Annotated in this window: 49 protein-coding genes and 2 tRNA genes; 19 read left to right on the top strand and 32 right to left on the bottom strand. The window is 68.6% G+C overall.

The genetic code is table 11. The features are described from left to right. Positions 1-144: 144 nt before the first annotated feature. Positions 145-1,383, bottom strand: a complete 1,239-nt coding sequence (locus G9U51_RS13230; RefSeq protein ID WP_166197404.1) for a peptidoglycan-binding protein — start codon at positions 1,381-1,383, stop codon at positions 145-147. Positions 1,384-1,593: 210 nt separating this feature from the next. Here G9U51_RS13230 and G9U51_RS13225 point away from each other — a divergent pair, with 210 nt between their 5' ends. Next, positions 1,594-2,913, top strand: a complete 1,320-nt coding sequence (locus tag G9U51_RS13225) for a mechanosensitive ion channel (RefSeq protein ID WP_166197403.1) — start codon at positions 1,594-1,596, stop codon at positions 2,911-2,913. Positions 2,914-3,768: 855 nt separating this feature from the next. Here the strand turns inward: G9U51_RS13225 and G9U51_RS13220 are convergent. Next, positions 3,769-3,858: transfer RNA gene (locus G9U51_RS13220), tRNA-Ser, on the bottom strand. 212 nt (positions 3,859-4,070) lie between these two features. Between G9U51_RS13220 and G9U51_RS17115 the strand changes: the two genes are divergently transcribed. Continuing rightward, the gene (locus tag G9U51_RS17115; protein ID WP_174878646.1) at positions 4,071-4,463 is read left to right on the top strand and encodes a protoporphyrinogen oxidase; all 393 of its coding nucleotides are present in this window, start codon (positions 4,071-4,073) and stop codon (positions 4,461-4,463) included. A 175-nt stretch (positions 4,464-4,638) separates the two neighbouring features. Further along, positions 4,639-4,914, top strand: a complete 276-nt coding sequence (locus G9U51_RS13210; protein ID WP_166197402.1) for an HU family DNA-binding protein — start codon at positions 4,639-4,641, stop codon at positions 4,912-4,914. 61 nt (positions 4,915-4,975) lie between these two features. Here G9U51_RS13210 and epsC read toward each other — a convergent pair whose 3' ends face one another. From epsC to G9U51_RS13195, 3 genes are all read right to left on the bottom strand, one after another. Then, a complete protein-coding gene (gene epsC, locus G9U51_RS13205; RefSeq protein WP_166197401.1) occupies positions 4,976-5,593 on the bottom strand; it encodes a serine O-acetyltransferase EpsC in 618 nt (205 codons plus the stop codon). A 14-nt stretch (positions 5,594-5,607) separates the two neighbouring features. Beyond that, positions 5,608-6,537 (bottom strand): cysteine synthase A, encoded by a 930-nt coding sequence (gene cysK / locus G9U51_RS13200; protein WP_166197400.1) that lies wholly within the window; start codon positions 6,535-6,537, stop codon positions 5,608-5,610. A gap of 86 nt (positions 6,538-6,623) precedes the next feature. Continuing rightward, positions 6,624-6,779 carry a hypothetical protein gene (locus tag G9U51_RS13195; RefSeq protein WP_166197399.1) on the bottom strand — a complete coding sequence of 52 codons (156 nt, stop codon included), beginning with the start codon at positions 6,777-6,779 and terminating at the stop codon, positions 6,624-6,626. A 26-nt stretch (positions 6,780-6,805) separates the two neighbouring features. On the opposite strand from G9U51_RS13195, the gene G9U51_RS13190 reads away from it, so the two are divergent. Next, on the top strand, positions 6,806-9,028 hold the full coding sequence (locus G9U51_RS13190; RefSeq protein ID WP_166197398.1) for a (Fe-S)-binding protein: 2,223 nt from the start codon (positions 6,806-6,808) through the stop codon (positions 9,026-9,028). Positions 9,029-9,117: 89 nt separating this feature from the next. Here G9U51_RS13190 and G9U51_RS13185 read toward each other — a convergent pair whose 3' ends face one another. After that, on the bottom strand, positions 9,118-9,648 hold the full coding sequence (locus G9U51_RS13185) for a DNA-binding protein (RefSeq protein WP_166197397.1): 531 nt from the start codon (positions 9,646-9,648) through the stop codon (positions 9,118-9,120). 336 nt (positions 9,649-9,984) lie between these two features. Between G9U51_RS13185 and G9U51_RS13180 the strand changes: the two genes are divergently transcribed. The 3 genes from G9U51_RS13180 to G9U51_RS13170 are packed head-to-tail and all read left to right on the top strand — an operon-like array spanning position 9,985 to position 12,309. Beyond that, the gene (locus tag G9U51_RS13180; RefSeq protein WP_166197396.1) at positions 9,985-10,293 is read left to right on the top strand and encodes a hypothetical protein; all 309 of its coding nucleotides are present in this window, start codon (positions 9,985-9,987) and stop codon (positions 10,291-10,293) included. After that, entirely contained in the window at positions 10,290-10,898 is a 609-nt protein-coding gene (locus G9U51_RS13175) for a hypothetical protein (RefSeq protein ID WP_166197395.1), read from the top strand. Before G9U51_RS13180 ends, G9U51_RS13175 begins: the two co-directional genes overlap by 4 nt. Continuing rightward, positions 10,882-12,309, top strand: coding sequence for an alpha/beta hydrolase (locus G9U51_RS13170; RefSeq protein ID WP_166197394.1), 1,428 nt, complete (start codon positions 10,882-10,884; stop codon positions 12,307-12,309). The genes G9U51_RS13175 and G9U51_RS13170 overlap by 17 nt, the downstream gene beginning before the upstream one ends. Before the next feature lie 3 nt (positions 12,310-12,312). On the opposite strand, the gene G9U51_RS13165 is transcribed toward G9U51_RS13170, so the two are convergent. The 11 genes from G9U51_RS13165 to G9U51_RS13115 all read right to left on the bottom strand — a co-directional run bounded on the left by G9U51_RS13165 (position 12,313) and on the right by G9U51_RS13115 (position 23,807). Beyond that, positions 12,313-14,151 carry an ABC transporter ATP-binding protein gene (locus G9U51_RS13165; protein WP_407941443.1) on the bottom strand — a complete coding sequence of 613 codons (1,839 nt, stop codon included), beginning with the start codon at positions 14,149-14,151 and terminating at the stop codon, positions 12,313-12,315. A 159-nt stretch (positions 14,152-14,310) separates the two neighbouring features. Beyond that, positions 14,311-16,038: an ABC transporter ATP-binding protein gene (locus tag G9U51_RS13160; RefSeq protein WP_174878647.1), complete on the bottom strand. Its 1,728-nt coding sequence runs from the start codon at positions 16,036-16,038 to the stop codon at positions 14,311-14,313. A gap of 84 nt (positions 16,039-16,122) precedes the next feature. Then, positions 16,123-17,040, bottom strand: a complete 918-nt coding sequence (locus tag G9U51_RS13155) for an ABC transporter substrate-binding protein (protein WP_166197392.1) — start codon at positions 17,038-17,040, stop codon at positions 16,123-16,125. A 32-nt stretch (positions 17,041-17,072) separates the two neighbouring features. Then, on the bottom strand, positions 17,073-17,810 hold the full coding sequence (locus tag G9U51_RS13150; RefSeq protein WP_166197391.1) for an ABC transporter permease: 738 nt from the start codon (positions 17,808-17,810) through the stop codon (positions 17,073-17,075). Continuing rightward, positions 17,807-18,448, bottom strand: a complete 642-nt coding sequence (locus tag G9U51_RS13145; RefSeq protein WP_166197390.1) for an ABC transporter permease — start codon at positions 18,446-18,448, stop codon at positions 17,807-17,809. The genes G9U51_RS13150 and G9U51_RS13145 overlap by 4 nt, the downstream gene beginning before the upstream one ends. Continuing rightward, positions 18,445-19,581: an ABC transporter ATP-binding protein gene (locus tag G9U51_RS13140; RefSeq protein ID WP_166197389.1), complete on the bottom strand. Its 1,137-nt coding sequence runs from the start codon at positions 19,579-19,581 to the stop codon at positions 18,445-18,447. Before G9U51_RS13140 ends, G9U51_RS13145 begins: the two co-directional genes overlap by 4 nt. 55 nt (positions 19,582-19,636) lie before the next feature. Further along, positions 19,637-20,284: an alpha/beta hydrolase gene (locus G9U51_RS13135; protein WP_166197388.1), complete on the bottom strand. Its 648-nt coding sequence runs from the start codon at positions 20,282-20,284 to the stop codon at positions 19,637-19,639. Continuing rightward, the gene (gene dcd / locus G9U51_RS13130) at positions 20,285-20,860 is read right to left on the bottom strand and encodes a dCTP deaminase (RefSeq protein WP_166197387.1); all 576 of its coding nucleotides are present in this window, start codon (positions 20,858-20,860) and stop codon (positions 20,285-20,287) included. A gap of 121 nt (positions 20,861-20,981) precedes the next feature. After that, the gene (locus G9U51_RS13125; protein ID WP_328823470.1) at positions 20,982-21,791 is read right to left on the bottom strand and encodes an ABC transporter ATP-binding protein; all 810 of its coding nucleotides are present in this window, start codon (positions 21,789-21,791) and stop codon (positions 20,982-20,984) included. Then, positions 21,788-22,867 (bottom strand): taurine ABC transporter substrate-binding protein, encoded by a 1,080-nt coding sequence (locus tag G9U51_RS13120; RefSeq protein WP_166197386.1) that lies wholly within the window; start codon positions 22,865-22,867, stop codon positions 21,788-21,790. The genes G9U51_RS13125 and G9U51_RS13120 overlap by 4 nt, the downstream gene beginning before the upstream one ends. Before the next feature lie 31 nt (positions 22,868-22,898). Further along, complete coding sequence (locus G9U51_RS13115) at positions 22,899-23,807, bottom strand: ABC transporter permease (protein WP_166197385.1); 909 nt, start codon at positions 23,805-23,807, stop codon at positions 22,899-22,901. A 170-nt stretch (positions 23,808-23,977) separates the two neighbouring features. Here G9U51_RS13115 and G9U51_RS13110 point away from each other — a divergent pair. Further along, positions 23,978-24,051: transfer RNA gene (locus G9U51_RS13110), tRNA-Gly, on the top strand. Between the two features lie 305 nt (positions 24,052-24,356). Here the strand turns inward: G9U51_RS13110 and aroQ are convergent. Continuing rightward, positions 24,357-24,812, bottom strand: a complete 456-nt coding sequence (gene aroQ, locus G9U51_RS13105) for a type II 3-dehydroquinate dehydratase (protein ID WP_166197521.1) — start codon at positions 24,810-24,812, stop codon at positions 24,357-24,359. Positions 24,813-24,944: 132 nt separating this feature from the next. Between aroQ and G9U51_RS13100 the strand changes: the two genes are divergently transcribed. Continuing rightward, positions 24,945-25,673: an aspartate/glutamate racemase family protein gene (locus tag G9U51_RS13100; RefSeq protein WP_235946103.1), complete on the top strand. Its 729-nt coding sequence runs from the start codon at positions 24,945-24,947 to the stop codon at positions 25,671-25,673. Here G9U51_RS13100 and G9U51_RS13095 read toward each other — a convergent pair. Both G9U51_RS13095 and G9U51_RS13090 read right to left on the bottom strand, forming a co-directional pair. Continuing rightward, the gene (locus tag G9U51_RS13095) at positions 25,661-26,194 is read right to left on the bottom strand and encodes a YbhB/YbcL family Raf kinase inhibitor-like protein (RefSeq protein ID WP_166197384.1); all 534 of its coding nucleotides are present in this window, start codon (positions 26,192-26,194) and stop codon (positions 25,661-25,663) included. The two genes, G9U51_RS13100 and G9U51_RS13095, sit on opposite strands and share 13 nt — an antisense overlap. Before the next feature lie 5 nt (positions 26,195-26,199). After that, positions 26,200-26,643: a Fur family transcriptional regulator gene (locus G9U51_RS13090; protein ID WP_166197383.1), complete on the bottom strand. Its 444-nt coding sequence runs from the start codon at positions 26,641-26,643 to the stop codon at positions 26,200-26,202. A gap of 120 nt (positions 26,644-26,763) precedes the next feature. Between G9U51_RS13090 and G9U51_RS13085 the strand changes: the two genes are divergently transcribed. Beyond that, a complete protein-coding gene (locus G9U51_RS13085) occupies positions 26,764-28,620 on the top strand; it encodes an acyl-CoA dehydrogenase (protein ID WP_166197382.1) in 1,857 nt (618 codons plus the stop codon). A 208-nt stretch (positions 28,621-28,828) separates the two neighbouring features. Here the strand turns inward: G9U51_RS13085 and G9U51_RS13080 are convergent, their stop codons facing one another. Further along, complete coding sequence (locus G9U51_RS13080) at positions 28,829-30,361, bottom strand: amino acid permease (protein ID WP_207948310.1); 1,533 nt, start codon at positions 30,359-30,361, stop codon at positions 28,829-28,831. A gap of 111 nt (positions 30,362-30,472) precedes the next feature. Continuing rightward, on the bottom strand, positions 30,473-32,314 hold the full coding sequence (gene xsc / locus G9U51_RS13075; RefSeq protein WP_166197381.1) for a sulfoacetaldehyde acetyltransferase: 1,842 nt from the start codon (positions 32,312-32,314) through the stop codon (positions 30,473-30,475). 171 nt (positions 32,315-32,485) lie between these two features. Between xsc and G9U51_RS13070 the strand changes: the two genes are divergently transcribed. The 3 genes from G9U51_RS13070 to G9U51_RS13060 are packed head-to-tail and all read left to right on the top strand — an operon-like array spanning position 32,486 to position 35,969. Continuing rightward, positions 32,486-33,283, top strand: coding sequence for an IclR family transcriptional regulator (locus tag G9U51_RS13070; RefSeq protein WP_166197380.1), 798 nt, complete (start codon positions 32,486-32,488; stop codon positions 33,281-33,283). Continuing rightward, positions 33,280-34,245: an AAA family ATPase gene (locus G9U51_RS13065; RefSeq protein WP_328823469.1), complete on the top strand. Its 966-nt coding sequence runs from the start codon at positions 33,280-33,282 to the stop codon at positions 34,243-34,245. Before G9U51_RS13070 ends, G9U51_RS13065 begins: the two co-directional genes overlap by 4 nt. A 5-nt stretch (positions 34,246-34,250) precedes the next feature. Beyond that, entirely contained in the window at positions 34,251-35,969 is a 1,719-nt protein-coding gene (locus tag G9U51_RS13060) for a cobaltochelatase CobT-related protein (protein ID WP_166197379.1), read from the top strand. On the opposite strand, the gene G9U51_RS13055 is transcribed toward G9U51_RS13060, so the two are convergent. From G9U51_RS13055 to G9U51_RS13045, 3 genes are read right to left on the bottom strand one after another with little or no spacing between them, the layout of a single operon-like run. Continuing rightward, complete coding sequence (locus G9U51_RS13055) at positions 35,908-36,882, bottom strand: phosphotransacetylase (protein ID WP_166197378.1); 975 nt, start codon at positions 36,880-36,882, stop codon at positions 35,908-35,910. The genes G9U51_RS13060 and G9U51_RS13055 overlap by 62 nt on opposite strands. Continuing rightward, positions 36,879-37,994, bottom strand: a complete 1,116-nt coding sequence (ald, locus tag G9U51_RS13050) for an alanine dehydrogenase (protein ID WP_166197377.1) — start codon at positions 37,992-37,994, stop codon at positions 36,879-36,881. Before ald ends, G9U51_RS13055 begins: the two co-directional genes overlap by 4 nt. Positions 37,995-38,036: 42 nt before the next feature. Next, positions 38,037-39,428, bottom strand: coding sequence for an aspartate aminotransferase family protein (locus tag G9U51_RS13045; protein WP_328823468.1), 1,392 nt, complete (start codon positions 39,426-39,428; stop codon positions 38,037-38,039). An 89-nt stretch (positions 39,429-39,517) separates the two neighbouring features. Between G9U51_RS13045 and pdxR the strand changes: the two genes are divergently transcribed. Beyond that, positions 39,518-40,981, top strand: coding sequence for a MocR-like pyridoxine biosynthesis transcription factor PdxR (gene pdxR / locus G9U51_RS13040; RefSeq protein WP_166197376.1), 1,464 nt, complete (start codon positions 39,518-39,520; stop codon positions 40,979-40,981). Positions 40,982-41,436: 455 nt separating this feature from the next. Here the strand turns inward: pdxR and G9U51_RS13035 are convergent, their stop codons facing one another. Continuing rightward, complete coding sequence (locus G9U51_RS13035) at positions 41,437-43,407, bottom strand: cytochrome c oxidase assembly protein (RefSeq protein WP_166197375.1); 1,971 nt, start codon at positions 43,405-43,407, stop codon at positions 41,437-41,439. Positions 43,408-43,466: 59 nt separating this feature from the next. On the opposite strand from G9U51_RS13035, the gene G9U51_RS13030 reads away from it, so the two are divergent. From G9U51_RS13030 to G9U51_RS13020, 3 genes are all read left to right on the top strand, one after another. Next, a complete protein-coding gene (locus tag G9U51_RS13030) occupies positions 43,467-44,324 on the top strand; it encodes a maleylpyruvate isomerase family mycothiol-dependent enzyme (RefSeq protein WP_166197374.1) in 858 nt (285 codons plus the stop codon). A gap of 148 nt (positions 44,325-44,472) precedes the next feature. Beyond that, positions 44,473-44,955 (top strand): MarR family winged helix-turn-helix transcriptional regulator, encoded by a 483-nt coding sequence (locus tag G9U51_RS13025; RefSeq protein WP_166197373.1) that lies wholly within the window; start codon positions 44,473-44,475, stop codon positions 44,953-44,955. Continuing rightward, positions 44,952-46,715, top strand: a complete 1,764-nt coding sequence (locus G9U51_RS13020) for an MDR family MFS transporter (RefSeq protein WP_328823467.1) — start codon at positions 44,952-44,954, stop codon at positions 46,713-46,715. Before G9U51_RS13025 ends, G9U51_RS13020 begins: the two co-directional genes overlap by 4 nt. A gap of 72 nt (positions 46,716-46,787) precedes the next feature. On the opposite strand, the gene G9U51_RS13015 is transcribed toward G9U51_RS13020, so the two are convergent. Both G9U51_RS13015 and G9U51_RS13010 read right to left on the bottom strand, forming a co-directional pair. Then, positions 46,788-48,155: an MFS transporter gene (locus G9U51_RS13015; protein WP_166197372.1), complete on the bottom strand. Its 1,368-nt coding sequence runs from the start codon at positions 48,153-48,155 to the stop codon at positions 46,788-46,790. Beyond that, positions 48,152-49,417, bottom strand: coding sequence for a hydroxyacid-oxoacid transhydrogenase (locus tag G9U51_RS13010; RefSeq protein ID WP_166197371.1), 1,266 nt, complete (start codon positions 49,415-49,417; stop codon positions 48,152-48,154). The genes G9U51_RS13015 and G9U51_RS13010 overlap by 4 nt, the downstream gene beginning before the upstream one ends. A 106-nt stretch (positions 49,418-49,523) precedes the next feature. Here G9U51_RS13010 and G9U51_RS13005 point away from each other — a divergent pair, with 106 nt between their 5' ends. After that, positions 49,524-50,318, top strand: a complete 795-nt coding sequence (locus tag G9U51_RS13005) for an IclR family transcriptional regulator (protein WP_207948308.1) — start codon at positions 49,524-49,526, stop codon at positions 50,316-50,318. A gap of 212 nt (positions 50,319-50,530) precedes the next feature. On the opposite strand, the gene G9U51_RS13000 is transcribed toward G9U51_RS13005, so the two are convergent. The 4 genes from G9U51_RS13000 to hisC all read right to left on the bottom strand — a co-directional run bounded on the left by G9U51_RS13000 (position 50,531) and on the right by hisC (position 55,964). Beyond that, positions 50,531-52,117, bottom strand: a complete 1,587-nt coding sequence (locus tag G9U51_RS13000) for a dihydrolipoamide acetyltransferase family protein (protein WP_166197370.1) — start codon at positions 52,115-52,117, stop codon at positions 50,531-50,533. A gap of 141 nt (positions 52,118-52,258) precedes the next feature. Beyond that, positions 52,259-53,260 carry an alpha-ketoacid dehydrogenase subunit beta gene (locus tag G9U51_RS12995; RefSeq protein WP_235946099.1) on the bottom strand — a complete coding sequence of 334 codons (1,002 nt, stop codon included), beginning with the start codon at positions 53,258-53,260 and terminating at the stop codon, positions 52,259-52,261. Beyond that, entirely contained in the window at positions 53,257-54,396 is a 1,140-nt protein-coding gene (pdhA, locus tag G9U51_RS12990; protein WP_166197514.1) for a pyruvate dehydrogenase (acetyl-transferring) E1 component subunit alpha, read from the bottom strand. Before pdhA ends, G9U51_RS12995 begins: the two co-directional genes overlap by 4 nt. A 476-nt stretch (positions 54,397-54,872) precedes the next feature. Further along, positions 54,873-55,964 carry a histidinol-phosphate transaminase gene (gene hisC / locus G9U51_RS12985; protein WP_166197369.1) on the bottom strand — a complete coding sequence of 364 codons (1,092 nt, stop codon included), beginning with the start codon at positions 55,962-55,964 and terminating at the stop codon, positions 54,873-54,875. Between the two features lie 84 nt (positions 55,965-56,048). Between hisC and G9U51_RS12980 the strand changes: the two genes are divergently transcribed. Further along, a complete protein-coding gene (locus G9U51_RS12980) occupies positions 56,049-56,444 on the top strand; it encodes a phage holin family protein (RefSeq protein ID WP_166197368.1) in 396 nt (131 codons plus the stop codon). Positions 56,445-56,849 lie beyond the last annotated feature (405 nt).

Below are 56,849 nucleotides of genomic sequence, written 5' to 3'. Positions count from 1 at the left end.
CCTGTGAACTGCCACTGCAACGGGTAGGACGGTAGCACGGTCAGCGGTTAACGCGCGGTGTCGCCCAGGTAGCAGTTGAGTCAGGATTTGGTCAAGAACTGGACCCGCTAAACCGTTGGGCCGCAACGGTTTAGCAAGCCAGGATCAATAAAGCGCCAGGCTGTTGTAGTTGGGCGGCGACATCCGCGGGTTGGTCTCCCAGCCCGGATTCGATCCGGCATACCACCGCAATTGCTGCTCGGTCATCCGGTGCACGATGCTCGCCGACGATTGCGCGATCGGGTCCATCACCAGGAAGTAGGTGCCGTCCCAGCCGACCACCGCGATCCAGTGCGAGGCCGGACCGGAGACGTAGGTCTTCCACGGCAGTCGGTAGGCGTCGCCGCCCGCGATCGACATCACGCCCTGCTTGGTGAGCATGACCGTGTCGGAGATCCCGTTGTGCACCCCGCGGATGCCGTACTTCGCGAATCCCGTTGTCAGCTCTGGGATTTCGCTGCCCATCGCGTTGCGCTCCGGAGTGTTGGGCAGGCCCATCGCCCAGTAGCGGAAGTCGGTGACCGAGTTGGTGCGCAGGCTGGTGTTCCAGTACCAGTTGCGCGGCCACAGCCCCTTCGCCAGCAGGATCATCACCGCCGACGTCGGACCGCAGTTGGTCCACTGCGCCGACCCGGTGCCATATTGCATCAGCGGGTAGAGCGGTCCGCGGGTGCGCGCGGCGAACAGCGTGCGCCAGGTGTAGTAGCCCACGTAATTCGCCGCGCCGATCGCGTGACCGGTCTGGAAGGCCTGCACGTAGCTGTCGGTCACGGCGCCGTAGTTGGTGCTGAGTTTGGGCGCGTAGTAGTAATCCTCGAAGTGATAACCGTGCTTGCGCAGCAGCGTCTGCACCGCGTAGGTGAGATACGAGTTCGCGCCATACCCGACATTCGGCGTGAGCTTGGCCAGCGTGGCCGGGTCACCGACACCGGTGCGCGGCAGCCCGTGAGACCCCTGGAAGACGCTGCAGGCGGCCGAGGTGGACGCGCCGAACGAGCCCTCCCAGTTCGTCGAGATGCCCTGGTTGTAGAGCAGGTACTGCAACGCCCGCACGTCCTGCCACGGCGACCCGCTCTGGACGGTCGGGAAACCGGTGGCGTAGTGGTTGGGAGCGGTCGCCATGGTGGTGGCGGCGAGGCTCTCGCGGGAGTTCACCCCGTAGGGCATCATCTGCCGCGGTGGAGGCGGCGTGGAGCCCGGAACGATCCGGTACTGCGGCGGCACCGCACCCGAACCCAGTGCGCCCGCGCCGTCCCCGGCAGCCCGGGCTGTCGGCGCTAACAGCGCCGTCGTCGTTGATGCGGCGCCGAGCGCGACGAAGCCTCGGCGTGAGAGTGCGGCCATGATGAATCCCCTTGGTGTTGTGACGAATTCCAGTCCCCCGACGGAATAGCTCGCCCGAGAACGGTACCAAGCGGGTCGGGGCGATGTCGCCGGCTGGAAAGCTGTGAGGCCGGAGAGACCCGTCATACAGCGTCGAGGTCTAGGTTGCGTTGAGGACGGGTCGCTGCCCGATCAGCAGCCTGTTGACCACTACCGGAGAACGGAGAAGTGATGAAGCTGAGTGATTTCCAGTGGTCCGACATGATCGTCAAGATCGTGGCGGCCGTGGTCATCCTCGTGGTGACCGCGTTCATCGCGAAGATCGTCAAGAAGGTATTGACCAAGCAGCTCGCGAAGATCAAGGTGCTCGACCGTCATTCCGGATCCGGCGACACTCTCGCCGAGTCCCTCGGAGCGATCGCATCCCTGATCATCTGGCTGCTCGGGTTGATGGCCATCCTCAACCTCTTCGCCTTGACCGACGTGCTGCAACCGCTGCAGAACCTGCTGAGCAGCCTCCTTGGTGCGCTGCCCAATGTGATCGGTGCCGGCCTGGTGCTGTTCATCGGGTTCGTGCTGGCCAAGATCGTGCGCGAGCTCACCGTGACCGCCCTCCAGGCGGCCAATGTCGACCGATTTGCCGACCGCCTCGGCCACTCGGCCGCGCGCGAGTTGGACGGGACGAACCAGCGCCGTGGCGCTGACGGACGCCCGCTGGCCAGCGGTCAGCCGGGTCAGCCCGGCCACGGTCAGCCTGTCCAGGGTCAGCCTGGCCAGGGTCAGCCCGGCCAGGGTTCGCACCCGGTGCAGGGCGGCCAGGGCGGCAAGGCGCCCCTGCAGATTTCCACCATGGTCGGCCAGATCGTCTACGCCGTCGTGCTGCTGGTCGTGGCGATCGCCGCGCTGCAGTTGCTCGGGATCAAGGCGATCTCCGAGCCGGCGACGAACATGCTGCAGCTGATCCTGGACGCCATCCCGCTGATCATCGGCGCCGGCATCCTGCTCGCGATCGGCGTGGTGATCGCCCGTTTCGTCGGCTCGATCCTGGAGAGCCTGCTGAACGGCCTCGACATCGACAACGCCTTCAGCAAGCTGGGCGTCGACAGCACGAAGACCGACGTGGCCTCGATCATCACCCGCGTGGTGCAGATCGCGATCATCCTGTTCTTCGCGGTCGCGGCGACCAACCTGCTGGGCTTCCCGCAGATCACCTCGATGCTCAACACGATCCTCGCCATCGGCGGCCGGGTCGTCTTCGGTGCGGTCGTGATCGTGGCGGGCGTCTTCATCGCCAACCTGGTGGCCAGCTTCGTGAGCGGCCGGACCGCCCAGGTGGTGCGGGTTGCCACGATCGTGCTGTTCGTCGCGATCGGCCTGAAGTACATGGGCCTGGCGGACTCGGTCGTCAACCTCGCCTTCGGCGCGGTCGTCGTCGGTGGCGCCGCCGCCGCGGCGCTCGCCTTCGGGCTCGGTGGTCGTGAGGCCGCCGCGCGTCAGCTCAACAAGATGCAGAACGAGTCGGCGAACACCGACACCAGCCCGCGGGTCTGACCCAGGGATCGTCTGCACCGACGGGTGCCGCATCAGCCTTCGGGCCGGTGCGGCACCCGCTTTTTGTGCCGTATGCCGGCCGCTCCCCCTGACACCGCTTCCCCTGACACCACGCCCACGAGCACCCCAACGTCAGCACCACCGGCCCATCACCGGCCGCTTCCCCTGACACGGCGCCCGCGACCACGACACCGTCAGCACCAGCAGCCCATCACCGGCCGCTCCCCCTGACACCACGCCCACGACCACGACACCGTCAGCACCAGCAGCCCATCACCGGCCGCTCCCCCTGACACCACGCCCACGACCACGACACCGTCAGCGCCACCGGCCCATCACCGGCCGCTTCCCCTGACACCACGCCCACGGCCATCCCGCCGTCCGTGCCACCGGCCCGTGCTGGCGGTGATTCGTGCGCTGGGCGACGGACGCCACCTGGGGCACCCCACAGCGTCCGCACCTGGGGTGCCATGACTGCGCTGGGCGACGGACCCCGGGCACGCTCGTCTCCAGCGTCCGCACGTGGGGTGCCATAACTGCGTCGAAGCACGGACGTCGGGCGCGCTCGGCTTCAGCGTCCGCACGTAGTGACGCGATTCCTGCGCTGGAGCACGGACCCCGGGCACGCTCGTCTTCTGCGTCCGCACGTGGGGTGCCATAACTGCGTTGAAGCACGGACGCCACCTGGGCCACGGACGCCACCTGGGCCACGGCGCAGCGTCCGCAGCGGAGGGTGGTCTCGATGCGGCGGCTCCTTCGTCGCCGCCTTACTCGACCAACGAAAGGGTGGTGCGGCGGTGCGGGCCTAGAGTGCGAGCGCCGGGACGAGCGATCCCCCGCGGCCGCGTGAAAGAGCGGAGGGCGTGGGATTCGAACCCACGAAGCCGGGGTAACCGACTTAGCGGTTTTCAAGACCGCCGCACTAGGCCACTATGCGAGCCCTCCTGGTGGAGCGGTCAACGGTAGCGCGCCGCTCAGCCCGAAGATTGCCACGGTCGGCCCGCCGTGTCTGCTCTCGCTCCGACCCGACTGGGCCCGTCGCCGCGATCAGCCCATCAGCCCAGACACCGGGCCCGTCGCGGCGATCAGCGATGGCGCGCCGCCCGGACGACGCGCGACGGCGGGTAATGTCGGTGGCCGAACGAGAGGAGGGCCCGATGGGCAAATTGTCCTTCCTGGCTGGATTCGCTGCGGGCTATGTGGTCGGCGCGCGTGCCGGCGAGGAGCGGTACGAGCAGATCAAGCTGCAGGCCGGCAAGGCGTGGCAGCACCCGGCCGTGCAGTCGAAGGTGAATGACGCGACCGCGCAGATCAAGCAGCGCGGCCCCGAGGTCGCCGCCGCCGCAGGTCAGGCCGCGATCAAGGGCGCGGGCACTGCTGCCAAGAGCGCCGTCAGCGCCGGCTACCAAGCCGCGACGACGAAGAACAAGGGGCCGGTCGTCAAGGGGTCGCTGGCCGACCCGGTGACCTCGGCCGATGTCGAGGGCACCCACCCCGACGCAGACACCGACAGCGGCGACACCAAGCTGACCGACGGCCCGTCGGTTTGACCAGCGAGCCATTCGGCATACGGTGGCGATATGGTCCGACACCGCCGAGAGTTCCCGCAATTCCGCGGGAATCTGTGGTGGACTGACCAGCGGATCGGGTCTTCCCGGACCACGAGATAAGTGAGAGCACGGGCGCGCAAGCGTCCGACCGACGAACCACAGATGAGGACTTTTCATGAACCGCACTGACCTGGCCAGCACGATTGCCCAGCGCACGGGCGTGAGCGTCAAGGACGCGAACGCGGTGCTCGGTGGCCTCAACGACGTCATCCTCGAGGCGGTCGGCCGCGGCGAGAAGATCCAGCTCCCCGGCCTGCTCACCATTGAGCGGGTCAAGCGCGCCGCGCGCACCGGTCGCAACCCGCAGACCGGCGAGGAGATCCAGATCGCCGCGTCGAACGCCGCCAAGGTGACCGCGGGCTCCAAGCTCAAGGCTGCCGCCAAGGGCTGAGCACCCACCCACGCACGAGGGCCCGCGACCGAATTCGGTCGCGGGCCCTCGTGCGTGGCGCTCAGATGTATAGCGCTGGATCGCTCCACGGGTCGTAACTCACCGGCATCCGCACCGTCGCCGGCACCCCAACGGCCACAGCCTGGGCGGGCACGTCCTTGACCACGACGGCATTGGCGCCCACCTGCGCGCCTGCGCCGATCTCGACCGGGCCGAGGATGCGAGCGCCGGCGCCAACGGTCACACCGTCGCGCAATGTCGGGTGGCGCTTGACCTTCTGCAAGGTGCGGCCACCGAGGTTGACCCCGTTGTAGAGCATGACGTCGTCGCCGATCTCGGCGGTCTCACCGATCACGACACCCATGCCGTGGTCGATGAAGAACCGCTTGCCGATCTGCGCGCCAGGGTGGATCTCCACGCCCGTCGCCGCGCGAGAGGCCTGCGACACCAGCCGCGCCGGCAACCGCCAGCGGCCGCCGCGCTGCCACATGCGGTGCGACACGCGGTGCATCCACAGCGCGTGCAGCCCCGGTGACGCGAGCGCCATCTCCAGCCGGGAGTCGACCGCGGGATCGCGGGCGATCGCGGCGTCGATGTCCTCCCGCACGTCGGCGACGGCCCGCCGCACCCGCGCACGCACAGTGCGACGGGACGCGGTCCCAGAGTCCAGCAACGCCATACCTGCTCCCATGATCAGTCGAGAATGCCCTCGAACAGGATCGTCGACAGATAGCGCTCACCAAAACTGGGGAGCACCACCACGATGGTCTTGCCCTTGTTCTCGGGGCGGCGGGCGACCTGGTCGGTGGCCGCGAGCGCAGCGCCGGAGGAGATGCCGACGAGCAGGCCCTCCTGGGTGGCGGCCTTGCGCGCCCACTCCACCGCGGTCTGCGCGTTGATGTCGATGACCTCGTCGTAGATGTTGCGGTCCAGGATGTCCGGCACGAAGTTGGCGCCGATGCCCTGGATCTTGTGCGGGCCGGGCTGGCCGCCGTTGAGGATCGCCGACTCCTCCGGCTCGACGGCGATCATCTGCACCTCGGGCTTGCGCTCCTTCAGCACCTGGCCGACGCCGGTGATGGTGCCGCCGGTGCCGATGCCGGACACGACGATGTCGACCTTGCCGTCGGTGTCGCGCCAGATCTCCTCGGCGGTCGTCGCGCGGTGCACTTCGGGGTTGGCCTCGTTCGCGAACTGCCGGGCGAGGATGCCGCCGCGCTCCTTGGCGAGCTCCTCCGCCTTGGCGACCGCGCCCTTCATGCCCTCCGCACCAGGGGTGAGGACGAGCTCGGCGCCATACGCCTTGAGCAGCGCCTTGCGCTCGTTCGACATGGTCTCGGGCATCGCGAGCACGACCTTGTAGCCCTTGGCAGCGCCGACCATGGCGAGCGCGATGCCGGTGTTGCCGGACGTCGCTTCGACGATCGTGCCCCCGGGCTTGAGCTCACCGGACTTCTCGGCCGCCTTGACGATCGCGGCGCCGATGCGGTCCTTGACCGAGGCCGCCGGGTTGTTGAACTCGAGCTTGCCGGCGATGGTGACGTCCGGCGCGTCGATGATCCGGTTGATGCGAACCAGCGGGGTGTTGCCGATGGACTCGGTGACGTCGGAGTAAATGGGCACGAGGGTTAACCGCCTTAGCTGTCGAGTCGGTGGCCTGCCGTCGCCGATGGCAACGGCTGGCCATTTATGTCTATTCCAACATCGCGTTATGCAGCCCGCAACTCCGTCTCATCAGGTATGCCGGATGGGCTGGCTGGCGTGACCGAGGTCGCCGGGCCGTCGTCTGCCGGAACCCGCGGCCGTCGTATGCCGCACGCCGCGGGTTGCCCGTATGCCGGATGGGCGCGGCTGCGGCTACTCATCAGTAGGGGCTAGCTAGACTCGCGGCATGTCCGCGCTCCAGATCGTCGCCGCCGTCATCACCCTCGGCATCACGCTCGTCGGCATCGTGATGGTGGTCCCGGCCATCCGCCGGTTCATCGCCACCTTCAAGCTCGGCCGCGCCGAGAACCGCGGCGATCACAAGGGCGAGCGCACGGTCACGCTGCTGCGCGAGTTCCTCGGGCACACCCGGATGGCGCGCCTGCCGGTCGTCGCCGCCGCCCACTGGGTCACGATGATCTCCTTCATCGTGCTGTCGCTGGCGGTGCTGCAGTCCTACTTCCAGATCTGGGATCCGACCTTCGCGCTGCCGATCATCGGCCACTTCTTCCTCTGGGAGTGGGTCAACGAGTTGCTCGGCTGGATCGGCCTGATCGGCATCGTCTGGCTGATCTGGAACCGCCGCAAGAACCACCCGGCGCGCGCAGCCGGGCTCGACGGCCGCCGCTCACGTTTCTTCGGCTCGATGTTCTGGCAGGCCTATTTTGTCGAGATCGTCATCCTGGTCGAGATCCTGTGCGTGCTGACGCTGCGCTTCTTCGAGTACGCCCTGGACAAGACCGGCACCGGCGAGCACGCCACCCCGTTGCACTACCCGCTGACCTTCTTCATCGGCCAGGGCCTCACCGGGCTCGGGGCGCCGACCCTGAAGAACCTCATCGTGCTGATCTCGCTGATCAAGATCGTGACCGCGATGGTGTGGCTGATCACGATCTCGCGCAACGTCACGATGGGTGTGGCCTGGCACCGCTTCCTCGCCTTCTTCAACATCTTCTTCAAGCGGTATGCCGACGGGCGCACCTCCCTAGGCCCGCTGCAGCCGATGATCGTCGACGGCAAGCCGGTGACGATGGAATCGGTCGAGGAGATGGACGAGGAGACGACCTTCGGCGTCGGCCAGGTGCAGGAGTTCACCTGGAAGGGCCTGCTCGACTTCTCCACCTGCACCGAATGCGGCCGCTGCCAGAGCCAGTGCCCGGCGTGGAACACCGACAAGCCGCTCTCGCCGAAGCTGCTGATGATGACGCTGCGCGACAACGCCGCGGCGAAGGCGCCCTTCCTCACCGCGGGCCAGGAGGTCCCGGACGCGCTCAACGCCGCGCTCATCGGGGACACGGGATACGCGCTCGACGCGCCCCTCACGGCATACAACCCGCATGGCCCGGACGCGGTCATCGACCAGGACGTGCTGTGGAGCTGCACCACCTGCGGCGCGTGCGTCGAGCAGTGCCCGGTGGACATCGAGCATGTCGACCACATCGTCGACATGCGCCGCTATCAGACGCTGATCGAATCGGCGTTCCCCTCCGAGCTGGGCGGGCTGTTCAAGAAGCTGGAGTCCAAAGGCAACCCGTGGGGTATGTCGGCCCGGGCGCGCCTGGACTGGGCGAAGAATCTGCCTTTCGAGGTCAAGGTCTTCGGCCAGGACGTGGAGCATCTGTCCGAGGTCGACTACCTGTTCTGGGTGGGTTGCGCCGGGGCCTACGAGGACCGGGCGAAGAAGACCACTCAGGCGGTCGCGGAGCTGCTCAACACCGCCGGCGTGACCTTCGCGGTGCTGGGTGACGGCGAGTCGTGCACGGGTGATTCGGCACGGCGCGCGGGCAACGAACTGCTCTTCCAAGCGCTCGCGTCGCAGAATGTCGAGACGCTGAACGAGGCCGGCGCGACCAAGATCGTGGTGACCTGCGCGCACTGTTTCAACACGCTGAAGAACGAATACCCCCAGCTCGGCGGCGACTACGAGGTCGTGCACCACACCCAGCTGCTCAACCGGTTGGTGCGGGAGAAGAAGCTGGTCCCGGTCGCGCGTCCGGACGACGCGTCGACCGCGGGCGCTGCCTCCACCGCCGGGTCGGTGACCTATCACGACCCGTGTTATCTCGGCCGGCACAACGGCGTCTACGCGCCGCCGCGAGAGTTGATCGGTGCGCTGCCGGGTGTGGAGTACAAGGAGATGGAGCGCTCGGGCGAGAAGTCCTTCTGCTGTGGTGCCGGTGGTGCGCGCATGTGGATGGAGGAGAAGCTCGGCACCCGGATCAACCTGGACCGCACGTCCGAGGCGGTGGCGACCGGTGCGGACCGGATCGCGATCGGCTGCCCGTTCTGCCGGGTGATGCTGAGCGACGGGCTCACCGCTCAGCAGTCCGACGGCGATGCCCGGCCCGAGGTCGAGGTGGTGGACGTGGCGAATATGTTGCTGGCTGCTGTCCGCCGCGGCGAGGGCTGAAGCGGAGGACCCGAGCGAGCTTGCGAGCGAGGCCCGGAGCGAAGCCCGAGCGCGGCAAATAGGGCGCCGCAGCGAGGGCGCTTGAGTTCTCAGCCGAGGGTGTCGCGCCAGTGCTCGTCGGCGCGGGAGGTGCGGCTCGCGCCATACACCCGCAGGAGTTCGGCGATGGCGGGGAAGTCGCGCTCGATGAGGCGAGCGGCGTCGAGGTAGTCAGCGGCGTCGGCGACCTGGCGGAAGAGCTCCTGGACGCGGCGGCCGCCGACAGGTGAGCCGCCACCCGGCAGGGGTGCGACCACGCGGGCGCCGGTGGACCAGGTGTCGGAGTTGGCGGCGATGCGGGCGATGGCGGCTTCCACCCCGCCGGCCGGGATGCGACCGGCCGCGACATCATCGCTGAGGGCGCGCAACTGGGCCAGCCGGCTGTGCGCGATCGGGTTGCCGATCTTGACCCGGCGGCCGCTCACGAGGTGGGACATCATCGGCGCGGACAGGCCGAGCACCTGCGCGATGGCGCCCTGGGTGAGGCCGAGGCGAGTGCCGATCTGTTCGACGACGGCCGACAGCGGTGCGCCGTAGAGCCGCTCCTGGCTCTGCTTGTGTGCGCTGCTGTCCTCGCTCATCTTCCGTGTCCTCCCGCTCACCGGATGCCGGGCTCAGCCTAAAACAGTCGTTGACGAACGGAAACCGATCCCCTCGGTCCTGCGTCCATGGTTTACGAACGGAATCTGCCGTTCGATCCCCAGACCGGTGAACCTCGCAGGTCCCCTTGCCACTTTCAGCGAGGCTCACCCCACCCGGTGGGGGTCACGGGTCCCTCTTCCCACTGCCCGTGGCCCCCACCCTCCGTCGCGCGTGAAGCGGTTGTGCACAGGCGCCGTCTCGGCGTAGTCCGAGTTGTCCACAACGGGTGTTTCTCCCGCTGGCGGCCGGGCGACGGGATTCCTACCGTCATCGACATGTCCGATGACGTTCTCGCCCTTCGCGCCGCGGCCCGCTCGGCCGGCCGGCTCGCTCGCGACGCGCGCCATGCGGCCGGGCTCGTCGCGGCGGCTGACGGGGTCCGCTGGCGCAGCGCTGGCGCCGATCAATACCGAGCGCGGCTGGCCGAGCAACGACGTGATCTGCTCGATCGCGCCGACACCCTGGACGATCTGTCGGGTGCCCTGCTGCGTCACGCCCGGCAGGTCGAGCACAACCTGTCGCTGGTCAAGAGCGGGCTGAGTGTGGTCGCTCCGGTGGTCGGCCCGAGCGGGGTGCTGTGGTGAGGCGGGCGTTGTCCCACCGCGAGCGCGAATCGATCGCCGCGCTCCTGCGCTCCGGTATGCCGATCGCCTGCTGCTCGATCTCCACGCCCGCCTTCGCGCGTCTGGTCCTCGTCGGTGTGGCTGCCGGGGATCCGGTCGTCCTCGACAGCCGCTCCCCCTCCCCTGCGCCGCCGAACGCTCGCCTGCGCGACACGATGTTCGGCGAGATCGCCGCGGCGGGTGAGGCGGCCGGCATACCGCTGCGGCGTGGGGGCTCAGGACGCGATCGCGGCCTGCTCGTGGGTGACGCGCTCGTGCTGGCCGAGGAGATTCGGGTGGGCGGCGCGGTCGACGCGGTGCTCGAGGTCTCCGGATTGCCGACCGTGCCGTCCTGGCTGGAGGAGATGGCCTGGGGCGGGTCGACACAGGTGACGCTCGGGCTGCGCAGCGCCCACCGCCTGGAGGTGATCGCGACATTGATCGGGACCCGTGGCGGCTGGGGTCAGCTGGTCGTCGAGGACGGGGCGCTGCGCTTCGAGGGTCTGGGGCGGGCGCAACTGCAGGCAGCCTGCGCACAGCTGGAACGGGCGGTGGCGCGCACGGATCGTGATGAGCGATCGGCGTAGCGGCGGCGCGTGGTCGGTCGCCGCCGACTGCATCGACCTGCGCACCACCGCCGGGCGGCTGGACCGGGCGGCTGACAGTGCCAACGACTGTTTCGCCGGAGTCGTCGTGCTGGCCGGGAGCCTGCCCGCGGACACCGCGGTGGTGTCGCCCGGCTCGGCACTGGAAGTCGGCCGCCTGGTCGGCAGTCTCAGTGTGGGCTCACGCAGCCTCGCCGGGCTGGGCATGCGGACCACCCTCACCGCCCGCAGCCTGCGCTGGAGCGCGACGGCGTATGAACGCGCCGACCAGTTGCGCACCGGCACGAGAGCCACCCTGCGCTGGGCCGCGGCACCGGTCGTCGGTCCAGCCGTCCTGGGCGGCGTGGGCGTCGCCTGGGTGGGCGGCTACGCCGACGGTGGAGTGCCGGGTGGAAATGCCCGCGCCATGGCCACGCTGACCGAACTGCTTCGCGAACATCCCGAACTCACCTACGAGGTGCTCGACCTGGCGCGGCTGATCGTTCCGGGAGTGCTCGCCGAGGGACGCAACCTCTTCGAGGCACAGGTCGTCTCGGTCGTGGCGGTGGGCATGCAGTTCGGGGTGTTGCGCGACGATCGACCGCTCACCGTGCGGCCGGTCACGCCCTACGCTCGGCCGGTCACGCGCAGCGGCCGTCCGCTCACCATCGCCGGCTACCTCGACGAGCAGGGCGCGCTCGAAAGCGATCGCGCCGGGTCGACCGACAGCCGGGTGCGGGTGCACCGCATCGTCAAACCGGACGGCAGCGCCGGGTGGGTGGTGCAGGTGCCGGGTACCCAGGACTGGTCGATGACCGGGTCCTCCACGCCGTCGGACGGCACAGCCAACCTGCGCACCATGGCCGCTCTGCCGAGCACCCTCTATCCGGCGATCGAGACCGCCCTGCGCACAGCGATGCGACAGGCCGGCGTACCTCCGGGCCGGGAGCCGGTGATGCTCGTCGGCCACAGCCAGGGCGGGATCGTCGCCACGCGACTCGCGCAGGATCAGCGGTTCCGATCGACCTTCCGGGTGACCTCGGTGGTGACCGCCGGGTCGCCGGTGTCGCGGATGGCGCTGCCGCCGAGTGTGACGTCCTTCGACGTGGCGCACTCCACTGACGTCGTGCCGCGCACCGATGCCGCCGACTCACCCGATGTGCTGAACCGCTACGCCTACGACCTCGACCCCACCCCCGAGCCGGGCGACGAGAGCGACCTGTTCGCGGTCCACGGTGCGCGCAGGTATGCCGCGTCCGCCCGGCGAGTCGCCGATCCGTCGAGCACCGACCCCAATGTCGTCGCGTTCTACGGCCAGGGCGCGGCCTTCTTCGACCCCTCCGGCACCGCGACCGACACGGTCTACGACTTCAGCCTGCAGCGGCCACCCGCCCCGCCACCACAGCCGCCCTAGCCGTCAGGTCGCGCGGCCGGCGGCCTCGGCATCGGCGGAATCGGCATCGACCGCAGCCCCTTCGAATTGCGCTCGGTGCAGCCGGGCGTAGGCACCACCTGCCGCCAGCAAGGAGGCGTGGTCGCCCTGCTCGACGATGCGGCCGTGCTCCATCACCACGATCACGTTGGCGTCGCGGATCGTCGACAGCCGGTGCGCGATGACAAAACTGGTGCGGTCGGTGCGCAAGGCCGCCATCGCCTGCTGCAGCAACAACTCGGTGCGGGTGTCGACCGACGACGTGGCCTCATCGAGGATCAGCAGGCTCGGGTTGGCGACGAACGCCCGAGCGATGGTGATCAGCTGCCGCTCGCCGGCGGAGATGTTGGTGCCGTCCTCGTCGATGATCGTGTCGTAGCCGTCCGGCAGCGAGTGCACGAACCGGTCGACATAGGTGGCCCGGGCTGCCTCCATCACCTGCTGCGGTGTCGCCTTCGCGTTGCCGTAGGCGATGTTGTCGTAGATCGTGCCGTGGAACAGCCAGGTGTCTTGCAGCACCATCCCGATCCGCGACCGCAGCGCCGACCGTGGGATGTCGCGAATGTCCTGACCGTCCAACAGGATTCGCCCCGAGTCGACGTCGTAGAAGCGCATCAGCAGGTTGACCAGCGTCGTCTTGCCCGCGCCGGTCGGACCCACGATCGCAACCGTCGACCCCGGCTCGACCTCGAGGGTGAGGTGCTCGATCAGCGGCACACCCTCGGCATACCCGAAGGAGACGTCCTCGAAGCTCACCCGCCCGCCCCGCGGCTGCGGTATGCCGTCCGCGTCGGCCGGCTCCTCGGGCTGGTCCAGCACCGCGAAAACCCGCTCGGCCGAGGCGACACCCGACTGCAGCAGGTTGACCATCGAGGCGAGCTGGGTGATCGGCTGGGTGAACTGGCGCGAGTACTGCACGAAGGCGGTGACATCGCCGAGCGACAGATTGCCCGAGGCGACCTGCAGGCCGCCGAGCACGCACACCACGACATATTGCAGGTTGCCGACGAACATCATGATCGGCATCACCAGGCTGCTCACGAACTGCGCCCGCCAGCTCAGCGTCATGAGTTCGTCGTTCTTGGCGGCGAAGGCGGCCTGCACCTGCGGGCCGCGTCCGAACACCTTGACCAGTTCGTGCGCGGAGTAGGTCTCCTCGATCTGCGCGTTGAGCTCGCCGGTGTTCTTCCACTGCTGCACGAACATCCCCTGCGAGCGCTTCATCACCCGGCCGGTCACCAGCATGACGATCGGTATGGCGAGCATCGCGACCAGCGTCAACCACCAGGAGATGGTGAACATCATGACGACCACGCCGATCGCGGTGAGCCCGTTGACGAGCAGCTGACTCATCGTCTGCTGCATCGACTGGCCGACATTGTCGATGTCATTGGTGACCCGCGAGAGCAGCTCACCGCGCGGCTGCCCGTCGAGATAGCGCAGCGGCAACCGGTGCACCTTGGTCTCCACGTCGCGGCGCAGGTCGCGCACGGTGAGCTGGACGATCCGGTTGAGCAGTCTGGCTTGCACGAGCTGCGCCAGCGCCGCCACCAGATAACAACCAAGGGCCAGCAGCAGGATCCGGCCGACCGCCCCGAAGTCGATCGGCGCCTTCGCACCGCGCGGCCGTGGATGCATCAGACCCGAGTAGATCTCGTCGACCGCGTGACCGAGGATCTTCGGCCCGGCGACGTTGAGGGCCACGCTGCACACCGTTAGCACCAGGATCACGGCGAGCGTGGCCCGATGCGGCCGCAGCCGGCCGAGCACGCGTCGCGCCGAGCCCTTGAAGTCGTGCGATTTCTCGGCGGCACCGATGCCCATCATCGGTCCGCCTTGCCGGCGTATCGGCCCCCGCCCAGGAGGGGTGCTCATCGATCGGGGTCCTCGCGAAGTATCGAGCGCCAGCGAGAACTTCGTGGGGTGATCATCGGTCGGGGTCCTCGCGAAGTATCGAGCGCCAGCGAGAACTTCGTGGGGTGATCATACGGACGCTCCGAGCTGGGAGTCGACGATCTCGGCATACTCCGGGCAGGTCACCAACAAGTCGGTATGCCGCCCTCGTCCCACCACCCGGCCGTCGTCCAGGACCAGAATCTCGTCGGCGACCATGATCGTCGAAACGCGTTGTGCCACAAGGAAAACCGTGGACCTGCTGGTCCATGGCCGCAGCGCCGCACGCAGCCGCTGGTCGGTCGCGAGGTCGAGAGCGGAGAAGCTGTCGTCGAACAGGTAGATCGACGCGCGCGACACCAGCGCTCGAGCGATGCACAACCGCTGGCGCTGACCGCCGGAGAAGTTCGAGCCGCCCTGACTGACCGGCGCCTCCAAGCCACCGTCGAGCTCGGAGACGAAATCGCGAGCCTGGGCAATCTCGAGCGCTGCCCACAGGTCGGCGTCATTCGCGTCCGGATTGCCATAGCGCAGGTTGGACGCGATGGTCCCGGTGAACAGATAGGAGCGCTGCGGCACGATGCCGATGTGACCCCACAGCACTTCGGGGTCGAGGTGGCGCACGTCCACGCCGTCGATGAGCACCTGCCCGGCGGTCGCGTCGAAAAGACGAGCGACGAGCGAGACCAGAGTGGACTTGCCCGACCCGGTCGAGCCGATGATCGCGATCGTCTGGCCGGGCTCGGCATGCAGTGAAACATCTTGCAGCACAGGCAGATCCGCTCCCGGATAGGTCATCGACACCTGGTCGAAGTCGACGACCCCGGTGAGCGCGGCCGGGCGCACGGCGTTGGCCGACGCGGTGACCGACGGTGCGGTCTGCAGCACCTCGGTGATGCGCTCGGCCGACACCGTCGCCCGGGGCAGCATCATCACCATGAAGGTCGCCATCATCACCGACATCAGGATCTGCACCAGATAGGTCATATAGGCCGTCACCGAGCCGATCTGCATGGTGCCGTCCTGCGCGAGGTGGCCGCCGAACCACCACACGGCCACGGTCGACACATTCATCACGGTCATCACGACCGGAAACAGCGAGGTCATCAGCCGGCCGGTGTAGAGCGCGGCCGCGGTGAGATCGGCATTCGCGTCGGCGAACCGCTGTTGCTCGCGCTCCTCGCGCACGAACGCCCGGATGACGCGCACTCCGCTCAGGTGCTCGCGCATGACCCGGTTGACCACGTCCAGCCGCGCTTGCATCTGCCGGAAGCCCGGCACCATCTTGCGCACGATCAGCGCGACCGCGACGGCCAGGACGCCCACCGCAGCGAGGATGAGCCAGGACAGGCGCACGCTCTCGGTGAGTGCCATCGCGACACCACCGATCATCATGAACGGCGCCGCCACCATCAGGGTCGCGCCCATCAGCACGATCTGCTGCACCTGCTGCACGTCGTTGGTGGTGCGGGTGATGAGCGACGGGGCGCCGAGCGTGTTCATCTCCCGGGCGGAGAAGCTGCCGACCTTCGCGAAGAGTTCGCCGCGCACGTCCCGCCCGAACCCCATCGCCACCTGGGCACCACACCAGGCCGCACCGATCGAGCCACACACCTGCAGCACGGTGATCGCCAGCATCAGGCCGCCGACGCGCCAGATGTATGCCGTGTCGCCCGTGGCAATCCCGCGATCAATGATGTCGGCGTTGAGGCTCGGCAGGCTCAGCGACGCTGCGACGCTGACCAACTGCAGGACCAGCACTCCCGTGACCAACCGTGGATAGCGGCGTAATCGCCGCAGCACCAGTCCTTGCAGCACCTATCGACCTCCCCGTCCCGAGCCTTGGAGCCCGTCACACCTTAGGCGTGACGGGCTCCGGAGGGGAATGAGATTTGTCAGGGGTCAGGCCAGGCCGTTGTCCTTCAGGAAGGTCGTGGCCACCTGGCCGGCGTCCTTCTTGTCGACGACGACCTGCTTGACCATCTCGGCCAGGTTGTCGGTGGTGAGCTTGCCCTGCACCGAGTTGAGCACCTGCTGCACCTGCGGGGTGGCCTTGGCCTTGGTGATCAGCGGCACCACATTGTCCGAGCCGAAGACATGCTTAGGGTCCTCCAGCACCACGAAGCCGTCGCTCTTGATCGACGGGTCGGTGGTGAAGATATTGGCGGCGTTGACCTGGCCGTTCTTCAGCGCCTGCACCAGCGCGTTGCCCTTCAGCGGGCGGAAGGTCTTGGGCGCCAGGTTGTAGGCCGACTTCAGACCCGGCAGCCCCTGCTCACGCTTCTGGAACTCCGGCGGCGCGCCGAAGATGACCTTGTCGCTCTGCTTGGCCAGGTCGGCGATCGTCTTGAGGTTCCATTTGGTGGCGGTCTCCTTGGTGACCGCGACCGAGTTGGCGTCCTGCGCCTGCGCCGGGTTGAGGATCTGCAGCTTCGCCGGCAGCTTGGCCTTGAGCGCAGTCGCGACCGACTGCGCGTCCTTCTGGGTGGCGCTCTTGTCGTAGAAGGTGAGCAGCGAGTAGGCGTATTCGGGGACCACGTCGACCGAGCCGTCGTTCAGCGCCTTGAGGTAGACCTCGCGGGCGCCGATCGGGTCGCCGGTGCTCGCCTTGACGCCCTTGGCGTTGAGCGCGCCCGCGTAGATCGCGGCGAGCAGCTGGGACTCGGGGAAGTCGGCGGCGCCCACCTTGAGGGTGCCGGCCGCGGCGCTGGAGTTGCCTCCGCCGCCGGAGCCGCTGCTCATCGGGTTGCTGCCGCCGCCGCACGCCGTGAGGCCGAGCGCGGTCGCAGCGGTGAGGGAGAGGCAGATCATGCGCTTCATGTCGGTTCCTGTCCTGGTGGATGTGCGAGTGGTCAAGCGGTCGGTCGTGATGCGGTCGCCCGCGGTATGCCGGTGCGCGCGCGTCTGCGCCGACGGCCGGTCAGCCCTGGTGACACGACCAAGCGTTGCAGCAGCGCGAGCATTCCGTCGACGAGCAGGGCCAGCACCGCGACGAGCACGGCGCCGCCGGCCATCTGGGCGTAGTCGGCGCTGGCCAGCCCGTCGATCAGGTAGCGGCCAAGACCTCCCACGCTCAGCACCGCGGCGATCGTCCAGGTGGCGATGACCTGCAGGGAAGCGCTGCGCAGACCCGACAGGATCAGCGGCAGGGCGATCGGCAGTTCGACCTTGCGCAACACCTCGCCACCGGTCATCCCCATCCCGCGGGCGGCGTCGCGCACGGCCGGGTCGACCTCGTGGACCCCGGCATACGCCCCGGCGAGCAGCGGGGGGATCGCGAGGATGACCAGCACGATGGTCGGCGGGATCGTGAAGGCGAGGGTGCTGCCGCTGAACATGCCCGACATCCACATCGCGACCGCGAAGAGCAGACCGAGGCTCGGCACGGCGCGGGCCGCGTTGGCGACGCTGATCAGCCAGCGGCCGCGGCCGGCGTGCGCGATCCACGCCCCGAGCGGCCAGGCGATGGCGGCGGCGATGACGAGCACGAGCAGGCAGGCCCAGATGTGCTCCCACAGCCGGGTCGGTATGCCGCCGGCCCCCGACCACTGGGCGGGTGCGGTCAGCCAGGTCCAGATCGAGGTGATCATCCGTGCACCACCCGCTGCCACGGCGTGAGCAGGCGTTCGGCCAGCTGGATCAGCAGGTCGAAGACCAGCGCGAGGATCAGGCAGCTCACGATGCCGGTCCAGATCTCGCCGTTGTCGTAGTTCTGGTAGCCGTCGGTGAGGAAGAAACCGAGATTGGGTATGCCGAGCAGCGAGGCGACGCTGACGATCGCGACATTGCTCACCGCGGCGACCCGCAGCCCCGCGGCGATCACCGGCACGGCGAGCGGCAGGTCCACCGCGAGGAACCGGCGGACCGGCGAATAGCCCATCGCGGTCGCGGCGGCGACGGTGTCACGCGGCACGGCGGACAGCCCGTCGACGACGGTGCGCACGAGCAGCGCGAGGGTGTAGATCGTCATCGCCACAATGACGTTGAGCGGGTCCAGGATGCGGGTGCCGAGGATCAGCGGCATGAGGATGAACAGCGCGAGGGATGGGATGGTGTAGAGCAATCCCGAGCCCCCGACCAGCCAGGGCGAGGCCTTCGGGAACCGGCGAGCCAGCCAGCCGACCGGCACCGCGATAAGCAGCCCGAGCACCAGCGGCACCCCGGCCAGCCAGGCATGCTGCCCGGCCCGCTGCAAGATTTCGGGGAAGTGATTGAGCGCGTAATTCACCCGCGCTCCTTGCCCAGCCGTATGCCGCCGCTCGCCTCGTCGTCAGACCGCGGCCGGTCGGTTTGCTCGATGGCGGTGAGCACCTCGTGCGCGCGCACCGTGCCGACCAGCCGGCCCTCGTGGTCGACGAGCACCCCGCGGCGCGCCGGCGAGGACAGCGCGGCGTCGAGGCTGGCGCGCAGCGGACCGTCGACGCGGGCCACCGTGCCACCGCGGTGCAGGCTGTCGGCCTCGATCGGGCCGGTGAGGCGCGCGGGCTCGACCCAGCCCTGCGGCCGGCCGTCCTGCACGACGAGCAGCCACCGATCGGAGGTGGCGGCGCGGGCCTGGTCGACACTTGCGCCGAGCTCGATGGTCGGCTCGGAGGCGAGCGGCAACGAGGGCGTGTCGGCGAAGGACAGCGCGCGATAACCGCGATCGCGCCCCACGAAGTCGGCCACGAAATCGTCGGCTGGATCAGCGAGCAGGGCGGCGGGCTGCGCGACTTGAGCGAGGCGACCGCCGACCCGCATCACCGCGACCTGGTCGCCGAGTTTGATCGCCTCGTCGATGTCGTGGGTGACGAAAACGATGGTCTTGCCCAGCTCCCCTTGCAGCTTGAGGAATTCGTCCTGCAATTGCTCGCGCACCACTGGGTCGACGGCGCTGAACGGCTCGTCCATCAGCATGATCGGCGGATCGGCTGCCAGCGCCCGGGCGACACCGACGCGCTGCTGCTGACCACCGGACAGTTGGGCGGGATAACGACTGGCGAAATTGCCGGGCAGACCGACGAGTTCGAGCACCTCGTGGGCGCGCGCCCGGGCCTTGCGCTTGTCCCAGCCGTTGAGCAGCGGCACGGTGGCGACATTGTCGACCACCGTGCGATGCGGGAACAGACCGGCATGCTGGATCACATAGCCGATGCCCCGGCGCAATTTCGCCGCCGGCTGGTCGCGGATGTCGCGGCCGTCGATGGTGACCCGCCCACTGGTGAGCTCGATCATCCGGTTGATCATCCGCAGCGAGGTTGTCTTGCCACACCCGGACGGTCCGACGAGGCAGGTGATGGCGCCGTCGGGGAACTCCAGATCGAGATGGTCCACCGCAATGGAGTCGTCATACTTCTTGGTCACGCCCTCGAAGCGGATCATTCGGCAAACCTAACAGCGCTGACCGACACGATCGGTGCGATGCGCCGGGCTTTACCTAGAAAGCTGACAGCAGGTGCTCAGCAAGGAAGTCCGAGACCGTATGCCGCCACAGTGACGCGCGCCATAAGAGCATGTGGCTGCCGATGACCGATTCGTAGTGCGCTTCGCCGCCTGCGGTGTTGATCCGGCGCACCAGATCGCGTGAGGCGCGGGCGTTGGTCGACAGGTCTTGTCGGCCGTGCACCACCAGCGTCGGGGTGCTGAGGAAGCGGTGCTCGTCATACCCGTCGGCGAGCCACGGCGCGAGGGCGACGAGCGCGGACACCTCCGGCCGAGCGACCAACTCGAAGGCGGTGCGGCCGCCCATCGAGTGGCCCACCAGGCCGATCGGCCGGCCGGGGAACTGCTGCCGGATGCGCATCAGCGCCCAGTGCGCGTCGGCGACCGGCGAGCGGATCGGTTCGTTCCAGCCGCGCACGGCGTTGGCGAGGCGCACGACGCCGATGTCGGGTGCATCGCGATGGATCTGCCGGCCGAGCGGGCGCAGCAGTGCCTGAGCGGGTTCCCAGTCGCGGGCGGGCTCCAGACCCTGGACTTCGCCGCCGTGCAGCATGAGCACGATCGCGCGCGGCGAGCGAACGTTGGGAAAGACCAGCCGCGGCCGGGCGGCCCCGATGCCGGGACCGACCTCCAACCGCCCCATCTAGACGTCCGAGCGATGGAAATTCTTGAAGGACCGGCTCGCGGTCGGTCCGCGCTGGCCCTGGTAGTGCGAGCCGTATTTCGCACTGCCGTAAGGGTTTTCCGACGGGCTGGACAGCTGGAAGAAGCACAGCTGGCCGATCTTCATGCCCGGCCACAGCTTGATCGGCAGGGTCGCCACATTGGACAGCTCGAGGGTCACATGGCCACTGAAGCCCGGGTCGACGAAGCCCGCGGTCGCATGGGTGAGCAGCCCGAGTCGGCCGAGGCTCGACTTGCCCTCGACCCGCGCCGCCACGTCGTCCGGCAGGGTCACCTGCTCGTAGGTCGAGCCGAGCACGAACTCCCCCGGATGCAGCACGAAGGGCTCGTCCGCGGCCACCTCGACCAGGCGGGTCAGCTCCTCCTGATCCTCGGCCGGGTCGATATAGGGGTATTTGTGGTTGTCGAACAGGCGGAAGAAGCGGTCCAGCCGGATGTCGATGCTGGACGGCTGGATCATCGACGGTTCCCACGGATCCAGCCGGACCCGGCCGGCGTCGATCTGCGCCAGGATGTCGCGGTCGGAGAGCAGCACGGGGCCAACCTACTCGGCTGCGGCGTCCCGCGCGGCGAGCAGGTGCTGCAGCGTGCCGAGGCGTCGATAGGGGTCGGTGCGCATTCCGCCTCTGCGCGCTGGACCAGTCCAGCTCAGCTGCTTATCCGCCGGAGGCGTGAATCTCGTTGCTAACCTCATCGCGCATCCGCACGAAGGCCGGCAGGCTGCGCATCTGCCCGACGGGCATATCCGCATCCATCGTGGACAGGAAGTCGACCGGCTTGTCGTAGACCACATGCCCCGGCCGCGCGCTCATCACCAACACCCGACTGCCGAGGAAGATCGCCTCCTCGACGCTGTGGGTGATGAAGAAGATCGTCTTGCCGGTGTTGCGCCAGATCGTCAGCAGCTCGGCCTGCAGCCGCTCGCGGGTGAGCGCGTCGAGCGCGCCGAACGGCTCGTCCATCAAGATGATGTCGGGGTCGTTCGTCAGCACCCGCGCGATCTGGGCGCGCTGCTGCATGCCGCCGCTCAATTCATACGGACGCCGGTCGAGGAAGTCACCGAGACCGACCATGTCGAGATAGGTCTTGGCCTGCGCCTCGCGTTCGGCCTTGGCCACCCGGCGCAGCTTCGGCCCGAGCTCGACGTTTTTGCGGACCGTCATCCACGGATAGAGGTTCGGCTGCTGGAAGACCACACCGCGCTCCGCACTCGGCCCGCGCACCTCCTGGCCGCCGAGGGTGATGCGGCCGTCCGACGGCCGTAAGAAGCCGGCGATCAGTTGCAGCAGTGTCGTCTTGCCACACCCGGAAGGCCCTGCGAGACAGACGAATTCGCCCGGCTCGATGGTCAGGTTGATGTCCTCGAGGGCCGTCACCCGCTGACCCTTGGTGGCGTACTGGTGCGTGACGTCCTCGATCACCACCCGCCGGTCATGCTGGCTGGTCTCGGCGGCCGCGGCGCTCACTTGACCGCACCTGCCGGGCCCGCGTCGACCGCGCCGGTGTAGGTGGTGGCGGGGCTCACCGCGTCGATTCCGCCCTGCTTGAGCAGGAAGCCCGCGGTGGAGTTCAGGTCCTGCCCGAGCTTGCCACCGAGCCAGTTCTTGGACGCCTGCTCCGACGCCGGCAGGTAGGTGTAGCCAGAGAATTGCTTCTGCACGTCCGCGGACGAGATGCCGAGCTCGGCCGCCATACTGTCGGCCGCCTTGCCCGGGTCGCTCTTGATCTGCTTGACCGCCGCGTCCTGGCAAGCCGCCCAGACCTTCATGAACGCCGCGTTCTTGGACAGGAAGCTCGTGGTCGCCGCTTCCAGGTCGTATGTCGGTTTGCCCGCCTTGGCGGTGTCCTCGGACGACATCACCGCGTGACCGCCCTTGAGCAGCTGGGTCAGCGTGGGGTCCCACACCCGGGCGGCGTCGATCTGGCTGCCGGACCACGCCGCAGGCATCTTGTCGGGGTCGAGGTTGACCAGCGTGACGTCGCTGTCGTTGAGCCCGGCCTGGTCGAGCGCCTGCAGCAGGCTGTAGTGCGAGGTCGAGCCGAAGGGCACGGCGATCTTCTTGCCCTTCAAGTCCTTGATCGTCTTCACCGCAGGGTTCTTGGCGACGAGGGACTCCGCCTTGCCGATGACGTCCTGGATCCAGACGACCTTGATGCTCATCTGCTTGTTAAGCGGTGCCGACATGCCCTTGGTGGCCGGGCTGGACCCGATCAGGGAGATGTCGGCGCTGCCGGACCCGAAGGCCTGCAGGACGGCAGCACCCGAGGGATATTGCGTCCACTTGATCGTGGCCTTGGGCAGGCAGCTTTCCAGCCACTTGTTGTCCTTGACCACCAGGTCGCCATTCGGGATCGCCTGATAACCGATCTTGATCGTGCCGGTGACCTTGTCGTCCGGGGTGACCGGGCAGGCCGAGCCGCTGCCGGTGCTCCCACCGGAGGACTGCTGCGGCACGGTCGCCGGGCTGATGCTGCACCCGGCGAGCAGGAACGCGGTGAGGGCGGCGGCGCCGAGTCCGGCGTGGGAGGTGAAACGCGACATGTCTGCTCCTAGTGAGAGAGGGAGGGAAGGGTCAGGCCTTGCCGCGCCACGGGACGACGAGGTTCTCGATGCCCTTGACCAACAGGTCGAGCAGGATCGCCGCGATGCCGATGACGATGATGCAGGCGATGGTCAACGGGGTCTGCAGTTCGGTGCCCGAGATATAGGCGAGGTAGCCGATGCCGGGGTTGCCGGCGTTGAGCTCGGCGGCAACCACCGTCGTCCAGGCGAAGCCGATGGCGATCCGGATGCCGTTGAGGATGTCCGGCGCGGTCGAGGGGAGGATGACGTAACGCCATACATCCAAGAAGTTTCCGCCGAGAGATTTCACCGCGTTGATGCGGTCGGCCCGCACGGAGCGCACGCCATTGATCGTCGCCATCGTGATCGGCGGGAAGGCGGCGAGGAAGAGCAGCCAGACCTTCGACAGGTCACCGATGCCGAACCAGACGATCAGGATGCCGATGTAACCCAGCGGCGGCAGCGCGCGCAGGAAGTTCAGGTAGGGCTCGACGATCAGCCCGATCGGCTTGATCGTGGCCATCAAGAAGCCGAGCAGCGGCGCGAGCAAGATCGCGCAGCCGACCCCGATGGCCATCCGCTGCAGGCTCGCCAGCAGGTGCTGCCACAGGTAGTAGCCCTGCTCGCCGGCAACGAGGCGGGAGGACCCTTCGGAGACCGGGTGGATCGAGTTCGCGCGCACGAAGGCGTCCCACACGGCGCCGGGCGAGGGCAGGTAGAGCGGCTTGATCCAGCCGGCTGCGGTGACCAGCCACCAGAGGAGCAGCACGACCACGAGGCTCGCGATCCGTATGCCGTACCGCTGGGCCGCGGCCCGACGACGGGCGCGCCGCTCCCGGTCAACGGTGCGTTGCTCGGCCAGTGCTGCTTTGCTCGGCCCCGCCGGCGGAGCGGCAGTGGTGGTCGGCGTAGAACTCATCGGGCGTCCTTTCGGGCGGCGCCCACCCCGCGGACGGGGCGGTGTTCGCTGCCGGATATCGTGTGGATGCCGTGTGGTCTGGCAACAGTGCCAGTTCGTGCATGGTTGAGGGTGCCAGCAATCGTGACGCGTTTACCGCGCGGTTACAATCGCCTCGGCACCCACGCCATGCGGGCGTAGTTCAATGGCAGAACATCAGCTTCCCAAGCTGAATACGCGAGTTCGATTCTCGTCGCCCGCTCCATGAATGCCCCGTCTTCGGGGGTTGAGGAAGCGCGGCGCGCAAAACGCCCACTTGGGCGATCCGCGCCACTCCAGCCGGTCGCCACCAGCACAAAACGCCCAGTTGGGCGATCCGCGCCACTCCAAGCGGTCGCCACCAGCACAAAACGCCCACTTGGGCGATCTGCGCGTCCCAGATGGCCGGAGCGCCTGACCGTTGCCGCTCGTCGAGGCCGACGTCAGGGATTCCGGCACCCCGCGGGGGCGGTTTCGACGCGGACTCGGGGGCGGTTTCGACGCGCGTCGTCGCTGCGCTCCTCCGCTTGCTCAACCATCGGAGGGGGCGGGGCCGAGGAGGCGGGCGAGTTCGTCGATGGCGCGGACATAGCCCTGTGCACCCTCCCCCGCGATCTGCAGGTCGGCGACATCGGCGACATACGAATGCCGTCGAAACCCTTCTCGCTCATGGATATTCGACAGGTGCACCTCGATCACAGGCCCGCGCACCAACTCCAACGCATCGCGGATCGCCACCGACGTGTGCGTGTATGCCGCGGGGTTGATCACCACCCCGACCGCCTGCAGCCGCCACTCCTGGATCCAGTCGACGAGCTCACCCTCGTGATTGGACTGCCGCCACTCGACCGCGAACCCACGCGGCTCGGCCGCCCCGCGCACCATCGCCTCGATGTCCGCCAGGGTCGTCGTGCCGTACTGGTCCGGGTCGCGCTCACCCAGCAGGTTGAGGTTGGGACCGTTGAGCACCAGCACCGTTCGCGTCACCCGGACACCGTAGCCGCGCCGATCCAGTCCACGACTAACGACGATCAGATCGGGCAAGCCGTATGCCGAGCCGCGCTCGGCGGACACATCCGCCCACGCCCGGCGCGACCGCCGGTGCGGAATGCTGGGTGGATGACGGCGGCGGCCATGCGACGGATCGGGATCATCGGCGGGATGAGCTGGGAGTCCACGGCGCACTATTACCGGTTGCTCAACGAGGGCGTTCGGGACCGTCTCGGTGGCCTGCACTCGGCCCGGCTGCTCGTGGCCAATGTCGACTTCGCACCCATCGAGGCGATGCAGGCCGCGGGTGACTGGGCGGCCGCCGGGCGGGCGCTAGCCGACGAGGCGAGGGCGCTGCAGGCCGGTGGAGCGGACCTGCTGCTCATTGCGACGAACACCATGCACAAGGTCTACGACGCGGTCGCCGACGCGGTCGACGTGCCGGTGCTGCACCTTGGCGACGTCACCGCCGCAGCGATCCGCGGCGCCGGGCTCGAGCGCATCGGGCTGCTCGCGACGGCATACACGATGGAGCAGGACTTCTATCGCGACCGCCTGTCCCAGCACGGTGTGATCTCACTGGTGCCGGCACCGAAAGACCGCGACGAGGTGCAGCGGATCATCTACGCCGAGCTGTGCGTCGGACGGTTCGAGCCTGCTTCGCACCGTGAACTCGTCAGGGTCGCCGAGACGCTCGTCGCCCAGGGTGCGCAGGGGATCGTCCTGGGCTGCACCGAGCTTGAGCTGAGCGTGCGCCCCGGCGACCTTGAGGTGCCGGTCTTCGCGACGACCGCCCTGCACTGCGCCGCCGCACTTGAGGTCGCCCTGGCCAGCGACGACAAGCCTCAGGCGGAGTAGGTGCCGCTGATGACCGCCCGGCCGACCGCCTTGAATGCCAGGTTGAAGTTCACCACCGCGGGCGAGGCGTCCTTCGGCACACCGAGCGACTCCTCGCCCACGGCATACACGGCGAAGTAGTAGCGGTGGTCGAAGGGCTCACCCTCGGGCGGCGCGGCGCCTTCGAAACCGAGCGCCCCGCCGTCAGTCTTGACGTGAAAAGCGTTGCCCGGCAACGACTTTGACGGGTCTCCGGCTCCTGCCTCGAGCGAGGTGACATCGGCGGGCAGGTCGACCAGCACCCAGTGCCAATAGCCGGACGGGGTCGGGGCGTCGGGGTCGAAGCAGGTCACGACATACGACTTGGTGCCTTCGGGCGCACCGGACCACGACAGCTGGGGCGAGGTGTTGCCGCCGGAGGCGACCTGGCCCTCCTTGAGGCGCTCGCCGTCGGTGACGTCGTCGCTGCTCAGCGTGAAAGACGGCAGCTGCGGGAGAAGGTCGTAAGGGTTCGGGCCCTGGGGGCGCTGCAGATTCGTCATACCGATCACTGTGCCATCGAAGCCTCGCGCGCACGGCAGTCCGCGCACACTCCGAGCAGAGCGGCGTGATCAGGGGCGAGCAGGAAGCCGGTCTCGCGCTCGACCCGCGCCCGCAGCGGGTCGAGCCACTGCACCGGTATGTCGACGACGGCCTGACAGCGCGCGCACTGCAGGTGGGCGTGGGCATGCTCACGACCGCGCAGGTGGTAGATCGTGCCGCCGTCGGGCACATGCGTGTGCGAGATGACGCCGAGTTCGGCGAGCGACTGCAGGGTGCGATAGACGGTCGCCCGGTGGACCTGCTCAAGCTGGCCGGCGACCCGCTCTGCGTCCAGGTGTGCCTCCGCGGCGGCCAGCACTTCGAGCACCGCCCGCCGCGCAGGCGTTACCCGCTCACCGGCGGCGCGCAACTGCGCGACCGCCGACTCGACCGCCCGTTCGTCCGCCACCCAGCCATTGTGAACCGGCCGGAAGCTTGCGCAGAACTACTGCCGAGTAGCATCCTTGTTACTGAGCAGTAGAACTTTCCGGTAGAGACGCGGTCCCGGGGGCCGCCGGAGCGAGGAACGATGAGCCACTACAAGAGCAACCTGCGCGACCTGGAGTTCAATCTCTTCGAGGTCTTCGGGCGTGAGGAGGTCCTCGGGCACGGGCCGTATGCCGACCTCGACACCGACACCGCGCGCGAGATGCTCAAGGAGATGTCCCGGCTGGCCGAGCAGGACCTGGCCGCGAGCTTCGTCGACGGCGACCGCACCCCGCCGGTCTACGACCCGGCGACCACCGAGGTGCAGATCCCCGAGGCCTTCAAGAAGAGCTACCAGGCCTACCGTGACAGCGGCTTTTGGAGCGTCGACGTCAACGAGGAGCTCGGCGGCACCGTCGCCCCGCCCTCGCTGAAGTGGGCGATGAACGAGATGGTCCTCGGCGCCAACCCGGCCATCGCGATGTATGCCGCGTCCTACTCCTTCGGCCGGCTGCTCTACCTGCTCGGCACCGACGAGCAGAAGAAGCTCGCCCAGCACATCGTCGACCAGGGCTGGCACTGCACGATGGTGTTGACCGAGCCGGACGCCGGCTCCGACGTCGGCGCCGGCCGCACCAAGGCCGTGCAGCAGCCCGACGGCACCTGGCACATCACCGGCGTCAAGCGGTTCATCACCTCGGCCGAGTCGGACATGGTCGACAACATCATCCACTTCGTGCTCGCCCGCCCCGAGGGTGCCGGCCCGGGCACCAAGGGCTTGTCACTGTTCATCGTGCCCAAGTTCCACGTCGACCTTGAGACCGGCGAGCTCGGCGAGCGTAATGGCGTCTACACGACCAATGTCGAGAAGAAGATGGGCTTGAAGGTGTCGACCACCTGCGAGCTCACCTTCGGCGACAAGGAGCCGGCCGTCGGCACCCTGCTCGGCGACGTGCACGACGGCATCGCGCAGATGTTCCGCGTCATCGAGCACGCGCGAATGCTGGTGGGCACCAAGGCGATTGCAACCTTGTCGAGCGGTTATCTCAACGCGCTCGACTACGCCAAGAACCGCGTCCAGGGCGCCGACATGACCACCCCGGCCAAGGACGCACCGCGCGTCACCATCACCCACCACCCGGACGTGCGCCGCAGCCTGATGCTGCAGAAGGCGTATGCCGAGGGCCTGCGTGCGCTGGTGCTCTACACCGCCTGCCAGCAGGACACGGTGGACGCGGAGTTCCTCGCCACCGGCGCGGAGCAGCCGGCCGAGGGGTCGACCGCGGCGATGGCGGTGCGGCTCAACGACCTGCTCCTGCCGATCGTCAAGGGCGTCGGCTCCGAGCGCGCGTGGGTGCTGCTCGGCACCGAGTCGCTGCAGACCTTCGGTGGCTCGGGCTTCCTGCAGGAGTACCCGATCGAGCAGTACGTGCGCGACGCCAAGATCGACACGCTCTACGAAGGCACGACCGCCATCCAGAGCCTCGACTTCTTCTTCCGCAAGATCCTGCGCGACCAGTTCGTCGCGATCGGCGCCCTCGCCGAGCAGATCCTGCAGACCGTCAAGGGCGGCGCCGGCAACGACAGCCTGCAGACCGAGCGCGAATTGCTCGGCACCGCAATGGAGAACGTCCAGGGCATGCTGGAAAACCTCGGCATGACCGCGATGAACTCCACCCAGGGCGACCCGACGTCGATCTACAAGGTCGGCCTCAACTCCAGCCGCTTCCTGCTCGCCGCGGGAGACCTGGTGATCGGCTGGCTGTTGCTGCGCCAGGCCGAGGTGGCCCAGGCGCGCCTCGATGCCGGTGACGCCGGCAAGGACGATGCGTTCTACACCGGCAAGGTCGCCGCGGCGAAGTTCTTCGCCCAGACCGTGCTGCCCCGGCTCGCCGCCGAGCGCGCGATCGTGGAGAGCACCGACCTGTCACTGATGGAACTGCCCGAAGAGGCCTTCTAAGGCTCGGGGGACGCGCCGGGATTCCCGGTGTATGGCGAGGGGCCGGGTTCCGTGCGGAACCCGGCCCCTTCGTCATACCCGCACCAAAACTCTCCATCATGGCGACGTTGAGAGCGGACCGCCGGGTTCAGCGCACCAAAAGTCTCCACAATGGCGACTTCCTCGGTGGACCACATCGAAAGGGCACTCGGCCCCTTCGTCATACCGCTCAGTCCTCCGGGGATTGTTCACCGGACCGGCGCGTGCTCCGGCGCCGCCCGACCGGCTTGTCCGGCACCTCCTGCAGCGACAACGCCGGCGCCTGGAGGTAGCCCTTGCGCTTGCCGGTGGCGGTGACACCGGCCGGTTCGTCGACCGGTGCGCGGCGGCGGCGGATCTCGTAAGCACCGAGGATCAGGGCGAGGGTCAGCAGCGACAGCCAGAACTGGCTGCGGGTGTCGCGGATGAACGCCATCGCGAGGATCACGACGAACATCAGCGCGATGGTGAGATAGCTGAGGCCGGGGAAGAGCCACATCTTCAGCCGCACCTGGTCGGTGCCGCGGGTGCGCTCCAGGTCGCGCCGCAGCACCACCTGCGCGAGGGCGATCGCCAGGTAGACGAACAGCGCCACCGCGCCGTAGCTGTTGATGAGGAAGGCGAAGACCTTGTCCGGCGACAGGTAGGCCGCGATCACCGACACGAAGCCCAGCACGGTGCCGGCGAGGATGGCCCGGCGCGGCACGCCGCTGCTCGACAGCTTGGTGAACGCCTGCGGAGCATCCCCGTGCCGGGTGAGGGCGAAGAGCATCCGCGAGCTGGTGTAGAGCGCCGAGTTGAGGCAGGACAACACCGCGGTCAGCACGATGAGGTTCATGATCGTGGTCACGCCGGGGATGTTGAGGACGCGCAGCGTCGCGGCATACGGGCTGACGCTGACGCCCTGGGCGTTCCACGCCTGCACGGACACGACGATGAAGATCGACCCGACGTAGAAGGTGACCACGCGCACGATGATCGAGCGCAATGCCTTGTGGATCGCGGTCTCGGGCTCCTCGGACTCCGCTGCGGCGATCGTCACGATCTCGGCGCCGGTGTAGAACGCCACGCACGGCACGACCGCCGCGAGCACCGCACCCCAGCCGAGCGGCGCGAACCCGCTGTGGTTGACCAGATTGCCCAGGCCCGGTGTCGAGTGCGGCCACGCGCCGGTGATCCACAGGATGCCGGCCAGCAGGAACAGGATGATCGCGACGACCTTGATCGAGGAGAACCAGTACTCGAACTCGCCGTAGGAACGCGCCGAGACCATGTTGGTGCCGGTCAACACGATCATCAGCCCGAGACTGAAGACCCACAGCGGCACCCCTGGCGCCCACAGCTGCAGGATCCGCGCGCCGGCCACGGCCTCGACGGCCACGACGATCACGAAGAAATACCAATACATCCAGCCGACCGCGAATCCGCCTCTGGCGCCGAGGGATTCGCGGGCGTAGATGTAGAACGAGCCGAGCGCGGGACGGTTCACCGCCATCTCGGCGAGCATCCGCATGATCAGCACGGTGATCATGCCGGCGATCAGGAAGGACACGATCGCCGCCGGGCCCGCCTGCGAGATGACCACGCCGGAGCCGACGAACAGCCCGGCGCCGATCACCCCGCCGAGGGCGATCAGGTTCATGTGTCGTTGCTTCAGGCCCTTGCCGAGGCCACTGTCCTCGGGGTTGTCGCTGACCCGCTGGTGTTCTTCGGTCGCGGTCATGTCTGCCTTCCGTATGGCGGCCGGTCTCCTTCGCGAACGCATCCGCCTCGTTGCGTTCGTGGGGTGCCAAGGATTCGGGCGGCCGGCGTATGCCGGCCGCCCGAATGCTGGTCAGACGTAGTCCTGGTACTTCTTCAACAAGCGCACCGGCTTGGCCAGCGCGTCCCGACGGAACGGGTCACCCAACTCGCGGGTGCACATGATCTCGATGACCGTGGTCTTGCCCTCGTTCATCTGGGCGTCGATGGCGGCCTTGAGCGCCGGACCGACCTGGTCGAGCTGGTCGACCCGCACGCCCTCGGCACCCATGGACTGGGCGACCTCGGCGAAGTTGGGGTTGTCCAGCTCGCCGGCCACGAAGCGCCGGTTGTAGAAGTCGACCTGGTTCTTCTTCTCCGCGCCCCACTGCCGGTTGTGGAACACCACCGCGGTGACGGGGATGTCGTGCCGGACGGCGGTCATGATCTCCACCATGCTCATCGCCCACGCGCCGTCCCCGGCATACGCGATGGCCGGCCGGTCAGGCGCGGCGGCCTTGGCACCGATGATCGTCGGGAGTGCGTACCCGCAGTTGCCGAAGCTCATCGGCGCGAAGAACGAGCGCGGCTCCTCAAAGCGCAGATAGGAGTGGGCAACCGAGTTGATATTGCCGATGTCGGTCGACACCATCACGTGCTCGGGCATCGCCTTCTCCAGCTCCCGCAGCACCTGGCGCGGGTGCAGCCAGTTGCCGTCCTCCTGCTCGGCCTCGGCGATCATGTCGAGGCTGAAGTCGTCGAGCTCGTGGGTCCAGCCGTCCAACTCCTGCTCCCACGCCTGCTTCTCGGCGGCGATCCGCTGCGCCCGCTCGGCCTTGGTGGCGTCGGAGGCGAGCTCGCGGTCCTTGAGCCGCTCGAGCAGCGCCTCAGCGGCCTGCTTGGCGTCGCCGCAGATGCCGACCGAGATCTTCTTGACCAGGCCGAGCATGGTGTGGTCGGCGTCGACCTGGATGATCTTGGCGTCCTTGGGCCAGTAGTCCATGCCGTGCTGCGGCAGCGTGCCGAACGGGCCGAGCCGGGTGCCGAGCGCGAGCACGACATCGGCCTCGCTGATCAGCTTCATGCCGGCCTTGGAGCCCTGGTAGCCGAGCGGGCCGCACCACTGCGGGTGGCTCGCGGGGAAGCTGTCGTTGTGCTGGTAGGAGTTGACGACCGGGGCGCCGAGCCGCTCGGCGAGCGCGATGCACTCGGCCACACCGTCGGCCATCACCACGCCACCACCGGAGACGATCACCGGGTTTTTGGCCTGGGCGAGCAGCTCGGCGGCCTCGTCGAGACTCTTGCTGCCGCCGGGGCCCCGGTCGAGCACCTGCGGCTGCGGGATCTCGGTCTCGAGCTCGCCATAGAAGAAGTCGCGCGGGATGTTGAGCTGGGTCGGACCCATCTCGGACTTGGCCCGGTCGAAGCAGCGCGCAGTCAGCTCGGCCATCCGCTTGGGGTTGTTGACATGCCCCTGGTATTTGGTGAACTCGGCGAACATCGGCAGCTGGTGGGCCTCCTGGAAGCCGCCGAGGCCGATGCCCATCGAGCCGGTCTCCGGGGTGACGATGACGACCGGGCTGTGCGCCCAGAAGGCCGCCGCGATCGCGGTGACGCAGTTGCTGATGCCCGGGCCGTTCTGGCCGATGCAGACGCCGTGCTTGCCGCTCACCCGCGCATAACCGTCGGCCATGTGCGCGGCACCCTGCTCGTGCACGACCGGGATCAGCCGGATGCCGGCCGGCGCGAAGATGTCCATCGCATCCATGAAGGCCGACCCCATGATGCCGAAGATCGTGGTGACGCCGTTGGCGACCATGGTCTCCACGAAGGCTTCCGAGGGCGTCATCTTCTGCACGCCGGACTGCTCGCCGTCGCGCCCGGTCACCTGGGTCCGCTGGACCTCTTCCTCGACCTGTTCTGCGAGATCGGTCATGTCGTGCCTCCTTCGAGATTGGCCCACGCGTTCCGTTTTTTGAGACGCCAGGTCTAGATTTATGAGACGATGCCGTGACAGTATGGCGAGCGTCACAGTCACGTCAAGGGTCTGTTCTGCTTTTCGGGACGTGACGTATCTTTTTCCGACATCTGGGCCTGGAGGTGCCGTATGACGAGCTCGGTCCCGCTCTCGCCGACCACGCCGGTCGACGGTGACACTCCGGCCCTGCGGTTGTTCTCGCTGCTGGAGCTCATCGCCGCCAAGGATCATTTCGTCTCCCTGCAGGGGCTGGTCGAGGAGACCGGCATCGCCAAGCCGACGCTGCACCGGATGCTGCACCAGCTGGAAGCCGGTGGCCTGATCGCGCGGCAGGCCGACGGGCGCAGCTTCGGCACCGGTGCCCGCGTGCGCCGGTTCGCCGAAGACCTGATGCTCAACACCGTGCAGCACGGCGCCCGGCATGCGGTGCTGCGACACCTGGTCGACCAGCTCGGCGAGACCTGCAATGTCACCGCGCTCGCCAGCAACGAGGTGATCTATCTGGACCGGGTGGAGACCTCCGCGCCGCTGCGTTTCCTCCTGCGGCCGGGCTCACGGGTGCCGGCGCACGCCTCGGCCAGCGGCAAGATGATCCTGTCGCAGATGACGCCGGCTGCCCGCCGCACGCTGCTCTCGCACACCCCGCTCACCCGGTTCACCGGCAACACCATCACCGACCTCGAGGCTTTCGAGGAGGAGATGAAAACCGTTGCGACACAGGGCTTTGCGGTGGACCGTGAGGAATACATGAGCGGCCTTTTCTGCATCGCAGTGCTGGTCCCGACCGACCAGGGCCGCTCCAATATGTGCGTGGCGACGCAGGCTCCGGTGTTGCGCCTCGGCGAGGATCGAGTCGCAGAGATGCTGCCCGCGCTGCGGACCGCCGCCGCGGCCATCGCCGATATCGACAAGGAGGGGAGCCGGTGACCGACCTGCGCGAGCTCACTCCGACCACGACCGTCTCGGCGCGCGAGGCCTTCGGCATCGACACCGACCTGATGGTGCCGGCCTTCGAGCAGGCTGAGGAGCATGTGCCTGAGGTCGACCCGGCATACCTGTTCGACCACGACACCACGCTGGCGCTGCTCGCCGGATTCGCGCGCAACCGGCGGGTGCTCGTGCAGGGGCTGCACGGCACCGGCAAGTCCACGCATGTCGAGCAGGTCGCCGCGCGGCTGCGGTGGCCGTGCGTGCGGGTCAACCTCGACGGTCACCTCACCCGGCTGGACCTGATCGGCCGCGACACCGTCGTCGTCGAGGAGGGCCGACAGGTCACCCGCTTCGTCGAGGGCATCGTGCCGTGGTCGTTGCAGCGCCCGGTGGCCCTGCTGCTCGACGAATATGACGCCGGCCGGCCGGACGTGATGTTCGTGCTGCAGCGACTGCTCGAGCGCGACGGCAAGCTCACCCTGATGGACCAGTCCACGGTGCTGCGCCCGCACCCGGCCTTCCGGATGTTCGCCACCTCCAACACCGTCGGCCTCGGCGACACGCTCGGGCTCTATCACGGCGCCAACCGCCTCAACCACGCCCAGCTCGACCGGTGGAATATCGTCACCACGCTGGACTATCTCGAGCCGGATCGCGAGGTGGCGATCGTCACCGCGCGGGTTCCGGAACTCGCCGACCGGGGTGACCTGGTGCGGCGGATGGTCGAGGTCGCCGCGCTCACCCGGCGCGGCTTCGCCGCCGGTGACATCTCCGCGTTGATGTCGCCGCGCACGGTCATCACCTGGGCGGAGAACATCGCGATCTTCGGCGACATCGCCACCGCCTTCCGGCTCACCTTCGTCAACAAATGCGCGCAGGACGAGCGCGAGCTGGTCGCCGAGTATTACCAGCGCTGCTTCGACGACGAGCTCGCGACCCCGGCCGCCCGTCCGGCATGAGCGCGGTGGCCGAGGCCGTCGACAGTGCGGCGATCAGCCTCCAGGAGCATCGGGAAAACCTTTGTGCCGCAACGGTTCGGGCACTGTCTGGGCGGGTCGACGTGCGCTATCGAGGGCATCGGCTGGACGTGGACGGAGCGCCGACGATCTGCCAGGCCCCGCACCTGGCCGGCGTGCTGCCCGCCGACGACCCGGCTGCCGCGCGCGGAGTCGCCGATGCCACCGCACTGCGGCTGCTGTGCAGCGACGCCGGGTTGCACCGGGAGCTGATGCCGGCCCACCCGCTCGCCCGGGTGATCTTCGAGTTCGCCGAGCAGATGCGCAGCGAATCTGCCTGTCCCCCAAGCCTTCCCGGGTCACGTCGCAATCTCAATGCCGCCTTCGAGCACTGGTATGCCGGGGCCCTCTCCGCCGGCCTTACCGAGTCCGAGATCGGCCAGCAGCTGCTGGTGATCTTCCTGGTGCTGCGCTCCCGGGTGGCGGGGTGGCCGCTCACGCCGCACCAGGAGGATCTGTGCGAAGCCACCTGGTTCGGGCTCGCCACCGACCTCGGTGGCCCGGTGCGCCGGATGCGTCGCCTGCGCCACGACCAGCGGGCGTATGCCGCCGAGGCGCTCACCGTGGCGACTTATCTCGCCGACCAGCTCGCCCCGGGCGATGACCCCGCCGACCTGGAGGAGCAGGAGCAGCAGGTCCGCGAACTCGGCTCGATCCCGCTCGTCGGGTCGGCCGGTGACCACGCGGCCGGCTCCACCGGTGTCGGGCAGGCCGGTGGCAGCGGTGCCCCGGCATACCGGATCTTCACGACCGCGCACGACCGCACCCAGGCGGCGCGCGAGCTCGGCCGCCCGCTGCAGGTGCGGCGCTGGCGTGAGCAACTCGGTGGGATCCCGCGGCCGATGCAACCGGCTGCGATCGCCCGAGCGCTCGCGCCGGCCCTGCTCACGCCACGGTCGGCGGGTTGGGAGTCCGCCGTGCCCGAGGGTCTGCTCGACACCCGTCAGCTCACCCGGCTGATCACCAGCCCGGGTGCGACCGATGTTTTCCGATCTCCAGCCGACCAGCCCCGTGCCGACGCCACCGTGACGCTCCTGCTCGACTGCTCAGGGTCGATGCGTCGGCATGCTGAAACCGTTGCGGCACTGTGTGATTCGCTCGGTCACGGCCTCAGTCTGCTCGGCGTTCCGGTCGAGGTGCTCGGCTTCACGACGACCGACTGGCACGCCGCCGCCGCGGTGAAGGACTGGCGGGCGGCCGGGTCACCGCAGCTGCCCGGCCGGCTCGGCGGTCGACGTCACCTAATCTTCAAAGACGCCGCGACACCCTGGCAACAAGGCCATGCCGGGTTGGGGGTGCTGCTGCGCCAGGACCTCTACAAGGAGGGGCTCGACGGCGAGGCGGTGGACTGGGCCGCACGGCGGCTCATCGCCCGGCCTGAGCCGCGCAAGCTGCTGGTGGTGATCTCCGACGGCGGGCCGATGGAGGTGGCGACGCACCAGACGATGGGGCCGGGCTATCTCGACCGGCACCTCGCCGAGGTCGTCGACCGGGTGGAGCGCGGTGGCGTGATCGACATCGTCGGGGTGGGCACCGACGCCGACCTCACCGCCTTCTACCGGCAGTGCCGGGCACTCCCCTTCGAGGGCGGGCTGACCGCGCCGCTCATGCGTGGGCTGGTCGAGGTGATCGCACGGACTGCAATGCACCGATCAGTGCGACATTGACGATGTCATCGACCTCGCAACCGCGGGACAGGTCGTTCATCGGTTGCGAAAGTCCTTGCAGCACAGGACCATACGCCGCGGCGCCGCCAATGCGCTGAGCGATCTTGTAACCGATGTTGCCGGCGGCCAGGTTAGGGAAGACGAACACATTCGCATGTCCGGCCACCGGCGAGTCGGGCGCCTTGCTCCGGGCGACCTCGGGCACGAAGGCCGCGTCGAACTGCAGCTCGCCCTCGACCGCCAGGTCTGGATCCTGTTGTCGGACAAGCTCGGTCGCAGCCTGCACGAGTGCGACATCCGCATGCTCGGCGCTGCCGAGCGTGCTGAAGGACAGCATCGCCACCGAGGGCTCGTCACCGGTCAGCGCCGCGTAGGTGCCCGCCGTGCTCCGCGCGATCGCCGCCAAGCCGGCGGCATCCGGCGTGGGCACTACGGCGCAGTCGGCGAAGGCCACGGTGCGCTCATCGCGCAGCCGCAGCACGAAACAACTCGACAGCAGCGGTATGCCGGAAGCCAGCCCGAGCACATGCAACCCAGCGCGGATCACCTCACCCGAGGGATGCAACGCGCCGGCCACCGCCGACCCGGCCCGCCCCGCCTTGACCAAGGCCGCGGCGAGATAGAGCGGGTCGGACAGCTTGCTGGCGCGCTGGTCACCGCTCCACTGACGGCGGTCGGCCAGCTCGTTCAGCACCGGTGCGGTGTGGTCGCGCGCCTCCGCCAGCGTGATGGTCTCGACCGATGTCGACGCACCCGCATCGTCGTCGGTGAGCAGCAGGACGTCAATCCCCTTGTCCGCCAACCGGTTTGCCGCGGCACGCACTCGCGGGTCATCGCTCTCGGCGAGCACCACGGCGCCGGGTGCGCGCGCGGTGAGCGCGCGCACCCAGTCGTCGGTGAGGGAGCCGCTCACGCCAGGACGGCCGCGATCGGGGTGTAGTCCATGCCGTGCGCCTGCGCGACGGCCTCGTTGGTGACCAGGCCCTCGAAGGTGTTGAGCCCTGGATAGAGGGAGGCGTCGTCACGCAAGGCCTGCTGCCAACCCTTGTCCGCGAGCGCCACGGCATACGGGAGGGTGACATTCGTGAGGGCATAGGTCGAGGTGTTCGCGACCGCGCCGGGCATATTGGCCACGCAGTAGAAGATGCTGTTGTGCACCGGGAAGGTCGGCTCGGCGTGCGTGGTCGGGCGCGAGTCCTCGAAGCAGCCACCCTGGTCGATGGCGATGTCGACGAGCACGCTGCCCGGCTTCATCCGGCTGACCATCTCGTTGGTGACCAGGCGCGGTGCGCGCGCACCGGCGACGAGCACCGCACCGATGACCAGGTCGGCCTCGACCACGGCCGCGTCGATGTCGAACTTGTTGGCGGCCATGGTCTTGACCCGGCCGTTGTAGCGGCGGTCCAGCGCGCGCAGCTTGTCGACATTGGTGTCGAAGACGGTGACATCGGCCCACATCCCGACCGCCATCGCGATCGCGTTCATGCCGGAGACGCCCGCGCCGAGCACGACGACCTTGGCCGGGGCGACGCCGGAGACACCGCCGAGCAGCAGGCCGCGACCGCCCTGGGCCTTCATCAGGTGGTGCGCGCCGACCTGCGGCGCAAGACAACCGGCGACCTCGCTCATCGGGTAGAGCAGCGGCAGCGAGCCGTCGGCATTCTGCACCGTCTCGTAGGCGATGCCGGTGGTGCCCCCGGCGATCAGCGCGTCGGTGCACGGCCGGCTCGCGGCGAGGTGCAGATAGGTGAACAACGTCAGGTCCTTGCGCAGGAAGCCGTATTCGGACTCGATCGGCTCCTTGACCTTCAGCACCATCTCGGCGTCGCCCCACGCCGCCTCGGCGGTCGGGACGATGCGGGCGCCGGCGGCGACATACTCCTCGTCGGTGATCGAGGAGCCGAGTCCGGCACCCTGCTGGATCAGCACCTCGTGGCCGTGCTCGACCAGTTCGTGCACTCCGGACGGGGTCGCGGCGACGCGATATTCGTGGTTCTTGACTTCGGCTGGGACACCGATGCGCATGAGTGAATCGCTTTCTGCGGGAAGGGTTTTGGTGGTCTCGGGTCAGCCGCGGACGTGAGCGTCCACGGCGGCGAGGGTGGCGTCGACGCCACGGAAGAGGTCGTCGAGGACCTCGCGGTCGGAGACCAGCGGCGGGGAGAGCATCAGCATGGTGGCGCCGCGGTCGTCGGGCCGGGTGATGAGCCCGACCTCGCGCATCGCCTGCGGCATCACCTGCCGGACCAGCTCGACGCTCTGCTGTTCGGTGAGCTCGCGGCCGGACTCGCGGTCACCGGTGAGCTCGATCGCGTAGAAGTAGCCGGTGCCGCGCCATTCGCGCACGCTCGGGTGGGCCGCGACCATCGCGTCGAGCTGCTGCTGGAAGTAGCCCTCGTTGCCGCGGACGTTGTCGAGCACGCGCTCGTCCCGCAGGGCGGCCAGATTGGTGGCGGCGACCGCGGTGGCGACCGGGTGACCGCCCCAGGTCGCACCGTGGGTGAAGATGCCGGCCTGCGGGGAGTCCATCAATTGCTGAGCCAGTGCACCGCGGATGAGCACACCACCGAGCGGCGCATAGCCCGACGTCGAGCCCTTGGCGAAGGTGATCAGGTCGGGCACGACGCCATACTTGGCCGAACCGAACCACTCACCGAGGCGGCCGTAGGCGCAGATGACCTCGTCGGCGACCAGCAGCAGTTCGTATCGGTCGGCGATCCGGCGCAGTTCCTGCCAGTAGCCCTCCGGCGGCACGAGGGCGCCGCGGGAGTTCTGCACCGGCTCGGCGAAGATCGCCGCGACATTCTCGGCGCCCTCGGCCTCGATCATCTCGACCAGCCGCTTCAGGCTGGGCAGGTCGGCGGCGGTGCCGCCCTCGGGGATCGTCTCGCCGATGGTGTTGGGGAAATGCCGGGTGCCGGGCATCAACTGGCCGAAGGGCGCCTTGTATTTCTCGATGCCGGTCACCGCGAGCGCCCCGAGCGTGGTGCCGTGGTAGGCCATCTCGCGCGAGAAGATGATCTGCTTGTCCGGCTTGCCCTGACCGACCCAGTACTGCCGGATGAACTTGATCGCCGACTCGACCGCCTCGGAGCCAGAGTTGACGAAGAAGACCGTGTCGAGGTCGCCGGGGGCGAGTTCGGCGATCGTCGTCGCCGCCTCGACCGCTGCCGGGTGTGCCGCACCCCAGTTGGTCCAGTAGGCCAGGGTCTCCATCTGCTTCATCGCCGCGGCAGGGATGTCCGAGCGGCCGTGACCGATGTTGACGCAGAACAGGCCGGCGAGCCCGTCCAGCCAGCGGCGACCGGACTCGTCATACAGATAACAACCCTCGCCGCGCACGATGACGGGCAGGTTGTCGCTGCGCCAGACCTCGCCGCGGGTGAAGTGCGGGAAGAGGTGCTGCTGGGCAAGGGTGCGGGTGTCGACCACGGCGGCCTCCGATGTGGTGTGGCTCACGGACTCGTCCACTATCTGGGCCACATCTGGTCCGGCCAAGGACCAGATTCCGTATGATCGATGGGTCCAGGGGGAGAGGGAGAGGTCGGATGGCGATCCCGCTTGCTCGGCTGGACCGCGACAGCGTGGAGCCGCTCTACCGTCAGCTGCGGCGAGCGATCGAGTATGCCGTCACCAACGGGCTGGTCGACACCACGCAGCCGCTGCCCAGCTCGCGCCAGCTGGCCGCGGATTTCGCGGTGTCGCGCAACACGGCCAACCTCGCCTATCAGGAGCTCGTCGCCGAAGGCATCGTGACCGCCCGGCCGCGCCGGGGGCTGTTCGTCAACGAGTCGGTGAGCGCCGTCCTGCAAGCCGGCGACCGGGAAGGATCGACCGGCATCGACTGGTCCTCGCGGATGCGCACCTTCGCCGACAGCGACCTGCCGCAGATCGAGAAGGTGCTCGACTGGAACACCTATCCCTATCCCTTTCTCGCTGGGCAGGTCGACCCGCAGACCTTCCCGATGCGCGGGTGGCTGCGTGCGCTGCGCGAGTCGATGTATCACCCGCACGTCTACCCCGCGCTGCAGGACAGTCTGGGCGCCGACGACCCGCTGCTCGTCGACGTCATCCGCCGGCAGCTGTTGCCGCCGCGGGGCATCGAGGCGCGACCGGAGGAAATCCTGGTCACCGTCGGCTCGCAACACGGGCTGAACCTCGTCGCCCGGTTGCTGCTCAACGACCGCAGCACCGTGGCGATGGAGCAGCCGGGCTATCCCGACGCGCGGCACATCTTCGCGCGCGCCGGGGTGCGGTTCGCCGACCTGCCCGTCGACGGCGACGGCGCGGTGCCGCCGGACGATCTGACCGGCATCGACCTGGCGCATCTGACACCCAGTCACCAGTCTCCGACGAACGTCACCCTGTCGATGGAGCGGCGAATTCGCTTGGTGCACATGGCTTCTGAGGCCGGCACGATCCTCGTGGAGGACGACTACGACTCGGAGTTCCGGTATGCCGGACGCCCCTCCCCCGCGCTCAAGGCGCTGGACCGCACGGGGGACGTGATCTATCTCGGGACCTTCTCCAAGTTCCTATCACCGGGCCTGCGCCTGGGGTATGTCGTGGCCCATCCCGATCTCGTCCGGGAGCTGCGTCAAATGCGGCGGTATGAGTTGCGGCATCCGCCGGGTCAGTTGCAGCGGGCGATGGCGCTGTTCATCGACAACGGCGACTATCACCGGGCGCTGCGTCGGCACCGAGATCGCTTGCAGCACAAGTGGATCAGCATGACCGAAGCGGTGGCCGAGAACTTTCCGTTCGAGGTGGGGCCCTTTCCGCCGGGTGGGGTGAGCCTGTGGATCGAGGGGCCCAAGGGGCTGGACGGCCGCGAGGTGGCGGCGCGTGCGCAGGAGCAGGGAGTGCTGATCGAGCAGGGGGCGCTGTTCTTCCACCCGTCGCGGCGGCGGCACCAGCGCTATCTGCGGTTGGGCTACAGCGCGATTCCCCAGCGGTCGATCACCGAAGGCATCCGCCGCCTCGGTGTGGTCCTGCGCGATCACCTGGGCTGAGGCATCGAGCGCGACTCGGCGTGGCGCCTCCACCTCTCCGCGGCCACCAATTCCGTGGCAGCACCGGACGTTGGATGCCTCGGCGGGAGAAACCGGCGGCCGCCATACGTCACCATCGCTTACCCTGCCCGCGAAAGTCTCCACAATGTCCGGCTTTCGGCCGCTGCCATGCCCGCACCAAAAGTCTCCACACTGGCGACTTCCCCGACCCCGAACCGCCATACCCGCACCAAAAGTCTCCAGAATGTCGGCTGCCTCGGGGTGAAGAACGCCGCGGCAGGGCTCGCCGGGTTTCGACGCGCGTCGTCGCTGCGCTCCTCCGCTCGCTCAACCGACGAGGGGAGCGCGTCGTCGCTGCGCTCCTCCGCTCGCCCTTCGACTCGCTCAGGACGGCGCGCAACCGACGAGGGGAGCGCGTCGTCGCTGCGCTCCTCCGCGCGCTCAACCGACGAGGGTCACGGCTGGCGGCGGGAGGCGAGGTAGTCGTTGTAGGCGCGCAGCTCGGCGTCGTCGTCGCGGTCGGCTTGCCGGGCTGATCGGCGCGCATCGGCCTGGTCGCGCCGGTACCACTCGGCCGCGAGCAACATTGCGAGCATCAACGTCGGCAGCTCGCCGGCACCCCACGCGACCGTGCCCGCGCGTTGTTGATCCACGAGCGGGTCGGGCACCCACGGCAGCTGCACCAGCGTGAAGAATTCGCCGCCGAGCAAGGCCGTGCCGGTCATCATCGCCACTCCGAAGAACGCGTGGAAGGCGATGGTCACCAGCAGCACCAGCATCCGCACGGGAGGCGCCCACTTCGCCGGGCCGGGGTCGATGCCCACGAGCGATCCGGCATACAGATATCCGGAGAGCAGGAAGTGGACGATCATCGACAGGTGCCCGGTGTGGGTGCGCAACGAGAACTCGAACCAGGGCGTGTAGTAGAAGGCGATCAGCGTGCCCAGCACGATGACGGCGGAAATGACCGGGTTGCTCAGCACTGCCATCGGCCGCGAGTGCACCAGCCCGAGCACAATCTCCCGCGGGCCGAGGGTGTGGTCGGTGCGCTTGGGCACCGCGCGCGTCATCAGCGTGACCACCCCGCCACGCACCAGGAAGATCGGCACGAGCATCGAGATCACCATGTGCTGGCCCATGTGCGCCGAGAACATCACCCGGCCGTAGATCGCCGGGCCGCCCGAGACCATCCAGGCGAAGATCACCCAGCCGACCACCCAACTGATCGTGCGGATCACCGGCCAGTGGTCACCGCGCCGGCGCAGCCGCAGCACCCAGCCGAGATAGACCCCGACCGCCACGACCGCGAGCGTGGTCATCAACCACTGCGGCTGCCAGCCGAAGGCATAGCGTTCGGGCGTGATCGGCGCCGGCGTCGGGTAGCCGGTCAGGTCGAAGGCGGGATCCGCTCCGGTGATCGGCGGTGCCTCGTCGGGGGCCGACCGTGCGAGCGCCGTCGCCAACCCGATCGCGACGGCCATGACGAGCACCTCGACGAAGGCCAGCCGGGCGAAGGCGGCGCGCTTGGGTTCGCTCTCGGCCAGGCGGGCTACGAACCGGCGCCGGTGCTCCCACGCGATCGCCCCCAGCACCACGAAGGCCACCACCTTGAGCAAGAGGACCACGCCGTATGCCGACCCGAGCGCGGCCCAGTCGTCCAGGCGCAGGGTCGCTTGGAGCAGGCCGGACAGGCCCACGATGGGGTAGCACCAGGTCGCAACCTTCGAGAAGCGCTGCACAGTAATGGCGGCACCCTTGCCGAGGTGACGCCACAGCAGCATGATCGCGGCCAGCCCACCTGCCCAGACCGTCACCGCGCCGAGATGCAACAGCAGCGAGTCCACCGCCGTCTCGTGATCGGTGGACCCGGCGGCATGTCCGGTCAGCGCCAGCGGATAGAGGGCGAGAAGTCCGCCGAAGAAGGCCCACGCCATACCGCCTCGATCGGGGCGCACGGCCAGCCAAGCGGCGAGTGCGAGCGCAGCCAGGGAGGTGATCGCGGGGGCGCGCAGCACCTCGAGCTGCCAGGTGCCATCCCACCAGCCCGACCAGAATCCGCTCGAACCGAGCGGCTGCCCGGCGACCAAGGCATAGGCGAAGAGTCCGCCGACCAACCCGGCGACACCCCAGATCAACGCGGCCCAGCGCGCCAGCCGGGCGCAGCGAGCGCGCCGGTCGGTGCGCGCGGCTTCCGGCACGAGGAAGCCACCGACGAGCAGTGCTCCGATGGTGAGGGCGGCGGCCAGGTCGTGCACGGTCCGCACGAGGGGCTGGCCCCAGCGCACGATCGGCCCTGGGTCGGCGAGCAGCAGCGCCGCAGCCGCACCATTGGCGGCCAGGGTCACCAGGCAGACGACCACGCCGATCGCGAGCGCGGCGCCCGCGATCGCACGACTGGAGGGCAATCGGGATGAGGGGAGGCTCACCCTCTTGAGCGTACGCGGCAGTCCTCGCCGCATCGTCGGGTGCCGTTAGCGTGGGCAGTATGCCGACCCGCCCCCAGCCCCCATCCGAGCTTGCCGACCTGATCGAGGCGTGGACCAACACCGCTCAAGCGGTGCTCGACCTGGGGATCACTGCCAAGGATGAAGATTTCGACCTGCAGACGCAGTGTCCGGGCTGGACGGTGAAGGACCAGATCTCGCATGTCGTCGGTGTGGAGCGCATGCTCGCCGGCCTGCCGGAAGAAGCGGTCGAGGTGCCGGACTATCCCTGGCTGCTGTCGGAGCTGGGTCGCGGCATCGAGGCGTCGGTCGAGGTGCGCCGCTCCCGCAGCGGGGCGGAGGTCGTCGCCGAATGGCAGGACGTGCTGCCGCTGCGCACGGCTCAGATCCACGGTTATCTCGCCGACCCGGAGCAGGACGTGCCGGGCCCCTTCGGCCTCGGATCGCCTCAGGAGATCCTCGGCTTCCGCGTCATCGACGTGTGGTGTCACGAGCAGGATCTGCGCAATGCCCTGAACCACCCGGGCAATCTGGATTCGCCGGCCGCGGCGCTGTTCACCAAGCTGGTGCTCGACGCGCTGCCGCGTGTCGTGGCCCGCACGGCGGCCCTGCCGGTCGGCACCACGGTGATCATCGAGGTGACCGGGCCGGTGCAGGCGCGCCGCGGCGTGCGGGTCATCGAAGGCGAGGACGGGCGCCCACGGGGTGAGGCGTTGTTCTCCGGTGACGCGCTGACCGCGGGGCACGAGACCGACGAAGCGACGACAATCCGGCTGTCCACCGAAGAACTCACCCGGCGCGGTGCCGGGCGGGTGGCGGTGGACGAGCTGCGCTACAGCGTGGAGGGTGACGAGGATGTCGCCCGGCGCGTGCTCGACGCCCTGGCGATCACGCCGTAACCACCCGCTCGCGCGGCGATAACTGCCCACTCGCGCGGGAGGTGAGGGACGTCATACGGCGTCAGTTTGCTTGTATGCCGCACGCATCCATATAGTTGCGTGTTGCACGCATCCGAACCCACCGAAGTCCCACGAAGGGAGGCCGCTGATGGGCGTAGACCACTCGACCGCCTCAGACCTCGCGGTCGACCTGGTGCACGTCATGAAGAAGCTGACGGCGTTGCGCCACCACAAACCAGCCCAGTCCGACGGCATCGAGTCGTCGGCCTATCCGCTGCTCGTCGCGCTGCAGTGCGGGCCGTGCCGGGTGTCCGCGCTCGCCGGCCAGATCCACTCCGACGCCTCCACCGTCAGCCGCCAGGTCGCGCACCTGGTCTCGCGGGACCTCGTGGAGAAGGCGCCCGACCCCGACGACGGTCGCGCCCAGATGGTGCAGCTCACCCCGCCCGGCGAGGAACTCGTGGACAAGGTGCTGCAACGCCGCGGCGAGTGGATGCAGAAGCTGTTGACCGACTGGACCGCGAAGGACGTCAAGGCGTTCAACGCCTACCTGCGCCGGTTCAACGACGACCTCGCCGCGGAACTCACGCGGCTCATCGACCAACCGACTCACGGAAAGGAGCAGTCGTGACCGAAGACGGCGAATACACGCACTCCCAAATCATGACGATCCTCACCGGCCTGCTGATGGGCATGTTCCTCGCAGCGCTGGACCAGACGATCGTCTCGACCGCCATCCGCACGATCTCCGACGACCTGCACGGGCTGTCCGTGCAGGCCTGGGTGACCACGGCATACCTGATCACCTCGACGATCGCCACGCCGATCTACGGCAAGCTCGGCGACCTCTACGGCCGCAAGAAGCTGTTCATGTTCGCGATCACGGTGTTCGTGATCGGCTCGTTCGCCTGCTCCTTCGCCACCTCGATGTACATGCTCGCGGCCTTCCGTGCGCTGCAGGGGATCGGTGCCGGCGGCCTCTTCACGCTCGCACTGGCGATCATCGGTGACATCGTGCCGCCGCGTGAGCGGGCGAAGTACACCGGCTACTTCATGGCCGTCTTCGCCACCTCCTCGGTGCTCGGCCCGGTCGTCGGCGGCTTCTTCGCCGAGGCCAACACCATCCTCGGCCTCACCGGCTGGCGCTGGGTCTTCCTGGTCAACGTGCCGATCGGCATCGCCGCGCTCGCCGTCGTGCAGCGCACCCTGCACCTGGAGCACAACCGCCGCGAGGCACGCGTCGACTGGTGGGGCGCCGCCGCGCTGGTCGTGGCGCTCGTGCCGCTGCTCACCGTCGCCGAGCAGGGCCGCACCTGGGGCTGGGGCTCCGGCCGCTCGATCGTCTGCTTCGTCATCGGCGCCATCGGCACCGCGGCGTTCATCGCCATCGAGCACCGGATGAAGGGTGACGCGCTGATCCCGTTGCGTCTGTTCAAGATGCGCACCGCCTCGGTGACGATCGTGGCCAGCATCATCGTCGGTGTCGCGATGTTCGGCGGCATCATGGTGCTGCCGCTCTACATGCAGATCGTCCACGGCGCATCGCCGATGAAGTCCGGCTTCATGATGCTGCCGATGGTGCTCGGCATGATGAGCGCCGGTGTGATCTCTGGTCAGATCACCGCCCGCACCGGTCGCATCCGCGAGTTCCCGATCTTCGGCACCGGGCTGGCCGTCATCGGCCTGTTCTTGCTGTGGCAGATCGGCGCGGACACCCCGCTGTGGCAGGTGATGGCCTACATGCTGATCCTCGGCTTCGGCATCGGCAACTGCATGCAGCCGCTGACGCTGATCATCCAGAATGCGGTCCCGCCGCGCGAGATCGGTGTGGCCACCAGCGCCGCCACCTTCTTCCGGCAGATCGGTGGCACGCTCGGTGTGGCAGTCTTCTTGTCGATCCTGTTCAGCACGGTTGGCGACAAGATCACCACCGCGTTCACCGCGGCTCAGCCGGCGATCAAGTCCGCGGTGGCGCAGGACCCGGCGCTGCTGCGCGACCCGCTCGTGCAGCAACTGCAGACCAACCCGGGCGCGTTCAACGCACGGGTGCAGGACGACAGCTCGGTCATCAACCAGCTGCCGTCGGTCTTCGGCCACCCGTTCAAGGTGGGCTTCGCCGGGGCGATGAGCACGGTGTTCCTCATCGCCGCGGGCATCATGGTGATCGCCTTCCTGGTGACCTTCTTGATGCCGCACGTCGAGCTGCGCCAGCAGTCCGCGGGTGCTCTCGCCCGGGCCGAAGCGGCCAAGCAGGCGGGCGAGGTTTCGGCCCCGGTCGAGGCGGCCGCCGAGTCGACCCCGGCCGCCGTCGGTGCCCGTCATCTGGCGACCCAGGAGGTCCCCGACGACACCCCGCCGTCGCACACCACTCCCAAGCACGCGGCCAAATAACCCGGCCGTATGCCGACAGGGGCGGGCTCTCGCACGAGAGCCCGCCCCTTCGTCATACCCGGTGGTCAGCGCTCAGCCGGCTGTGGCCGGGCTCGCCGGCGCGGCCAGCGGCACACCGTCGGGGACGGGGCGCAGCAGCAGCGCGCACACCGTGCTGATCAGCCCGGTGACCAAGAAGTAGCCGACGATCAGCCCGACGCCGCCACCGGCCTTGTCGAGCAACCAGGTGAGGATCAGCGGGGTCAGCCCGGAGGCCACGATGCCGGACATCTGGTAGACCACCGAGATGCCCGAATACCGCACCTTCACCGGGAACAGCTCGGCGAAAAACGCGCCCTCGGGGCCGTAGAGCACGCCATACAGAATGCCGAGGACGATCACCAGCGCGAGCCCGTTGAGCCAGGGGTTGCCGGTGTTCATCAGCGGGAAGGCGAGCAGTGGTGCCAGCGCGGCGACCGCCGCACCGATCGCGAAGGTGCGGCGCGCGGTGATCCGGTCGGCGATGAGCCCACCGATCGGGATGAACGCGAGCAGCACGATCGCGGCGACCATGACGCCGAGCAGGGCTGATTCTCGCTGCATCTTCAGCGTGCCGGTGGCATAGGTGATCGAGAAGACCGCCCAGGTGTTGAAGGCGACGCCCTCGACCCACCGCGCCCCCATCCCGAGGAAGAGGTTGCGCCGGTTGACCCGATCAGCGAGCAGGATCTTCGCCGGCACGACCGCGGTGTCCTCGGTCTCCTGCAGGGTGCGGAAGGCCGGGGTCTCCATGACCTTCAGGCGCACCACGAGGCCGACGATCACGAGCACCAGGCTGAGCCAGAACGTCACCCGCCAGCCCCAGGCGTTGAACGCCGCGTCGTCCATGACAGCGCTGGCGAGGGCGAAGACGCCCGTGCCGAGCACCAGCCCGAAGGCCAGGCCCATCTGCGGCACCGAGCCGAAGAGGGAGCGTTTGTCGCGCGGGGCGTATTCGACCGACATCAGGATCGCGCCGCCCCACTCGCCACCGACCGCGATGCCCTGCAGCAGGCGCAGCACCACGAGCAGGATCGGCGCCAGCACCCCGATCTGGCCGTAGGTCGGCAGGCAGCCGATCAGGAAGGTCGCGACGCCCATGATGAGCATCGTCATCACCAGGGTGCGTTTGCGTCCGACCCGGTCACCGATGTGCCCGAAGATCAGCCCGCCCACCGGTCGCGCGACGAAGCCGAGCGCGAAGGTGGTGAAGGACAGCAGGGTGGCGACCGTCGGGTCGTGCGAGGGGAAGAACTGCTTGTTGAAGATGATGCCGGCGGCCACGCCATACAGGAAGAAGTCGTACCACTCGACCGTGGTGCCGATGACCGTGGAGGCGAGCACGGTGCGCAGTTGGTTGCGGGCCGGCCGCTCCGTCGAGTCGTCCGGCGGCGGCGGGACCGGCTTCGCCGCGGAGCTCACAGCGCCGCCCGGAAGATCCCGGCCAACGCCTCGGGCGTCACCGGGCGCGGCACGACGGCCAGCTGGCGAGTCTGCTTCATCGTGCCGGTGACGAGGGTGTCGATGTCACTCTCCGCATAGCCGAAATCTGCGAGCTTGGACGGTATGCCGATGTCGCGCATCAGGTCCGCGAGGACCCCGGCGAGCGCGTCGGCCCCGTCGCGGGCGTCGAAGGTCTGCCCGGACAGCAACTCGGCTGCGCGCAGGTGGCGCTGCGGGTCACCGGGATAGGTCCAGCGAAAGACATGTGGCGCGGTGACCGAGACCGCCTGGCCGTGCGGCACCATCGGCATCTGCGGATAGCCACTCGCCTGGTAGTCCTTGACGGCGCCCGCGATCGGGTAGGCATTGGCGTGCGGCAGGTGGGTGCCGGCGTTGCCGAATCCGGTGCCGGCCGAGGTCGAGGCCAGCGTCATCGCGGTGCGCGCGGTCATGTCCCGCCCGTTCATCACCGCGCGCCGCAGGTTGGCGCCGACCAACCTGAGCGCGGTCTCGCACCACACATCGCTGATCGGGTTGGACCCGCAGAAGGCCGGTCGCTTCATCGGGTCATCCGGCGCGGGCTTGGAGTCGAACGGCACGCTGGTGTAGCTCTCGAGCGCGTGGCTGAGCACGTCCATGCCGCTCGCCGCCGTCACCTCCGGCGGCATCGTGAGGGTGGTCGTCGGGTCGACGATCGCGAGCACCGGCCGCAGCGCGGCGTGGCTCACGCCCGCCTTGAGGTGCTGCTGGAGCAGGTCGATCACGCAGATGGTGGTCGATTCCGAGCCGGTCCCAGCCGTCGTCGGTATGGCGATCAGCGGCTTCAGCGCCGAGGTCGGCAGCTGGCCCCTGCCGATCGGCGGGGTGACGTAGTCGAGCAGGTCGCCGCCCTGGGTGACGAGCAGGTTCACGGCCTTGGCCGTGTCGATCGCCGAGCCACCGCCGACGGCGACATACGCGTCATACTCCCCGGCTCGCGCGAACTCGACCGCCTCCTCGATCGAGGCGTCGGTGGGCTCGACGCCGACTCGGTCAAAGAGCGTGACCGCGATGCCGGCCGCCTCGAGCGAGGCGACGACGCGGGCGGGCACACCGGTCTCGGCGACGCCGGGATCGGTGAGCACGAGCACCGAGCGCGCGCCGCGAGCGCCGGCCTCGAGGCCGACCTCCTCCAGGGCGCCGACGCCGAACTTCAGGGGTGGGGCCGCCCAGGTGAAGACGGTTTCGTTGGTGAGGGCCATGGCACTGCCTCCATGATGTGAAAGAGTTCGTCACTATATGGCGATGGTGACCTGGATCACAAGGGCTCGGTCGGCGACCGGCCGCGCGGGCTTAGGCTGAGCCGCTGTGAGCAAGGACCCGACGACGCCGCCGACCGGCACACAGGCGATCGAGCGAGCGCTCGGCCTGCTCGACCTGCTCGCGCTCACCGAGGAGATGACCGTCGGCGAACTTGCCGCGGCCAGCGGGTTGTCGCCGGCCACCGTCAGCCGGATGGCGCGGGCGCTCACCGCAGCCGGTATGACGCGCCGCAACCCGCGCACCGATGCCTACCACCTCGGCGCTCGCGCGGCGGTGCTCGGCCAGGCGGCGCAACGCGCGCTCGGGCTCGACAAGGCGCTGCCCAGCCTGGAGGCGCTGCGCGAACGCACCCAGGAATCGGTCAACCTCGCCGTGCGTGAACTCGACGAATCGGTCGTGCTGCTGCGCGCCCAGTCGACGCTGCCGCTGCGGTTTGTGCAGGAGGTCGGCGCGCGGTTCCCGCTCTATTCGACGGCGTCGGGCAAGGTGATGCTCGCGTTCAGCAGCCCCGAGGACGGGTATGTCGACCGGTTGCCTGCTCGGTTGACTCCCGTCACGCCGGGCACCCTCGCGACCCGGGCCGAGTTGGCGGCGCAGCTGGAGCAGGTGCGGGTGCGCGGCTTCGCGATCGATATGGAGGAGAACGTCGAAGGCGTCCGCTGCGTCGGCGCTCCGGTCTTCGACGAGCACCAGATCGCCCGGGCGGCCGTGGTGGTGCAGGCTCCCGCGGTGCGGATGCCACCGGAGCGACTGCTCGAGCTCGGCCCGGTGGTCGCAGGAGTGGCAGCGGAGGTGCGGCACGTCATACCGGATCCGCACGCCTTGCGCAGTCAGGGCTGAGCGTGCGCACTTCTCGCCGGTTGAGCGCCGTCCTGAGCGAGCGATGTCCTGAGCGAGCGGAGCGAGTCGAAGGGCGCAGCGAGTCGAAGGGTAAGGCGCCGACGAAGGAGGCGCCGCATCACTTCTCGCCGGTTGAGTAAGGCGCCGACGAAGGAGGAGCCGCATCGAAACCCGTTGAGCCGCAGGTGAATCCACCTGCTAGCGCCCGAAGATCAGCCCCAGACGAGGGCGCGTGCCGGGTCCTCCAGCAGCGCCGCGATGTCGGCGAGGAACCGCGAACCGAGGTCGCCGTCGACCAGCCGGTGGTCGAAGGACAGCGACAGCTGCGTCACCTGACGCGGCACGATCTGGTCGCCGTCCGGCCCCTCGACCACCCACGGCATCTTGCGGATCGCGCCGAAGCACAGGATCGCCGACTCGCCGGGGTTGATGATCGGGGTGCCGTTGTCGACGCCGAAGACACCGACATTGGTGATCGTGATCGACCCGCCGGACATGTCCGCCGGAGGGGTGCGCCCCTCACGCGCAGTGTCGACGAGCGCGTTGAGTGCCTCGCCGAGCTCGCGCAGGGACATCCGGTCGGCGTCCTTGATGTTGGGCACGATCAGCCCGCGCGGAGTCGAGGCGGCGATGCCCAGGTTGACGTAGTGCTTGACCACGATCTCCTGCGCCTGCTCGTCCCAGGTCGCGTTGACCCCGGGGTTGCGGCGGACCGCGACGCACAGCGCCTTGGCGAGCACGAGCAGCGGCGTCACCTTGATGCCCTTGAACTCGCGGTCGGTCTTGAGCCGCTCGAGGAGTTCCATCGTGCGGGTCATGTCGACGGTGACGAACTCGGTGACATGCGGCGCCGTGAACGCCGACCCGACCATCGCCTGCGCGGTCATCTTGCGCACGCCCTTGATCGGGATCCGGGTCTCGCGCTCGCCTGTCGGACTGCTCATCCCGTATGCCGGCCCGCTGGCCTGAGCAACCCCGTCCCGTGCCGCTGCGGGTGCCGTCAGCGCGCCCGCGCCAGCGCCGGCGTCCGCGTCACCACGCGCTCCCGCTTCGGCGAGGTGGGCCTCGACGTCGGCGCGGCTGATGATGCCGTCCGGGCTGCTCGGAGTCACTGCGGCGAGGTCGACGCCGTGGTCCTTGGCGAACTTGCGCACCGGGGGCTTGGCCAGCGGCTTCGCAACAGGCGCGACGCTCGCGGGGGTTGCGGCAGCGGCTGCCCCAGCGTCCGCACTTGCGCGCGACCCCTGCTGCACATCCGCGGACACACCCGAGGCCCCCACGCCAGCGTCCGCAGATCCGCGCGAACCCTGCTGCACATCCGCGGACACTCCCGAAGCCCCCACGCCAGCGTCCGCAGATCCGCGCGACCCCTGCCGCACATCCGCGGACACACCGGCGGCTCCACCCGCGTACACATCGGCGGCTCCGCCAGCGGAGGCGCCGCCCTTGCGGGCGCGACGTCGGCTGGAAGTCTCCTTCGCGCCATACCCGACGAGCGTCGCGGGCGCCTCCTCACCGTCAGCCGCCGGGGCAGCGGGAGCCGGTTCGTCGGCCGCGCCCTCCACTTCGATGGTCACGATCGGTGCGCCGACCTCCACGGTGTCGCCCTCGTTGACGAGCAGTTCGCCCACGGTGCCGGCCCACGGGATCGGCAACTCGACCAGCGACTTGGCCGTCTCGATCTCGACGACGATCTGGTTGACGGTGACGGTGTCGCCCGGCTTGATCTTCCAGGTGACGATCTCGGCCTCGACCAGTCCCTCACCCGGGTCCGGCAGGTTGAACTTCTTGGCTGCCATGGAGTCCTTCTATCAGTGTCGGGGTGGTTTCGACGCGCTTCGCTTGCTCAACCACCGAGAAAATGTGCCTGCTCAACCACCGAGAAAATGTGCCTGCTCAACCACCGGCATACAGGTGCTTGCTCAACCACGAGGGCGAGGTCAGTAGGCGAGGGATTCGTCGACGGCGTCGAGGACGCGGTCGAGTCCGGGCAGGAACTCTTCCTCGAACCGGCTCGGCGGGTAGGGGATGTTGTAACCCCCGACGCGCAGCACCGGCGCCTCCAAGTGGTGGAAGCACTCGCGTTGCACCAGCGCCGCGAGTTCGGCACCCATCCCGAGGAAGGTCGCGGCTTCGTGCACCGTGACCGCCCGGCCGGTCTTTTTGACCGACGTGGTGATGGTGTCGAGGTCGAGCGGTGAGAGCGACCGCAGATCGACGACTTCGAGCGATTTCCCTTCTGCCGCAGCGGCTTCCGCGGCCTGCAGGCAGGTCTTCACGGTCGGGCCGTAGGCGAGCAGCGTGACGTCGGTGCCCTCGCGGGTGACGCGCGCCCGGTGCAACGGCAGCGGTGCCTCGGCGGCCTCGTCGAGCTCGACCTCGGCCCGCTCGTGATAGCGACGCTTGGGTTCGTAGAACATCACCGGGTCGTCGCTGCGGATCGCTTGCTGGATCATCCAGTAAGCGTCGGCCGGGTCGGAGACCGCGACGACGCGCAGGCCGGCGGTGTGCGCGAAATACGCCTCGTTGGACTCGCTGTGGTGCTCGACGGCGCCGATCCCGCCGCCGAAGGGCACCCGGATCACCATCGGCAGCTTGAGGTGCCCGAGCGAGCGCGCGTGCAGCTTGGCGACCTGGCTGACGATCTGGTCGAACGCCGGGTAGATGAAACCGTCGAACTGGATCTCCACCACCGGCCGGTAGCCGCGCAGCGCCAGCCCGACCGCGGTGCCGACGATGCCGGACTCGGCGAGCGGGGTGTCGATGACCCGGTCCTCACCGAAGTCCTTCTGCAGGCCTTCGGTGATCCGGAAGACGCCGCCGAGCTTGCCGACGTCCTCACCCATCAGCACGACCTTGGGGTCGTCCTCCATCGCCTTGCGCAGCCCCTGGTTGAGGCCCTTGGCCAGGGTCAACCGCTGCACCGACGTCATCGCGCTCATCGGCCGGCCTCCTCGAAGGAGTCGAGGTATGCCGAGAACTCGGCCTTCTCGGCCTCGATCACCGGGTGCTCCTCGGCATAGGTGTGGTCGAACATGGTCCGCAGATCCGGGTCGGGCATCTCCTGGCAGGCCTTGCGGATCCGCGCTGCGAGCTCGTCGGCCTCGGCGTCGATCTGCTCGAAGAAGGACGCGTCGGCGTGGCCCTTGGTCTCCATGAAGCCGCGCATGCGCTTGATCGGGTCCTTCTCCTTCCAGATGTCCAGCTCGGCGGCCGGGCGGTATTTCGTCGGGTCGTCGGAGGTGGTGTGCGCGCCCATCCGATAGGTGAAAGCCTCGATCAGCGTCGGGCCCTGGCCGGCGCGCGCGGCGTCGAGCGCCGCCTTGGTCACGGCATACACCGCGAGCACGTCATTGCCGTCGACGCGGACGCCCGGGAAGCCGAACCCGCGAGCGCGCAGGTAGGGCGGGATGCGGAATTGCTTGTAGTTGGGCTCGGAGATGGCCCACTGGTTGTTCTGCACGAAGAACACGAGCGGCGCGTTCGAGACTGAGGCGAAGACGAGGGCCTCGTTGTAGTCACCCTGGGCGGTGCCGCCGTCGCCGGTGAACGCCATCACCGCGGTGTCGCGGTCGGGGTCGCCGGTGCCGACCTTGCCGTCGCGCTGCACACCCATCGCATAACCGGTCGCGTGCAACATCTGGTTGCCGATGACGATCGTGTAGAGGTGGAAGTTGTTGGCGTTGGAGTCCCAGCCGCCGTGGTTGACTCCGCGGAAGATGCCGAGCAGGTTCTCCGGCGGGACACCGCGGCACCACGCGACGCCGTGCTCGCGATACCCGGGGAAGGCGTAGTCCTGGGGGCGCATCGCCCGGCCGGCGCCGACCTGGGCGGCCTCCTGACCGAGCAGGCTGGGCCAGAGGCCGAGTTCGCCCTGGCGCTGCAGCGCGAATCCCTCGGCGTCGACGCGGCGCACCAGCACCAGGTCGCGGTACATCGACCGAGCGTCCTCGCTGGTCATGTCCTCGACGATTTTGGCGTAGGGCGCGTTGGCCTCGGTGGTCTCCAGCCGGTTGCCGTCCCCGTCGACGAACTGGACCATGTCGGGGCCACCGTCGGTGATGTCGTGCTCCATCATCGGCTGCACCGTGGTTTCGTGGTGCTGCAGGTGCCTCGCGTCGACGATGGGCTGCGCTGGTGGCGCGTCCTCGGTGAGGTGCTCGCTCACTGTTCCTCCTACATGCGGCAGCGCTGGTGGGCCGCCGGTATGCCGCTCGGCTCGCCGTCGCGGGGTCTCCGCAGGGACGTATGCCGGCCGGTCCACGACACTGTGGCCCCGGTCACAGGCGAGGCTACTCGCGCACCACCCGCCCCACCCAATCGGGCCGCCACCCGCGGGATGAGCACCCTCCTCCCCCTCCGCTGGTTGAGCGCCGTCCTGAGCGAGCGCAGCGAGTCGAAGGGCAAGGGTGAGGAACGAGCCCGCGTCGAAACCCGTTGTGTCTCAACTGGTTTCGACGCGCTCCTCCGCTTCGCTCCCCCGCTCGCTCAACCGACGAAGGGGGCGGCGCTCAACCGGCGAAGAAGGAGGAGCTCAACCACCGAATGGGCTGGTCAGCCGGGGTGGGTCTCGCGCCACTCCCGGCATACCTCGAGCAGTCGGTCATTGGCTTCGGTCTCGCCGATGCTGCACCGCACCCCATCACCATCGAACGGCCGCACGATCAGCCCGGCCGCATCGGCAGCCGCGGCGAACGGCACGGCGTCGTCACCGAGCGGCAGCCAGACGAAATTGGCCTGACTGTCCGGCACCCGCCAGCCCTGCTCGCGCAACCCGGCAAGCACCCGGGTGCGCTCGTCGACGAGGGCGTCGACGCGCTCGGTGAGTTCGGCTTCGGCGGCGATGCTCGCGATGCCGGCCTCCTGGGCGAGCTGGGTGACCCCGAACGGCACGGCCGCTTTGCGCAACGCGTCGGCCACCTGCGGCCGGGCTATGCAGTAGCCGAGCCGCAAGCCCGCCAGGCCATACGCCTTGGAGAAGGTCCGCAGCACACAGACATTCGGGAAGTCGCGGTAGACCGCCATCGCGTCCGGCGCATCGGTCGCGGTGACGAACTCCAGATAAGCCTCGTCCAGCACGACGAGCACATCGGAGGGCACCCGGCCGAGGAACTCGCGCAGCTCGCCGTCGGTCACGCTCGGGCCGGTGGGATTGTTCGGGCTGCACACGATGACCAGCCGGGTGCGGTCGGTGACCGCGGCCGCCATACCGGCCAGATCGTGGCGGAAGTCCGCATCGAGCGGCACCCGCACCGACTCGGCCCCGGCGAGCGCGACCACGATCGGGTAGGCCTCGAACGACCGCCACGCGTAGACGACTTCGTCGCCGGGCTCGCAGGTGATCTGCAGCAGCGAACCGAGCACGCCGACCGAGCCGGTGCCGGTCGCGACCTCCTCGGGCGTCACCCCCCAGCGGTGCGCGATGGCCTCGGTGAGCTCCCGCACGGCCATGTCCGGATAGCGATTCATCGCCCCCGCGGTCTCCTGCACGACCTTGAGCACGGACGGCAGCGGCGGGTAGGGGTTCTCGTTGCTGCTGATCTTGTAGGTCACCAGGTCTTCGCGCGGCGGAGCGGGCTTGCCCGGCTTGTATGACGGGACGGCGTCGAGGGTCTGTCGCAGGCGCACCGAGGGCTTGTCGCTCATACCTCGCACTGTACGTGGGCCGAGTCACACCGGTCATGGGTGAGGTATGCCGGGGGCACAGGTCGGCCGGAGACAATGGCCGGCATGAGGCAACTGCTGATCCGCACCGGTGTCAACGCGATCGGGCTGTGGCTCGCCGCGCTGCTCGTCCCCGGCATCACCCTGGCGCAGGCAGGGACGAGCACGAGCTCGAAGGTCGCGACGGTGATCTTGGTGGCGCTCGTCTTCGGGCTGGTCAACGCGGTCGTCAAACCGATCGCCAAGGGGTGCTCGTTCCCCCTGATCGTGGTGACGCTGGGCCTATTCACCTTCGTGGTCAACGGCCTGATGCTCGCGCTCACGTCGTGGCTGTCGGGCAAGCTCGGACTGGCGTTCCACGTCGACGAGTTCTGGTGGGACGCAGTGCTGGGCGCTCTCGTCATCACGCTGGTGTCGATGGCCGCCAATCTGGTGCTGCCCGAGCGCGACGAGGTCCGCTGACGCAACGGCGGGTGCCGGGCTGCTCGGCGCGTCCCGGTCAACAGGCGACGCGGACACGCCGAGGAAAGGCGCGTGCTCGGCGCGTCGCGGCCAACAGGCGACGCCGACACGCCGGGGTGAGAGCCAGCCCGCAGCGTCAGGCGCACCGGCCCACTCCACGCCGCAACCCCTGACACCTCCCGCCGCCGACGCTGGCCGTCAGGCCCACCGGCCCACTTCCGGCCGCAACCCCTGACACCGCCCGACGCCAACGCCCAGCGTCAGGCGCACCGGCCCATCCCACGCCGCAACCCCTGACAACCACCGACGCCAACGCCGACCGTCAGGCGCACCGGCCCATCCCACGCCGCAACCCCTGACAACCACCGACGCCAACGCCGACCGTCAGGCGCACCGGCCCATCCC

It is taken from the genome of Metallococcus carri, from assembly GCF_011440275.1.
GTDB classification, from domain to species: Bacteria; Actinomycetota; Actinomycetes; order Actinomycetales; family Dermatophilaceae; genus Metallococcus; species Metallococcus carri.
Note: the sequence above shows the minus strand (reverse complement) of the source record. Positions and strands in the feature narration are given on the sequence as shown.

Excerpts from the sequence above, each read along its gene's own strand:
- G9U51_RS13230 (WP_166197404.1), bottom strand. The coding sequence starts at position 1,383 with ATGGCCGCACTCTCACGCCGAGGCTTCGTCGCGCTCGGCGCCGCATCA.
- G9U51_RS13225 (WP_166197403.1), top strand. The coding sequence starts at position 1,594 with ATGAAGCTGAGTGATTTCCAGTGGTCCGACATGATCGTCAAGATCGTG.
- G9U51_RS17115 (WP_174878646.1), top strand. The coding sequence starts at position 4,071 with ATGGGCAAATTGTCCTTCCTGGCTGGATTCGCTGCGGGCTATGTGGTC.
- G9U51_RS13210 (WP_166197402.1), top strand. The coding sequence starts at position 4,639 with ATGAACCGCACTGACCTGGCCAGCACGATTGCCCAGCGCACGGGCGTG.
- epsC (WP_166197401.1), bottom strand. The coding sequence starts at position 5,593 with ATGGCGTTGCTGGACTCTGGGACCGCGTCCCGTCGCACTGTGCGTGCG.
- G9U51_RS13195 (WP_166197399.1), bottom strand. The coding sequence starts at position 6,779 with ATGAGTAGCCGCAGCCGCGCCCATCCGGCATACGGGCAACCCGCGGCG.
- G9U51_RS13190 (WP_166197398.1), top strand. The coding sequence starts at position 6,806 with ATGTCCGCGCTCCAGATCGTCGCCGCCGTCATCACCCTCGGCATCACG.
- G9U51_RS13185 (WP_166197397.1), bottom strand. The coding sequence starts at position 9,648 with ATGAGCGAGGACAGCAGCGCACACAAGCAGAGCCAGGAGCGGCTCTAC.
- G9U51_RS13180 (WP_166197396.1), top strand. The coding sequence starts at position 9,985 with ATGTCCGATGACGTTCTCGCCCTTCGCGCCGCGGCCCGCTCGGCCGGC.
- G9U51_RS13170 (WP_166197394.1), top strand. The coding sequence starts at position 10,882 with ATGAGCGATCGGCGTAGCGGCGGCGCGTGGTCGGTCGCCGCCGACTGC.
- G9U51_RS13165 (WP_407941443.1), bottom strand. The coding sequence starts at position 14,151 with ATGGGCATCGGTGCCGCCGAGAAATCGCACGACTTCAAGGGCTCGGCG.
- G9U51_RS13155 (WP_166197392.1), bottom strand. The coding sequence starts at position 17,040 with ATGAAGCGCATGATCTGCCTCTCCCTCACCGCTGCGACCGCGCTCGGC.
- G9U51_RS13150 (WP_166197391.1), bottom strand. The coding sequence starts at position 17,810 with ATGATCACCTCGATCTGGACCTGGCTGACCGCACCCGCCCAGTGGTCG.
- G9U51_RS13140 (WP_166197389.1), bottom strand. The coding sequence starts at position 19,581 with ATGATCCGCTTCGAGGGCGTGACCAAGAAGTATGACGACTCCATTGCG.
- G9U51_RS13135 (WP_166197388.1), bottom strand. The coding sequence starts at position 20,284 with ATGGGGCGGTTGGAGGTCGGTCCCGGCATCGGGGCCGCCCGGCCGCGG.
- G9U51_RS13120 (WP_166197386.1), bottom strand. The coding sequence starts at position 22,867 with ATGTCGCGTTTCACCTCCCACGCCGGACTCGGCGCCGCCGCCCTCACC.
- G9U51_RS13115 (WP_166197385.1), bottom strand. The coding sequence starts at position 23,807 with ATGAGTTCTACGCCGACCACCACTGCCGCTCCGCCGGCGGGGCCGAGC.
- G9U51_RS13100 (WP_235946103.1), top strand. The coding sequence starts at position 24,945 with ATGACGGCGGCGGCCATGCGACGGATCGGGATCATCGGCGGGATGAGC.
- G9U51_RS13095 (WP_166197384.1), bottom strand. The coding sequence starts at position 26,194 with ATGACGAATCTGCAGCGCCCCCAGGGCCCGAACCCTTACGACCTTCTC.
- G9U51_RS13085 (WP_166197382.1), top strand. The coding sequence starts at position 26,764 with ATGAGCCACTACAAGAGCAACCTGCGCGACCTGGAGTTCAATCTCTTC.
- G9U51_RS13080 (WP_207948310.1), bottom strand. The coding sequence starts at position 30,361 with ATGACCGCGACCGAAGAACACCAGCGGGTCAGCGACAACCCCGAGGAC.
- xsc (WP_166197381.1), bottom strand. The coding sequence starts at position 32,314 with ATGACCGATCTCGCAGAACAGGTCGAGGAAGAGGTCCAGCGGACCCAG.
- G9U51_RS13070 (WP_166197380.1), top strand. The coding sequence starts at position 32,486 with ATGACGAGCTCGGTCCCGCTCTCGCCGACCACGCCGGTCGACGGTGAC.
- ald (WP_166197377.1), bottom strand. The coding sequence starts at position 37,994 with ATGCGCATCGGTGTCCCAGCCGAAGTCAAGAACCACGAATATCGCGTC.
- pdxR (WP_166197376.1), top strand. The coding sequence starts at position 39,518 with ATGGCGATCCCGCTTGCTCGGCTGGACCGCGACAGCGTGGAGCCGCTC.
- G9U51_RS13030 (WP_166197374.1), top strand. The coding sequence starts at position 43,467 with ATGCCGACCCGCCCCCAGCCCCCATCCGAGCTTGCCGACCTGATCGAG.
- G9U51_RS13025 (WP_166197373.1), top strand. The coding sequence starts at position 44,473 with ATGGGCGTAGACCACTCGACCGCCTCAGACCTCGCGGTCGACCTGGTG.
- G9U51_RS13010 (WP_166197371.1), bottom strand. The coding sequence starts at position 49,417 with ATGGCCCTCACCAACGAAACCGTCTTCACCTGGGCGGCCCCACCCCTG.
- G9U51_RS13000 (WP_166197370.1), bottom strand. The coding sequence starts at position 52,117 with ATGGCAGCCAAGAAGTTCAACCTGCCGGACCCGGGTGAGGGACTGGTC.
- G9U51_RS12995 (WP_235946099.1), bottom strand. The coding sequence starts at position 53,260 with ATGAGCGCGATGACGTCGGTGCAGCGGTTGACCCTGGCCAAGGGCCTC.
- pdhA (WP_166197514.1), bottom strand. The coding sequence starts at position 54,396 with ATGATGGAGCACGACATCACCGACGGTGGCCCCGACATGGTCCAGTTC.
- hisC (WP_166197369.1), bottom strand. The coding sequence starts at position 55,964 with ATGAGCGACAAGCCCTCGGTGCGCCTGCGACAGACCCTCGACGCCGTC.
- G9U51_RS12980 (WP_166197368.1), top strand. The coding sequence starts at position 56,049 with ATGAGGCAACTGCTGATCCGCACCGGTGTCAACGCGATCGGGCTGTGG.